The sequence below is a fragment of the Halomonas cerina genome (genome assembly GCF_014192215.1).
GTDB classification, from domain to species: Bacteria; Pseudomonadota; Gammaproteobacteria; order Pseudomonadales; family Halomonadaceae; genus Halomonas; species Halomonas cerina.
The window spans coordinates 1-56827 of record NZ_JACHXP010000007.1; the positions used below are offsets into that span (position 1 = coordinate 1).

Consider the following 56827-nt stretch of genomic DNA (forward strand, 5'->3'; position numbering starts at 1 on the left):
GGCGATCATCTGCTCGAGCACGCCCTCGCGGTCGCTGGCGGGACCCAGGGTGGCGACGATCTTGGTGCGGCGAACGGGGTCGTGGATCGGGGCATGGGGAGGCAGCGTCATGGGGTCCTCGGCAGTACCAGAATGGCACGAAAGTCGTTGACATTGGTGCGCGTCGGACCGGTCACGATCAGATCATCCAGCGCATCGAAAAACGTATAGGCATCATTGCGCGCCAGGAAGTCGTCGGGGTCAAGGCCGAGCTCACGCATGCGCGCCCAGCAGCCCGGGCCGAAGATGGCGCCGGCGTTGTCCTCGGAGCCGTCGATGCCGTCGGTGTCGATGGCCAGGGCATGGATCCCCTCGGCGCCTTCGAGCGCCGTGAACAGGCCAAGCAGGAACTCGACGTTGCGCCCGCCGCGGCCATCTCCGCGCACCGTCACGCTGGTCTCGCCGCCGGACAGGAGCAGCATCGGCCGGGTCAGGTCGTCTTGGGCGGACAGCGCCAGGCGTCCCTGGGCGCGGCCCAGTTCGCGGGCCTCGCCCTCGAGATCGTCGCCGAGCAGGCGGACCTCGACGCCGTCGGCCTCGGCGGCGGCCTGCCCGGCCGCCAGGGCATCCCGGGCGCGGGCGAGGATCTCGCTGTGGTCCCGGGCGAAGGCCGGATCCTCAGGACCTGGGGCCTCGGTATTGCCTTCCAGGCAGCGGCGGACGCCCACCGAGGCCTCGATCCCGTAGCGATCGAGGATCGCCAGGGCCTCGCCCGGGGTACTGGCATCCGGCAGGGTCGGCCCGGAGGCGATCAACGAGGCCTCGTCGCCGGGGACGTCCGAAATCAACCAGGTCAGCACCCGGGCCGGATGGGCGGCGGCCGCCAACCGGCCGCCCTTGATGGCCGACAGGTGCCGGCGCACGGTGTTGATCTCGCGAATCGGCGCGCCGCAGCGCAGAAGGGCCTTGTTGATGGCCTGCTTCTCGGCCAGGGTCACGCCTGGCGCCGGCAGGGTCATCAGCGCCGAGCCACCACCGGAGATCAGGGCGATGACAAGATCGTCCTCGCCGAGGTCCTCGACGGCCTCAAGCATCCGCCGGGCGGCCTTTTCGCTCAGGTCGTCGGGCATGGGATGGGAGGCCTCGAGGACCTCGATCTGGCGACACTCGGTGCCATGCTCTTGTGGACCCTGTGCTTGAGGACCATGCCCGTAGCGGGTCACCACCAGGCCGGACAGGGGCGCCTCGGGGTGGCGCGCCTGCCAGGCGCGCTCCAGGGCGGCGGCCATGGCTGCCGCCGCCTTGCCGGCCCCCACCACCAGGGTGCGGCCGGGAGGCGGAGCCGGCAGGCGGTTGGCCAGCAGCGTGTCGGGGTGCACGGCCGAGACGGCGATCTCGCCCAGTCGTCGCAGCCAAGCACGTACTGCCACGGGGTCCTCTCGGCAGGTACCGTGGCGGAGGAACGCAGGGGGCAGGACTTTCATAGGCGTCTCCTTCATTAAAAGGGCCCGGTGGCAAGAAGATGCTTCAGGGGGTATCTCGCCACCGGGCAACGGCCGCTGGGCGGCCATGGCAGGCGACGACCCGACGCCTGCCATCAGGGAGCAGTCACCTCCCCTGTCCCCCGCCGGCCATCGCCCGATGGCCGGCAGGACGGACTCAGCGGCTGCCGACCTCGTGGTCGGCGAGCTGTTCCAGTGCGCGGACGATGCCAGCATGGTCCCAGTCCGCGCCGCCGTGGGCGGCGCAGGCCTGGAAAAGCTGCTGGGCGTTGGCGGTGCCGGGCAGCGCCAGGTCGAGGCTGCGGGCGCCTTCCAGGGCCAGGTTAAGGTCTTTCTGGTGCAGGCGGATCTTGAAGCCCGGATCGAAGGTACGGTTGATCATGCGCTCGCCGTGGACGTCGAGGATCTTGGACTGGGCCAGGCCACCGAGCAGCGACTCGCGGACCTTGGCCACGTCGGCCCCCGCCCGAGAGGCGAACAGCAGGCCCTCGGAGACGGCCTCGATTGTCAGGGCGACGACGATCTGGTTGGCCACCTTGCAGGTCTGGCCGGCGCCCTGCTCACCGATATGGGTGATGGTCTTGCCCATGATCTCGAGCAGCGGCTGGGCGCGCTCGAAACCTTCCTGCGTGGCGCCGACCATGATGGTCAAGGCAGCATTGATGGCGCCGCCCTCACCGCCGGAGACCGGGGCGTCGACGTACTCGCCGCCGGCCTCATGGATGCGCTTGGCGAACTCCTGGGTGGCCAGCGGGGCGATGGAGCTCATGTCGATCACCAGGGTGCCGGGCTTGAGCCCCTCGATGACGCCGCCCTCGCCGAACAGCACCTGCTCGACGTCCGGGGTGTCCGGGACCATGGTGATGATCACCTCCGAGGCCTCGGCGACCGCCTTGGGATCATTGAGCTCCTGCATGCCCTTGGCGGCCAGAGTCTCGTCCAGGGTGCCGCGCTTGACGGTGGTCAGCTCATGGCCGGCGTCCAGCAGGTGACCCGCCATGGGACGGCCCATGATGCCCAGTCCGATAAAACCGATCTTGCTCATGATGATTCTCCTATCATGTGACTTGCTGACATTGCGTCGTGAGTATTCGTCATCGTACGGAAAGTGTCGCTCAGGGCTCCAATGGATGAGCGCCGGGGGCAAGACAGAGCGAGGGTCCTACGCCAGGGGTGAGGAGCACTGCTCCGAACGGGCTGGCCATGGATGGCCAGCACCGGCCCTGCCAGCGGCGCAGGATGCGAGAGCGCCGCAGGGCGTCGGTAGCGCCCAGGGAGGGGTTCACAGCGCCCTCGCCACGTCTTGCCGCTGGAACAGCTCATCCCGGCAGAGGCGTGACGCCCTCAGCCTCGCGCCGCATCCAGCCAGCCCAGTCCCTCCTTGGTGCCCGCCTTGGGCTTGTACTCGGCGCCGATCCAGCCCTGGTAGCCGAGACGATCGAGATGGGCGAACAGGAAGGGATAGTTGATCTCGCCGGTGCCCGGCTCATGGCGCCCCGGGTTGTCGGCCAGCTGCACGTGGGCGATGCGATCGAGGTGCTTCTCGATGGTCGGCGCCAGGTCCCCTTCCATGATCTGCATGTGATAGATGTCGTACTGCAGCTTGAGGTTGCTCGAGCCCACCTCGTCGAAAAGCGCCAGGGCCTGAGCGGTGCGATTGAGGAAGAAGCCCGGGATGTCGCGGGTGTTGATCGGCTCGGCGATCAACAGAATACCCGCGACCTCGAGCTTCTCGGCGGCGAAGCGCAGGTTGTCGACCAACGTCTGGCGGGCCTCGTCGTCGCTCACGCCTTCCGGCTGGATGCCGGCCAGACAGTTGACCTGGGTGTTGCCGAGCACCTTGGCATACTCGATGGCGCGGTCGACGCCGGCGCGGAACTCCTCGACACGATCCGGATGGCAGGCGATACCCCGCTCACCGGCGCCCCAGTCACCGGCCGGCAGGTTGAACAGCACCTGGGTCAGACCGTTGTCGTCGAGGCGCTTGCGGATCTCGGCGGCCTCGAAGTCGTAGGGGAAGAGGTATTCCACGCCCTTGAAGCCGGCCTCGGCGGCGGCCTTGAAGCGGTCGAGGAAGTCGACCTCGGTGAACAGCATGCTGAGATTGGCAGCAAATTTGGGCATAGTGCTCTCCTTTGAGTCGTTGACAGGGATATTGCGGTTGACGTCTCAGTGCTCAGGCGGGGGCTAATCCGCAGGCAGGCCTGCGCGGAGGCGCTATAAACCCTTCCCTGGGCGCTACTTTTGCCATCCATGGCAAAAGACCTCCGCTTCGACCTGCCCCCGGCGCCCCTCCTCGCGTCTTATTATGCGTGTCAGGTGAGCGCGGCGATGGAGCTCGGCGCGTCGGCGACGTTCTCGGCCAGGTCCTCGAACTCGTTGATGCCGGCCAGGTCGGTGCCCATCGAGATGTTGGTCACCCGCTCGAGGATCACCTCGACCACCACCGGCACACGATACTGGCGCATCAGGTCACGGGCCTCGGCGAAGGCCGGGCCGATCTGGTCGGGCTCGGTGACGCGGATCGCCTTGCAGCCCAACCCCTCGACCACGGAGACGTGGTCCACGCCGTAGCCGTTGATCTCCGGGCAGTTGATGTTCTCGAAAGACAGCTGCACCTGGTAGTCCATCTCGAAACCGCGCTGGGCCTGGCGGATCAACCCCAGATAGGAGTTGTTCACCAGCACGTGGAGGTAGGGCAGGTTGAATTGCGCCCCCACTGCCAGCTCTTCGACCATGAACTGGAAGTCGTAGTCGCCGGACAGGGCGACGATCTCGGCCTCCGGGTCGGCGCGACGCACCCCGAGCGCGGCCGGAATGGTCCAGCCCAGCGGACCCGCCTGGCCGCAGTTGATCCAGTGGCGCGGCTTGTAGACGTGCAGGAACTGGGCGCCGGCAATCTGCGACAGGCCGATGGTGCTGACATAGCGGGTGTTCTTGCCGAACGCCTTGTTCATCTCCTCGTAGACCCGCTGCGGCTTGACCGGCACATTGTCGAAGTGGGTCTTGCGCAGCAGGGTGCGCTTGCGCTCCTGACATGCCTCGGCCCAGGCGCTGCGGTCCTTGAGCTTGCCCTCGGCCTGCCACTCCTTGGCCACCTCGACGAACAGCGTAAGCGCCGCCTTGGCGTCGGAGACGATGCCGTAGTCCGGGCCGAAGATACGCCCGATCTGGGTCGGCTCGATGTCCACATGGACGAAGGTGCGCCCCGCGGTGTAGGTGTCCAGCGTCCCGGTGTGGCGGTTGGCCCAGCGGTTGCCGATGCCCATCACGAAGTCGGATTCGAGCAGGGTCGCGTTGCCATAGCGGTGCGAGGTCTGCAGGCCGACCATGCCTACCATCAGCGGATGATCGTCCGGGAGGGTGCCCCAGCCCATCAGGGTGGGGATGACCGGCACGCCGGTCAGCTCGGCGAACTCGGTGAGCAGCTCGCTGGCGTCGGCGTTGATGATCCCGCCACCGGCCACCAGCAGCGGCTTGTCGGCCGCGTTGAGCATGCCCAACGCCTTCTCGATCTGGACGCGGCTGGCGGCCGGCTTGTAGGACGGCAGCGGCTCGTAGGTATCGGGATCGAACTCGATCTCGGTCATCTGCACGTCGATGGGCAGGTCGATCAGCACCGGGCCCGGGCGCGCGCTGCGCATCAGGTGAAAGGCCTGCTGGAAGGCCCGCGGCACCTGGGCCGGCTCCAGCACGGTGACGGCCCATTTGGTGACTGGGCCGGCGATGGCCTGGATATCCACCGCCTGGAAGTCCTCCTTGTGCAGCTTGCCGGTCGGCGCCTGGCCGGTGATGCACAGGATCGGGATGGAATCGGCGGAAGCCGAGTACAGCCCGGTGATCATGTCGGTGCCGGCCGGGCCAGAGGTACCGATGCACACGCCGATGTTGCCGGCCTGCGTACGCGTGTAGCCCTCAGCCATGTGGGAGGCGCCCTCGACATGGCGCGCCAGGACGTGATCGACACCACCAACCTTGCGCATGGCGGCATAGAAGGGGTTGATGGCGGCGCCGGGCAGGCCGAAGGCGACCTCGATGCCTTCTTTCTTCAGGACGTGAACGGCGGCTTCAGCGGCAGTCATGCGAGCCATGACGGTTCCTCCAGTGGGGTTATTTTTGTGGAAAATATTTCTGTATACCGAGACTAGACGCCGTTTCCCGAAGCCGTCAAGATTTTATGGAAAATATTTCCATCATAATTGGAATAAAAAAATACCCAAGCCATATCATGCGCTTGGGTAAATAAAAAAATTCCCGAAAAATCATTCCCTAGCGGTCTTACCGCCTGCGCAGCAGGCGCCGGAGACAGGCCAGGATTCAAACTATTGTATGCAATCTCAGGGCGTCAGGTGCAGCACGACCTCACCGATCCCCATGAAGACCAGGCGCGCCTGCTGGCCGGCGCGCATCTCCACCACGCCATCGAAGGTGCCGGTGGTAATCACCTCGCCGGCCGTGAAGCCCTCACCGTCCCGGGTGATCCGGGCATTGACCATCGCGACCAGTAGCTCGGCCGGGTCGCCGCCGGGATGATCGCCACGCCCGGCGAGGGCCACCTGACCATCGAGGGTCAGCCGGTACTCGGCATCGCGCATCTGGCCGAGGTCCCCGACCGGCGCCGCCTCGCCCAGCACGAAGCCGCCATGGCTGAGCCCATCGGCCAGTTGCCACACGGGTGGCACCTCAGGCCAGCTCGAGAAGCGGCTGTCGACCAGCTCGATGGCGGCATGCAGGCCGCCGACGCGGGGCACGATCTCGGCCAGGGTGTAGGGGGTCTCCCGAGCCGGGATGGCCTCGCCCAGTACCACGGCGAGTTCCGGCTCGAGGCACACCACCTGGTGGTCCCGACGACGACAGACGCCGGGCGAGGCCTGGTTACGCTCGGCGAACAAGCGCGAGTAGCGCGGCGTCTCGCCGCGCACGATGCCCCCGAGCTTCCAGCCGGCGGGGGTGCCCAACGCCTCGGAGACCCGCTCCTGGATGGCGTAGGCATCGGCCTCCTCGACCAGCGGGATGTCGCTCGGTACCGGGATCGGCCGAGCCCGGCGGTGGGCCTGAATCAGGCACTTGGCGCCGGCGGCGATGATCTCGTCTCGCGTCATGCTCAGAACCCCTTGGTCGCGCCCCGCGGCCGTGCCGGCTGGGGCTTGTCGCACTTCAGGAACTGGCCATATCCCGGCTCGGCGCTGGGCCGGCCATCCCTGGAGACCACCCGGCCCCGACACAGGGTCAGCACCGGCTTGCCGGTGAGCTCGAGTCCCTCGTAGGGGGTGTAGTCCACGGCATGGTGCAGGTCGGCGTTGCGCACCGTGGTGCGGGCGGCGGGATCCCAGAGGGTCAGGTCGGCATCGCTGCCGATGGCGATGGTGCCCTTGCGCGGATAGAGACCGTAGATCTTGGCCGGCTGGGTGGCGGTCAGCGCCACGAAGCGAGTGGCATCGATACGCTCCTTGATCACCCCCTCGGAGAAAAGAATCGGCAGGCGCGTCTCCAGCCCCGGGATGCCGTTGGGAATGTGCGCGAAGCTGGCTGATTCGCCATGCAGCTTCTTGCCCTGGGGGTCCTCGTAGCGGAAGGGCGCATGATCCGAGGAGAACACCTGGAAGACGCCGTTCTCCAGGGCTTCCCAGACCGCCTCCTGGGCGGCGGTGTCCCGCGGTGGTGGGCTGCACACGCACTTGGCGCCCTCGAAGCCCTCCTGGTCCAGGTCGGAGGCGGTCAACATCAGGTACTGGGGGCAGGTCTCGCCGTAGACGCGCAGGCCACGGCCCTGGGCCCAGCGGATCTGCTCGATGGCCTCGGGGCCCGAGACATGCACGATCAACAGCGGCACGTCGATCAGCTCGGCCAGCGAGATGGCCCGGTGGGTGGCCTCGCGCTCAGCGATGCTGGAATGGGTCACCCCGTGATAGTAGGGCGCGGTCTTGCCCTGTTCCTCGAGCAGCTCGGTGAGGTAGGCGATGCAGTCGGCGTTCTCGGCATGCACCATCACCATGCCGCCCTCGCGCCGGGCCATGGCCAGGACCTTGAGCACTTCTCGGTCATTGAGCTTGAGGTCGTCGTAGGTCAGGTAGATCTTGAAGGAGCTGTAGCCCTCGTTAATCAGCGCCGGCAGCTCCTCCTTGAGCACCGTCTCGGTGGGGTCGGTGACGATCATGTGGAAGGCGTAGTCGATGAAGGCCTTGCCCTCGCTGCGCCGATGGTAGTCCTCCACCGCGGCGCGCAGGCTCTGGCCCTTCTGTTGGGCGGCGAAGGGAATCACCGTGGTGGTGCCACCGCAGGCCGCCGAGCGGGTGCCGCTCTCGAAGTCGTCGGCCATCACGGCGCCGTCGCCGAGCGGCTGGTCCAAGTGGCAGTGGGCATCGACGCCACCGGGCATCACCCAGAGCCCTTGGGCGTCGATAACCTCCTCGGCCTCGCCCAGGTCCTGGCCTAGGGCGACGATGCGCCCGTCCTTGATGCCGATGTCGGCGGTGTAGCGGTCGGCCGCGGTGATCAGCTGGCCGTTGATGATTAGGGTATCGAAGCGTGACATGTCGTGTGCCTCGTCGAGAGTGTCGGGATGGGCCGGCGCCGGGGCCGGCCAGGAGGATGAGGTGAGGGCCTAGCTCATGGCGTTGGGCAGCCATAGCACCAGCCCCGGCCAGAGCGTGATGAGCAGCACGAAGAACAGCATGATGGCGAGGAACGGCAGGCTGCCGAGCATGACATCGCCGATGGAGCCACGGCCGCGCACGCCCTGGACCACGTAGAGGTTCATGCCGATGGGCGGGGTGATCAGCGAGATCTCCATCATGACCACCAGGAAGATACCGAACCACACCGGGTCGAAGCCGAACTGCACCACCATGGGCACCACGATAGGCACGGTGGCGATCATCATCGACAGCGTCTCGAGGAAGCAGCCCAGCACCAGATAGAAGATCACCAGCGCCAGGATCAACCCCAGCGGCGACAGCCCCAGGTCGGCGACCCACTGGGTCAGGGTGTGGGGAATGCCGAGGATGCCCACGATGTAGTTGAGGAAGAAGGCCGCCACGATGATCAGCATGATCATCGCCGTGGTCCGCGCCATGGACAGGAAGCACTCGTGCAGCATGGTCAGAGTGAGCTTGCGGTTGATCGCGGCCAGCAGCAGCGCCGCGACCACGCCCAGGGCGGCGGCCTCGGTGGGGGTGGCCCAGCCGCTGTAGATGCTGCCGATGACGATGGCGAAGACGAAGGCCGGCGGCAGCAGGTCCACCAGCGACGCCAGACGCTCGCGCAGCGAGGCTCGCGGCTCGGCCTCGCCGGCTACCCCGGGGCGCAGCAAGCTGAAGGCCATGATCGCCAGCATGAAGGCGCCGGCCAAGGCCAGGCCCGGGAGGATCCCGGCGATGAACAGCTTGCCGATGGAGGTGTTGGTGATGGCGCCGTAGATGATCATGTTGATGCTCGGCGGGATCAGGATGCCGAGCGTCGCCCCGGCGGCCAGGGTGCCCAACGCCAGGCGCTCACTGTAGCCGCGCTCGGCGAAGGCCGGCAACGCCACGGTACCGATGGTGGCGGCGGTGGCCACCGAGGAGCCGGACATGGCGGCGAACACCGAAGAAGCGCCGATGTTGGTGTGCAAGAGCCCCCCGGGCATGCGGTTGAGCCACACCGACAGGGCACTGTACATGCGCTCGGTGATGCCACTGCGCAGCAGCAGCTCCCCCAGCAGGATGAACAGCGGGATGGCGGTGAGGATGAAGTCGTTGAGGGTGCCCCAGAGGGTGTCCCCGAAGGAGTACAGCAGCGGGGTGCCCAGGTACATCAGGGTGCCCAGGGCGGCCACCGAGAAGATGGCCACCGCCACGTGGATGCCCGCCGCCATCATGCCCAGCATGATGAGAAAGCCGATCAGGACCTCGATTGCACCGATCATGTCGACGGCTCCCCCTGCACGGTATGGGTCGTGTCGCCGGCGTAGTCCTGCCGGGCCTCGTCCAGCTCATCCCGGGCGCTGCGCGGACCGTAGTCCCGGTTCAGCGCGCCCAGGCGCCCGGTGGCCAGCTGCCCCAGGGCATGCACGGCCAGCAGGGTGGTCAGCACGGCGAAGACGCCGAGTCCCAGGATCCACAGGCTCTGCGGGATCCACAGCGGCGTCTGCAGCGGGGTGCTGGCGAGGCTGCCGAACTCGAGCGTCTCGTGCAGGGTCGCCACGGCTCGCCACAGCATGAACAGCGAGAAACCCGCCAGTAGCAGCATGGCCGCAGCATTGAGGGGGGCCTGGATGGGGCCCGGCAGGCGTGACATCAGCACATCGACCCGGGTGTGGGCGCGATGCAGCAGAGCATAGGCGAAGCTGAACGAGACGCCGATCGCCAGCACGTAGCCGCCGATCTCGTCGACGCCTTGCAGGGAGAAGTTGAAGAGCTTGCGGGCGATCACCTCGAAGGTGATCAGCAGCGACAGGCCCAGCGCACCATAGCCGGCGGCGACGGCGGCGCCATGGGCCAGTCGGCGGGCGAACCAGTAGGGACTCCGGGATACCATCGGGCACCTCCACGGGCGCCCCGGCCACGGCCAGGGCGCGGGTTGACGACGCTTACAGGGCACTTCCAAACGTCGGGCGAAATGAGCGCCGGGAAAGCTCATCTCCGTTGCCCGATCCTGGAAGACACTCTTACTGGATGGTCAGGCCGGCGGCCTCGCCAACGGTGGCGTTCCAGTCCTGGATGCAGTTGGGGTACTGCCGGCTGCAGGTCTCGGCCCACACCGGCAGCACCGCCTCGCTAGTGATCGCCTCGACCAGCTGACGGGAGTCAGGGTCGATCTCCACCAGGGCCATGTCGTAGGCCTCGTGGCTAGCGCAGCTGTCCTGGCCGGTATTGCAGGCGATGGCGTCGTCGTTGACGTCGTAGGCCAGCTCCCACATCTGGTCCTCCAGGCGAGCGAAGGCCTCGGTGAGTTCGCGCTGCTGGGCCTCACTGAAACGGTTCCAGGTATCGAGGTTCATGAAGTGCCCCTGGACCGAATAGGCGAGCGGCAACGGCACGAAGGTATCGGTGACCTCGGGCCACTTGCCGTTGTTGCCGGCGGAGGGCGCCGTCACGCCGCAGTCGGCCACGCCGCGCTGCAGGGCCAGATAGACCTCGCTGAACTGCAGGGTCACCGGGGTCGCCCCGAGGCCCTGCACCAGGCGGGACATGGAGGGCGTGAAGACGCGCACCTTCTTGCCTTCCAGGTCCGCGACGCCGTCGATGTCGCCGTTGCAGAACATCATCTGCGGTCCGAAGGGCCAGAGCGTCATCAGCTTGGCGTTGAAGCGTTCCTGCAGGCGCGCATCGAACGCTTCGCGTACCGCGTTGACCGCCTCGCGCTGGGCATCGAGATCGGCAGCCACGCCGGCCAGATCGATGCCCTCGAAGAAGGGCTCGTCTCGCGAGGCCATGCCGATCTGCACCGACATCACGTCGAAGGCCCCGGAGCGGATCAGGCGCAGGGCGTCGGCCGCCTCGACGCCGATGGCATCCATAGGGTTATAGACGACCGCCAGGTCGTCGCGTGCATCGAGCTCGTTGAAGAAGGGCCGCTCGACCTCCTCCACATGCAGCTTGTTGCCAGAGAAGTTGCCGACGGTGCGTAGCATCGTCTCGGCCTGCGCCAGGCCGCCGAGCAGCATGCCGGCGGCAAGCGTTCCGCCCAGTGCGACGGTCTTGGGAGTCATGGTTGGCATCGGTTCACCTCTTGATTGGGATTGTTGATGGTGGTCTTGCCGTTGCGTCTTGCCTCGGTATTCGCAGCTCACGCCGCCAGGCGCGGGTCCTGGAAGAGCTGTCCCCAGCCCGAGATCCGGGCGGGATCGATACTGGCCAGGGCGAGCGTCTTCCAGACCGTGACGCTCACCGAGTCGTAGATGGGAATACCGACCTCGCGCTCCAGCTCGGGCACGATGCCCGCGCCGCGCAGGTTGGTGCAGAGGATGGTGATAGCCTGGGGCCGGGCCTTGGCGACCTCGCGGACCATCCCGGCCAGGGTGGCCTCGTCGTAGTCCGAGAAGGAGAAGTTGCCGCGATCGTTCAGGTGGCGCTCGGCGACCACCTCGATGCCCTCGGCCCGATAGTTCGCGACGATCGCCGCCTGGATGTCGTCGAGGTAGGGCGTCACCAGGCCCAGCCGGGTCACCCCGGTGCGCTCGAACGCCTCGTTGAGGGCCAGTACGCTGGTGGTGGCCGGAACACCGGTGGTCTCGGTGATGGCATCGCACAGCTTGCGGTCGGCCTCGAAACCCAGCCAGCTGGCCGAGGTGCCGTTCCAGGCGATGACGTCCATGCGCGCATCGTTGAGCAACCGGGCGGCCTCGAGCAGCGGCACCGGATCGAACTGCGCCAGCGCCTCGTCGCGCATGGAAATCTCCTTGACCGTGAAACGCTGGAAGTGGGCGGTCACTTCGGGCATCAGGTCGTGCAGCAGGGCCGCGGTATAGGGCTCCAGCACGGTGTTGGAGGACGGCGTGAGCATGCCGATGAGGGTGCGATCCATGGGTGACTCCGGGATTGTTCTTGATATTCGGTATACTGTATTCGGGATACAGATATAGCCTTGCACAGGAACCGAATTTTGCAAGCACCACCTGTTGGAATATCGTCTCTAGAGAATAAAAAAACACCTATCTCATTGAATAATATAAATTAAAAAAAATATAGTATTCAGTATTTTGTATTTCTCAAAAACCTGTTCTAAGGTTCACCTAGTCGCCCTGCCCCGGCAGACGACCTCCAAACCACTCGTGGAAGAAGAGGATTCCCGCATGACAACAACAACACGCCTTGCCCGACACTCCGCCATGACACTGCTGGCCTTCAGCCTCGGGTCGCCCCTGGTGGCCAATGCCGAGACCCTGCGTTTCGGCGGTAACTTCACCGATGACCACTCCAGCAGCCGCGCCATGGAGATCTTCCGTGACAGCCTGGCCGAGCGCACCGGTGATGACCTGACGGCCCAGCTGTTCCCCAACATGCAGTTGGGTGGCGCCGGCGAGAACGTTGACCAGGTCAGCACCGGCGCCATCGCCGGCACCTGGATCGGCATCTCCTACCTGTCGCGCACCGTGCCCGAACTCGAGGCTCTGAGCCTGCCCTTCGCCTTCGACAGCCGCGACGAGGCCTTCGCGCTGATCGACGGTGAAGTGGGCGAGTTGCTCGACGAGAAGCTTGCCGAGAAGGGCTTTACCGCCCTGGGCTACATGGAGTTGGGCTTCCGTCACGTCACCAACGACGAACGCCCCATCGAGTCCATCGAGGACTTCGAGGGTCTCAAGATTCGCCTGCAGCCCAACGAGACCCACTTAGACACCTTCCGCGCTATCGGCGCGAATCCGGTCTCGATGGACATCAACGAGGTCTACGGGGCCCTGCAGCAGGGCGTGCTCGACGGCCAGGAGAACCCCTACAGCATCATCAGCACCAAACGGCTGGACGAGGTGCAGCAGTATCTTTCTGACAGCGGGCACTTCTATGACTTCATCGTGGTGGTCGCCAACCGCAGCACCTTCAATGGCCTGAGCGACGAACACCAGCAGGCGGTACACGAGGCCATGGCCGAGGCCGTGGCCTGGCAGCGTCAGACTGCCGCCGAGGAAGACGCCGCCGCCCGAGAGACGCTGATCGAGCGCGGCATGGAGTTCACCCCGATCGGTGACGAGACCCGCAGCGCGCTGCGCGAGGCCAGCCAGGGCGTGGTGGATGACCTGCGCGACAAGATCGGCGCGGACATCGTCGACCGGGTGCTCGAGGAGCGGGCGTCATGACACCCGCCTGGCACCGGCTGGAGGCGCATGCCTCCAGCCCCGTCACCCGCCATTTCCTGCACGGCCTGGCGCTGTTCGACCGCACCTCCTACTACGCCATCCTGGTGGCCATGGGCCTGATGACGCTGCTGGTATCCGCCCAGGTGTTCGCCCGCTACGTGCTGGACACGTCCATCGACTCCGCCGATGAGCTGTCGCGCCTGTTCTTCGTCTGGGCGATCTTCCTGGCCATTCCCCACGGCATCAAGGTGGGCATCCACGTGGGCATCGATGCCTTGGTAACCCATTTTCCGGCCCCCCTCCAGCGCCGGCTCGCCCAGCTGATGTCCTGGGTCGGCGCCATCATGATGGGCGTGCTGTTCTGGATCAGCATCGGTGCGGTGGCCAGCAAGTGGCAGGAAATGATGCCGACGCTGCCGATCACTGCCGCCCTCTTCTACATCGCCGTGCTGATCTGTGCAGCCCACAGCTGCCTGCATCTGGTGGCCCAGGCCCTGGGCCTGGAGCCGCTGCCCAGCGCCCCGGAACATCGCGGAGGAACCCCGTCATGACCCCGGCTATCGTCTTCACCTTCCTGGGCTTCGCGCTGTTGCGCATGCCGCTGGCCTTCGCCCTGGGCGTCGCCTCCCTGGTCGGCCTCTACGTAGGCGGCATGGACTTCTCGGTGCTCCCCCAGCGCATGATGCACTCGGTCAACAGCTTCCCGCTGATGGCCATTCCACTGTTCATGCTGGCGGGCGAGTTGATGGTGGCGGCCGGCATCCTGCAGCGCCTGGTGGACTTTGCCAACTCGCTGGTGGGTCGCGTGCATGGCGGACTGGCCCACGTGGCCATCGTCGCCGGCATGGTGCTGGCGGCGGTGAGCGGGGCCGCCGTGGCCAGCGCCAGTGCGCTGGGCAGCTCGCTGGTGCCTTCCATGCGCCAACAGTACGGTACCGGCTACAGCAGTGCCGTGGTCGCCTCGGCGGCCAACCTTGGTGCCATCATCCCGCCCAGCAACGCCATGATCGTCTACGCCTTGATGGCCGGCTCCACGGTCTCGGTGGGCGGCCTGTTCATGGCAGGGGTGGTGCCGGGCATCATCCTCGCGCTTGGCTTCATGGGACTGGCGACCTTCATCTCCATGCGGCGCCGCTATCCGCTGGCCGGCGGCGAACTCGGCCTCAAGCACGTGCTGGTGCAGACCTGGCGCGCCCTGCCGATCCTGCTGATGCCCATCGTGGTGGTCGGCGGCATCGTCGCCGGGGCCTTCACCCCTACCGAGGGGGCGGCGATCGCCGTGGTCTACGCCCTGGTCATCGGTTTCTTCGTGACCCGCCAGCTGCGCATCAGTGACCTGCCTCGGGCGATGTTCAACGCCGCCGTCACCGCCGCCATGGTGGGCGCACTGATCGCCTTCGCCTCGACCATGACCTTCGCCTTCACCCTCGACCTGATCCCCATGCAGCTCACCGACTGGCTGCAGGGTTTCACCCAGGATCCGCTGGTCTTCCTGCTGCTGGTGATGGCGCTGCTGATCGGGGTGGGGATGTTCATCGAGTCCAATGCCGCCTACATCATGCTGGTGCCGCTGCTCGCCCCCATCGCCCTGACCTACGGGATCGACCCGCTGCTGTTCGGCTTCCTGTTCGTGATGAACCTGGTGGTGGGCATGATGACACCCCCGGTGGGGGTGCTGCTGTTCGTAATGTGCGGCATCTCCCGGATCAGCCTCAACGAGCTGATGAAGAGCGCCTGGCCCTTCATCGCCTTCCAGTACGCCATGCTGTTCGCCTGCATCGCCTTCCCGGGCCTCGTCACCTGGCTGCCCCGGGCCCTGGGCTACTGAGCCGACGCACATAACCATAACGATCGAAGGAACACGCCATGAAACTCCTGGTCATCAACCCCAATATCTCAGGCGACGTGACCCGTCTGATCGAGTCCGAGGCACGCCGCAGCATCCGCCCCGGCACCGAGCTGACCATGGCCACCGCCCCGCTCGGGGTGGCCTATATCGAAACGCGAGCCGAGGCCCAGATCGGCGGCTATGCCGCCATGCAAGTCGCCGCCGAGTTGCATGCCGACCACGATGCCGTGGTGGTGGCGGCCTTCGGCGACCCCGGCCTGTCCGCCCTGCGCGAGATCCTGGGGATCCCGGTGGTGGGGATGACCGAAGCCGCCTTGGTCAGCGCCTGTCAGGTCGGCAGCCGATTCTCCATCATCGCCATCTCCCAGCGCATCCAGGCCTGGTATCGGGAGACGATCTCGGCCTGCGGATTCAGCAACCGCCTGGCCAGTATTCGTGCCCTGGATGAACCCCTGGCGCACATCGGCCGGGTCCAGGAAGATCAGGGCGAGCGGCTGGTCGCCCTGGCAGAGCGCGCTGTCCGGGACGATGGCGCCGATGTACTGATCCTCGCCGGGGCCCCGCTGGCGGGCCTGGCCCGCAGCGTGGCCAGCCGCCTGCCGGTGCCGGCTCTGGACGGTGTCACCTGCGCCCTGCACCAGGCCCAGGCACTGGTCGACCTCGGTGCCGCCGCACCCATTGCCGGAAGTTTCGCCCTGCCTCCCGAGAAGCCCTGCCGGGGTCTGCCCGAGGCGCTGGCCCGGCTGGTGGGGCGAGACCTTGCCAGGTCCGTGACATCGGTTGGTTGATTGTGTCTCTACCAAGAGTTCGGAGACAATCGCCACGTCTCCTCAGCAAAGAGGACTGGATGACATGACGATGGAAGGAGCCGCCCTGCTCGGGCGACGACGCATCACGACCCCCTCGCTGGCCGAGGAGGCGTACCAGGCACTGCACGACCTGATTGTTCACGGGCGCCTGGCGCCGGGGCAGCGCCTGATCGAGCCGGAGCTGTGCGAGCAGCTCGGCATTTCCCGCACACCGCTGCGCGAAGCCCTGAAGATGCTGGCCGCCGATGGCCTGGTGACCCTGCGGCGCAACCGCAACGCCCAGGTATCGCTGATCGACCCCCAGGAGTTGGAGCATCTCTTCGAGGTGGAAGCCGGGCTCGAGAGCCTGGCGGCGAGCCTTGCCGCTCAGCGCATGACGAATACCGAACTCAAGCGACTGGAAACACTCCAGGAGCGCCTGGAGCGCCTGCTGGAGAAGGGGCATCGGAATGCCTACTTCGAGCTCAACCAGCGGATTCATGGACTGATCGTGGCCGGTGCCAAGAACCCGGTGCTTGCCGAGACCCACCGAAGCCTGCTGGGACGTCTGGAACGGGCACGCTACCTGGCCCTGGATCGCCTCGGCCGCTGGAGCGAATCCACCCAGGAGCATCGCGCGATCCTGGAGGCCCTCAAGGCCCGGGACAGCGATCTGGCACGACGCCTGCTGGCCGATCATGTCCAGCATACCGGCGATGCTATCGCCGCCATCAATCGCCCCCTTTCCTGACGCTATGGCAATGCGCCCTCCTGCTGGAGGGCTGGCCGCAGAGTCTTAACCCCCCATAGTGATCGTCTCGGCCAATCAGGCCAGAGTCACCCGTATCGGGAGTGAGTATTCGTCACAGTTGTCGCCGGGACCGCCCCGGTCGACGACCAAAAACTCCCCTTCCCGCTCCAGCACCGACTGGATGGCATGCCAGGTGCCGGCATGGTAGTTGACCCCTTGGCGGCCGTCGGTGACGAAGGCGCGCACCTCGGCGGGATCGACCTGATCGCCTGGTGGCGCCACCACGACGAGAAATCGCTCGTCATGGAGCGGCATGAAGGCTTGGCTGCCCAGCGGGTGGCGCTCCAGGAAGTCGAGCTCCAGCGGCACCTCGACGGGCTGGCTGACGAAGATGCTAATCAGCGTTCTGGCACCCTCCCCATGGGCCTCGACCCTCGCCAGGTCGTGATAGCGCCGAGTGCGCCCGGCGTTGATGGGAAACCAGTCCGCCGTGCGCGTATCGATGACCTCACCGAAGGGGGCGAAGGCCTCGGGCGTCAGCGGCTCGGCTTTTAGTTCCAGCATGTCAGTCTCCAAAACAGAACTGCCAACAATCGGGGCTTACCTGGCGCTCCTCAGACCGGAGTTGGGTCAGCGGCTCCACAGACGCAGCGCGGCGTGGCGATTGACGTCCTTATAGAGCAAGTAGCGGAACGGCCCCGGCCCTCCCGCATAGCAGGCCTGGGGACAGAAGGCGCGCAGCCACATGAAGTCGCCGGCCTCGACCTCCACCCAGTCCTGGTTGAGGTGGTAGACCGCCTTGCCCTCCAGCACATAGAGACCGTGCTCCATGACGTGGGTCTCGTCGAAGGGGATCACCGCGCCGGGCTGGAAGGTGACGATGTTGACGTGCATGTCATGGCGCACGTCGGCCGGGTCGACGAAGCGGGTGGTGGCCCAGCGCTCGTCGGTGTCGGGCATGGGGGTCGGGGCGATGTCGTTCTCGTTGACCACGAAGGCCTCCGGCACCTCGATCCCCTCGACCGCCTCGTAGGCCTTGCGCACCCAGTGGAAGCGCACCGGGGCATCCGCGTCGTTGCGCACCCGCCAGTCGCTGCCCGGCGGGAGGAAGGCATAGCCGCCGGGCACCAGGCGATAGCGCTCGCCGGCAAGCGTCAGGGTCATCTCGCCCTCCACCACGAAGAGCACCCCTTCGGCTTCGGGATCGAGCTCGGGCTTCTCACTGCCACCACCCGGGGAGACCTCCATGAGGTACTGGGAGAAGGTCTCGGCGAAGCCGGAGAGCGGGCGCGCCAGCACCCATAGCCGGGTCTTCTCCCAGAACGGCAGGTTGCTGGTGACGATGTCGCCGAACACTCCCTTGGGAATGACGGCGTAGGCCTCGGTGAATACCGCCCGGTCGGAGAGCAGCTGGGTCTGGGGCGGATGCCCCCCGGTGGGGGCGTAGTAGTTTCTTGTCTTCATGATCCCATCCTTCATATGCACCTCTGACCTTACGACAGGCCAAAAAACCGTATTGATCCTACTTGTGAAACTAACGTCTCAAGAGTACGGTGTCTAGAAACTTTCGTTTCATTCGTGAACAAGAATCGAGTCCAGCCATGAATCCTCGACGCTTATCCGGGGCAGTGACGTGGTCCGGAGCAGGCACCACCAGCAGCGGGATCAGCCTCTCAGGGCGACAGTTCGTCGAGCCTGTGATAGAGCTCGCTCACCGCATCGATACGGGCGCGCCCCTGAGCGAGCCGGTGGTGCAGGACCCCATTGGCAAGCAGGCTGATCAGGCTCATGGCACTGGCATAGCTGTCGAAGGCGGAGACACTGTCGATCGGACACTCCATCCACCAGTCCACCTGCTCGGCGAAGCCACTGGCCGTGGCATCGGCGATCAGCAGCACATGGCACGGCATGAACGCCAGCTCGTTCACCAGGGCGTCGAATCCGCTCGGGCGGCGACGAAATCCGAACAGCACGACCAAGTCGTCTTCGCCCAGCTCCACCAGCTCCTCGGCCAGCGACTGGTTGGGCTCGGGGGCGAGACTGACCCCGCCGCGCGCCTGAATCAGTTGCTGCCGGAAATGAATGGCCAGCGGGTAGCTGTTGCGAAAGCCGACGAGCACTACCCGTCGCGCGCGATCCAGTCCCGCCACGACGGCCTCGAAGGTCTGCGGCTCAAGGCCCTCCAGGGCGCTGCGCAGGTTCTGCCGCTCACGCTCGTGGTGGCGCTTGAAACGCTCCCCGTTTCCCGCCATGGCCTCGGGGTCGGTGACCAGCGGCACGCCCTTGCTGCGCAACTCGCGCGCATGGCGCTTCACGGCCTGGAAACTCTCGAATCCGAGACGCTTGAACAGGCGGCTGACCGTGGACTTGGAGACGCCCGTCAAGCGGGAGAGATCGGCCGCACTGTAGACCGCCAGGTCATCGAAGTGGTCGAGGATGAAGGCCGCCACCCGCTGCTCCTGGGTGGTCAGGTCGGCATACTGCGCCGAGATTCGCTGGCCGATGTGCGGCCTCATGTCGGTCTGTTGCGTCCGCAAGAAAAACTCTCCCCCTGTTCAGGGCGCAGACGGAACATTGCCCCGTCAGGCGCCACTCGTATCACCAGGCCAGTCGACGACCGCCCCTGTCGGTATCCCCATCGACGGATGGCCGCCCCAGGCAACTTCCCCCCGGCCTCGATCCTTCCCGCGGCGCCAACCGCGGCCGGGGCGCTTCGGCGCCGCTCCACTATAGCGACACCGCCAACAACAACACGAGGCACACCATGTCCCAACCCTCCGACACCACCCAGGCCACCAGCGCCAAGCGGCGCCATTGGCAGATTCCGCATATCTACGTCATTCTGTTCGTCTTCATCGCCATCGCGGCGGTGGCGACCCATTTCGTGCCGGCCGGCGAATTCGAGCGGATCCCCGGCCCCGCGGGGCGCATCACCATCGATGCCGAGTCCTTCCAGTTCGTCGAGCCCAGCCCGACCGGCATCGTCGACTTCATGCTGGCGATACCCAATGGCCTGATGAGTGCCGGCGAGGTGGTATTCTTCACCTTCATGATCGGCGGCATGTTCATGGTGTTGCGGCGCACCGGTATCATCGAGATCGGCGTCGACAAGCTCAGCCGCCAGTTTGCCGGCCGAAGCCTGCTGATGATCCCCGTGCTGATGACGGTGTTCGCCGTGGTCGCCACCATTATTGGCACCCAGGAGCTGGCACTGGTCTATGTGCCAGTCATCCTGCCACTGATGATCGCCCTGCGCTTCGACTCGATGACCGCCGCCGCCGTGGCGCTGTGTGCCACCACAGCGGGCTTCACCACCGGCATCCTCAACCCGATCAATACCGGGCTGGGGCAGCAACTCTCCAACCTGCCGCTCTACTCCGGCTTCGGCCTGCGGGCCGCCGCCTTCGCCATCGTGCTGGGCGCGGGGATCTATTTCGTGATGCGCTATGCTCGCAAGGTCCAGGCCAGCCCCGAACTGAGCCTGATGGCCGGTGACGAAGACGAGGCCAAGAAGCGCTCGCTCTACCAGCATGCCACCGACGAAGGGGCCCTGATGGCCAACGGCCGCCAGAAGCTGGCCGCCATCGCCACCTTCGCCTTCTTCGGCCTGCTGGTCTACGGCGTGCTGCGCCAGGGCTGGTTCATGATGGAGATGGCCGGTCTGTTCATCGTCATGGGCATCGTCGTCGGCCTGATCGCCGGCCTGACCACCGAGAGCATCTGCGAAGCTTTCAACAAGGGCTTTCGCGACGTGCTCGTCGGCGCCATGATCGCCGGTGTGGCCCGCGGCGTGGCCGTGGTGCTTGAGGATGGCCAGATCATGGATACCCTCGTCTTCGGCCTGGGCAACCTCGTCGGTGAACTGCCCACCCTGCTGTCGGCCATCGGCATGTATTTCTCCCAGTTGGCCTTCAACTTCGTGGTGCCCTCCGGCAGCGGCCAGGCGCTGGTCACCATGCCGATCATGGCGCCGCTCTCCGACCTGATCGGCGTGACCCGCCAGACCGCAGTGCTGGCCTACCAGCTCGGTGACGGGGTCGGCAACATCCTCTTCCCGACCTCCGGCTACTTCATGGCCACCCTGGCCATCGCCGGTGTGCCCTGGCAGAAATGGGTAAAGTTCTTCTTCCCGCTGTTCTGCGTCTGGGTGCTGATCTCCATGGGCTTCCTCGCCTTTGCCCAGGCCACCCAGTGGGTCGGCTGATCGCCTAGACCGAACCCCACGCCCCCACCAGACCCTGCCCGGCTCGTCCGAGCGGGGTCTGCTCGTCTTCCAGGGTGACATCATTCCCTGAGCCTCAGCGCGCTGGCGCCGGATGATGCTCCATCCAGTGCCGCGCGATATCCACGCGGCGGGTCACCCACACCCGGTCGTGGGCCTCGATATGGTCGAGGAAGCGCTGTAGGGCGCGGAAGCGGCCCGGGCGCCCGATGAGCCGGCAGTGCAGGCCCACGGAGAGCATCTTCGGCGATTCTTCCCCTTCCGCGTAGAGGACGTCGAAGGCATCGCGCAGGTAAGTAAAGAAGTGATCCGCGGTGTTGAAGCCCTGGGGGGCGGCGAAGCGCATGTCGTTGCTGTCCAGGGTATAGGGCACGATCAGGTGGTCATGCTCGTGGCCTTGGCTGTCCGCCTCGCGGGTCCAGAACGGCAGGTCGTCGCCGTAGTAGTCGCTGTCGTAGAGGAAGCCGCCTTCGTCCAGCACCAGGCGACGGGTGTTGGGGCTGTCACGACCGGTATACCAGCCTAATGGCTTCTCGCCGTAGAGCGATTCAAAGATTTCGATGGCCCGCTGCATGTGCTCGCGCTCGACATGCTCGGGCACCTCCTGATAGTGGATCCAGCGATAGCCGTGGCAGGCCACCTCGTGGCCCAGTTCCTTGAAGGCATGCGCCACCTCGGGATGACGCTCCAGCGCCATGGCCACGCCGAACACCGTCAGCGGCAGGCCGCGCCGCTCGAATTCACGCAGGACCCGCCATACCCCGACGCGCGAGCCGTACTCGTAAATCGACTCCATGCTCAGGTGGCGGTCGGGAAAGGCCGGCGCGCCGATGATCTCGGAAAGGAACTGCTCGGAGCCCGCGTCCCCATGCAGCACGCAGTTCTCGCCTCCCTCCTCGTAGTTGAGCACGAACTGGACGGCAATCCGCGCCCGGCCGGGCCAGTTGGCATGGGGCGGGGTGCGGCCGTAGCCGATCAGGTCGCGGGGGTAGTCAGCGTGTGGCGTCGGATTCATGGCATCGTCCTGGTGATTATCGGTCAGGGGCCACCAGCATGCAGCGACAGGAGCGGCCACCTTTATGTATACAAAGAAAAGATAGAATGTCTTCACCCCGGCTGCAAGCAAGCCGGGCTCGCCAATATTGTATACAATACAATATTAAAATGGTCTCATAATGAGGCTTTCATGGAGACTAGACCAAGGTATAAGCCTAAAAAAAGCGGTCATTTTCCCGCCAAACACGGAGAAGGCCTGAGTATTCAAGGCACTGGCGTTGCTTTGCTGCCCACCCACCACCACCTTGCCTCATGAACAAAATAGATCTATTTTGTGTACAAAGATCGCCACACATCCTCCTTCTGGAGCCTTCCCATGCATATCCGTGTGATCAACCCCAACACCACCGCCGGCATGACGGCCACCATCGGCGAGGCGGCTACACGCATCGCCTCACCGGGGACCCGCATCAGTGCCACCCAGCCGGCCCACGGCCCGGTCTCCATCGAGAGTCACTTCGACGAGGCGATCAGCGCCGTGGGCGTGCTGGAGGAAGTGCTGGCCGGCGAGCGTGACGACGCCGATGCCTATGTGATCGCCTGCTTCGGCGACCCGGGGCTGCTGGCCGCACGGGAACTGACCCGGGCCCCGGTGATCGGCATCGCCGAGGCGGCCTTCCATATCGCGACCTTGATCAGCACCCGCTTCTCGGTCGTCACCACCTTAGGCCGTACCGGCATCATCGCCGAGCACCTGCTGGACCAGTATGGCTTCCGCCATCACTGCCGGCGGGTACGGGCCGCCGAGATCCCGGTGCTGGACCTGGAGGAGAACGGCGACGCCGCCCTCGAGCGCCTCATCGCGGAGTGCCGGCGCGCCCGCGACGAGGATGGCGTGGGGGCCATCGTGCTGGGCTGCGGCGGCATGGCCGACCTCACCGATGAGATCGGTGAGGCGGTCGGCCTGCCGGTGGTGGAGGGCGTGACCGCGGCGGTCAAGCTCGCTGAGGCACTGGTCGGTCTGGGACTCGGCACCAGCAAGCATGGCGACCTGGCCTATCCCCGCCCCAAGCCCTTCATCGGCAACTTCGAGCGCTTCTCGAATCTGCAGCCCGGCCGTTGACCGACACGCTTCCTGCGTATCCATGAATAACCACAAGACGCCACAGGCGCACGCTAAGCCGCAAGCTACCCCCAGGGCCTGGCCCTGGAGATAACCACAAGTCAAGCAGACACTTGCGAGGACACCGAGATGAGCAATTCCACTCGCCACACTCCGGCCACCACGGCCACCACGGCCATCCCGGCCGGCACCGCACCCCCGGAGGCCAGCTCGGGCCACAAGGCCCCCGGCCAGGAATCCCTGGCGCCCCAGCAGACCCGGATCATGGGGCGCGCCTCCTATTTCCTGGCCTGGTTCGGCGGCTGCGTCTCCATCGGCACCTTCGCCATGGGCTCCAGCGTGGTCGGCACTCTCAACCTGATCCAGGCCACGGTGGCCATCGCTATCGGCTGCTTCGTGATCGGTATCGCCCTGGCCCTGAACGGCGCCGCCGGCTACAAGTACGGCATTCCCTTCATGGTCCAGGCGCGCAGCGCCTTCGGCTTCGCCGGCACCCGTCTGCCGGGCCTGGTGCGGGCGGTGCCCGCCATCGTCTGGTACGGCTTCCAGAGCTGGATCGGCGCCGGTGCCCTGAACATGGTCTCGGCGACCCTGTTCGGCTTCGATAACCTGGTGTTCTACTTCATCACCTTCCAGCTGCTTCAGATCGCCCTGTCGGTGATGGGCTTCCAGGGCATCAAGTGGCTGGAGAACATCGGCAGTGCCTTCATCCTGGCGTCCCTCACCTACATGTTCTATGCCACGGTGCAGCGCTACGGCGATGAGCTCTCCGCCAACCTGCTGACCATGGAAGGCTCCTGGGGCCTGCCCTTCTGGGGCGCCACCATGCTGTTCCTGGGCATCTACAGCACCATGATGCTCAATGTCAGCGACTATGCCCGGGAACATAAGCACGGCACCGGCACGAGCCTGCTGACCACCATCTATGCCATGTCGATCCTGCCCTGCACCCTGTTCATGGGTCTGATCGGCTTCATGGTCTCCGAGGCCACCGGCACCGCCGACCCCATCCAGGTGTTCACCAACGCCGTGGACAACACCCCGCTGCTGATGGCCACCCTGCTGTTCATCGCCTTCGCCCAGGTCACCACCAACGTGCTCAACAACGTGGTGCCGCCGACCTATGTGCTGATGGACGTGTTCAAGATGAAGTTCCGCACCGCCACCGTGCTGGTCGGCCTGCTGGCCTTCGCCACCTTCCCCTGGAAGCTGGTGCAACCGGATTCCGCCGACGGCCTGCAACTCTTCGTACAGACCTACTCCGCCTTCCTGGGACCGATCTTCGCCATTCTGGTGGTGGATTACTTCCTGATCCGCCGCCGCACCCTGGACCTCGGCAAGCTTTATGACGAGCAGGGCCCCTATCGTGGCGTCAACCCGGCGGCTCTGATCGCCACTGTTGTGGGTATCGTCGCCGCCCTGACCTTCTCGTCCGTGTCCTGGTACGCCAGCCTGATCCCGGCCGGCCTGACCTACCTGCTGCTGATGAAGACCTGGGCGCCCTGCCAGCGCTTCAGTCACTGATCGCGATGGCGCCCCGGATGGCTCCGGGGCGCCGCAGCGTCCTCCCCGACGACACTCCCCGACAACAACGACAAGCGACGGAGACTCCCGATCATGTCTATCTTCCCGTTCCTCACCGCACGACGCACCCTGGCCACCTGCGGCCTGCTGGGCGCTTGCCTGTTCGCCTCCTTCATCCAGGCCGGCGAGGGTCAGGCGAGTAGCTCGCAGGCCACCGAGACCACCCGCGCCATCGTGCTGATCAACCCCAACTCCAACACCGCTGCCACCCGCTCGATGGCCGACCTGGCTCGACTCGAGACCGAGGGCGTGGCGACCGTCATTGAACGCAGCAACACCGGCGCCCCGGCGCTGCTGACCACGCCCCAGGACATGGTGGAAGCCAGGCCAGGCGTCGTCGCCATCGGCGTCGAGGCAGCCCGTGATGAGCGGGTCGCCGCCATCATCGTCTCGGCCTTCAGCGATCCCGGGCTCGAGGAACTGCGAGCCGAGGTCGATATCCCGGTGTTCGGGATCGGCGAGGAGGTCTTCCACGAGGCCGCACGAGGTGGCCGCGAGTTCGGCATCGTCACCGTGACCCCCGACGAGGCGCTCATCGAATCGTTCCGGCAGAAGGCCGCGTCCCTCGGCTACGAGCCTCTTTACCGGGGAGTCAGGGTTACTCCCGGCGACCCCACCGAGTTGGTGCAATCACCCGAGGCCCTCGACGCCGCCCTGGCTGAGGCGGTGCAGGCCTCCATCGACGAAGACGGGGCCCAGGCCGTGATCATGGGCGGTGGCCCGCTGTCGGCTTCCGCCCTGCGGCTGCAGCCCGGCTTCGAGGTCCCGCTGGTGGTCGCCGTCAATGCCGCCGCCCGGGCGGCCGTCGAAACCATTCGAAGCGAGTAGCCGAGCACCGGCCCGCACGGACGCCGCAGCGGGCCGGCCTACACTGTGAATATTACCGCCCTTCCAGGGACCCGCGACCCCGACCGGGAGAGTATCCCAACAACGAAAAGCAGGGCCATTCCCATGACGGACATGACGGACCAAGAACTGGAAATCCGCCACATCGACTCGACCCTCTACAACGACGACCTGGCACCGATCAAGAAACGCGACCGCAACTGGGGCTGGTTCGAGATCTTCAACGTCTGGTCGAACGACATCCAGAGCCTGTTCGGCTATACCCTGGCCGCCTCGCTATTCATCTCCTACGGCCTTAACGGCTGGGCGGTGATGGCGGCGATCATCCTCGCCGGCTTCGTGGTCATGGTGCTGGTCAACCTGACCGGCAAGCCCAGCGTCAAGTACGGCGTGCCCTTCCCGGTGATGATCCGATCCAGCATGGGGGTACGCGGGGCCAACTTCCCGGCCATGCTGCGTGCCATCATCGGTATCTTCTGGTACGGGGTGCAGACCTACTTCGCCTCCACGGCGGTGGCGCTACTGATCACTGCGCTCATCGGCGATCCCGGCGGATCCTGGCTGGGCATGTCGGCCGTGGGCTGGGTGTCCTTCGTGATCGTCTGGATCTTCCAGATGGCGCTCTTCTGGCAGGGCATTGAACGGATCAAGCACTTCCTCAACTGGGCCGGCCCCATGGTCTATGTGGTGATGATCGCCCTGATGCTCATCGTCTGGTTCCAGGCCGGCAGCGAGCTGTTGCCCGCGGTAAGCACCATCTTCAGCGGCAGCAGCGAATATGAAGGCAGCGCGATTGGCGCCTTCCTGGCGATCACCGGCACCATGATCGCCTACTTCGCCGCCGTGGTGATCAACTTCGGCGACTTCACCCGTTTCGTGAAGAGCGAGAAGCAGATGAAGCTGGGCAACCTGCTGGGCCTGCCACTCAACGTGGCCTTCTTCTCGTTCATCGCCCTGATCATCACCGCCGGCACCCTGGCGCTGTTCGGCGAGACCCTGACCAACCCCTCGGACATCATCGAGCGAGTCGACTCCCTGCCACTGACCATCATCGCCGCGGTCACCTTCTTCGCCGCCACCGTGGGCATTAACCTGGTCGCCAACTTCATCCCACCGGCCTACGACCTGGCCAACCTCTTCCCGCGCCGGATCAGCTTCCGCATCGGCGGGCTGATCACCGCCGTGGTGGCCTTCTTCGTCGGAGCGCTGTGGGTCTCGGTGATCAGCCAGATCGGCATCGCCGGCTTCGTCAATGCCCTGGGGGCCGTCGTGGCGCCCTTCTACGGCATCATCGTGGTGGACTACTATCTGGTGAAGCGCCAGCGGCTGAACATCCAGGACATGTTCTCCGCCGACCCGGATGGGGCCTACTATTACCTGAAGGGCTGGAACAAGCGGGCCATCGGTGCCTTCGCCCTGGCCGCGATGTTCTCGATCTCTTCGGTCTGGGTCCCGGCGCTGGAGGCCCTCGGCGGCTATGCCTGGCTGATCGGCGCCGCGCTGGGCGGGCTCTTCTACTATCTGCTGATGAAGGGGCAGCGCCAGCCAGTCACGGCCCATTCCTGAACCTCTCAGACAAGACCAGGCAACAACGCCCTGCGCCCCGAGTCGATGGCTCGGGGCGCAGGGCGTGAACGAACACACTGCGGACACCGTCTAGCCGGAGAAGATCTCGAACAGGTCCGGGGCCTCGTCCTCTTCGGCATGGATGGACAGCGAGGCCTCGATGGCCTTGAGATGGCGGCTCATGAAGGCCTGGGCGCGTTCTCCCTCGCCCCGCTCCAGGTAGCCGATCAGATCTTCGTGATCATGGGACTCACAGCCCAGATGCCCGGCATTGCCATAGACGGCAAGGATCAGCGAGGAGCGAAAGCAGAGCCGCTCGACGAATTCGGCCAGGGTAGCATTGCCGGAGATGTACGCCAGCCGGCCATGGAAGGCCGCGGAGAGCTTGATGGCCACGCTCTGCTCGCCGGCCTTGAGCGCCTCGCGCTCGCGACGGGCTATGTCGCGCAGCGCCTCGAGGTCGTCTGCGCTGATACGGCGCGCGACCTCAGGCATCAGGCCGCACTCGATCATCTGGCGGGCATCGAAGACGTCCTTGGCCTCATCGGCGGTGGGGCGCGTCACGCTGGCCCCGCGTCGCGGTGTCAGGGTGACCAGCTGCTCCAGGGCCAGACGCTGCAGGATCTTGCGGATGCCGGTACGGCTGACGCCGAACACCTCGGCCAACGCATCCTCGCGCAACCGGGCCCCCGGCTTGAGCCGATGCTCGATGATGGCGTCGCTGATCGAACGGTGGATCGCCTCGTGGCGTTCGGCCCCGTCGCCGTTCTTGCCCCGCCGAGGACCGGCGGGCTTGCGTTCGACCTGGTTCATGAAGGCCCCCTCTTCCTCGAGTACAACATGATCGACACCGACCATTGTATACAGGAAGGAGAGCAATGCACGCTAATCCCGTCCGCCCCGCCTCGGCGCACGCCTCACTCCTGCCAGTCGGCGATGAGCGCGCGCTCCTCGTCGGTCATGCCGGTGCTGTTGCCCAGAGGCATGTAGCCACTCGCCACCACCTGCTTGATCAGCTCGGCCTGTCGCTGCAGCTGGCCCTCGGTTTCCAGGATCACCCCGGCCGGGGCGGCGGCGAAACCGGCATGCTCGGGGTTCTGGGCATGGCAGGACACGCAGCGCTCGGTGATGATGGCGTGTACCTCCTCGAGCGCCCCGTCCTGGGCCACCGTCTCGGTGGCGGCCGGCGCCTCCGCAGTGGCCGCGGGCGCCTCGGTGCTAGCAGTGGCCACCCCGTTATTGCCGCTAGGGGCGCCGATCCACACCGCCACCAGGATCAGGACCACGCCCGAGGCCGGGTAGGCCGGCTTGATCTCGCCGGCGTGCATCAGCACGAAGAACTGACGAATCAGGGCACCGGCGAAGATGAATAGCGACATGATCACCCAGGACAATTCATGGGTGTAGGTGAAGGAGTAGTGGTTGCTGAGCATCAGCAGCACCACCGGCAGCGTGAAGTAGGTGTTGTGCACCGACCGCTGCTTGCCCCGCTTGCCGTCGATGGGGTTCGGCGTCTCGCCAGCCTTCATGGCCTTCACCATGCGGCGCTGCCCGGGGATGATCCAGAAGAAGACGTTGGCCGACATGGCGGTGGCCATCACCGCGCCGGTGAGCAGGAAGGCTGCACGCCCCGAGAAGATCTGGGTGCTCAGGTAGGCCACCCCCACCATCATCACCGCCACCGCGACGCTCAGCAGTCCGTCGCGCTGCATGTCGGGGCTGATGCGCTTGCACAGCTCGTTGTAGACTACCCAGCCCCCGGCAAGGAACAGCAGAGCCACAAGGTTGGCCTGCCAGCCGCTCATGTTCGCCGCCCAGGCCCAGTCACTGCCCGGGTTCACCAGGTAGAAGCTCGGGTTGGCCATGTAGAGGCTGACGAAGAGGGCGAAGCCGGAAAGCCAGGTGGTATAGGCCTTCCAGAACGACCAGTGCAGGTCCTCGGGCAGCTTAGCCGGCGCCGTGGCGTACTTCTGATTGTGGTAGAAGCCGCCGCCATGCACCGCCCACATTTCGCCGAACACGCCCTTCTGCTTGTCTTCCGCCGCCTTGGGCGGACGCAGGCTATTGTCCAGCATCACGAAATAGATGGACTCGCCGATCCAAGCGATGGCGGCGATTACATGCAACCATCTCAGCAGGAGGTTGGCGAAGTCCAGAAAGTAGGCTTCCATCGGTCAGGCCTCGTTGGAGTTGTTTGTTCTCGTGAATCCAGTGGCGGGCTCAGCTGCCGCGGTAGGTGGAGTAGCTATACGGCGAGAGCAGCAGCGGCACATGATAGTGCTGCCCGGCGTCGGCCACGCCGAAACGCAGCGGGATCACATCGAGGAACCGCGGTTCCTCGGCCTCGATGCCCCGGGCACGCAGGTAGTCGCCGGCATGGAAGACCAGCTCGTACTCGCCGACGGTGAAGGCCTCGCCTTCCAGGATGGGGGCATCGCAGCGGCCGTCGTCATTGGTGACGACCTCGGTGATTCGCTGACGCTCGCCGCCCTCCAGGCGATAGACCTCGATGCGGATGCCCTCGCCCGGCAGGCCGAGTGAGGTATCCAGCACATGAGTGGTGAGATAGCCCATTATCTTCTCCTCTTGTCATCGGTGCCGGACGCGTCGCCGGCGGGAGTGTCATGCTTCGAGTACGCCCGCGGGTCAGGGATGAGCGCGTCCTTTAGAGAACAGTTGTAGCTCTAAATAGAGCACATTTCAAAGACTTTATTGTATACAGTTTTATCGCTACCCTGACAACTCCGATGTCACTCCCTCACCCGCGCAACAAGGAGAACCCCCATGAGCAGCAAGACGCTTTCTCCCCGGCCCAGCCAGCTGGAACAGGCCGCCTTCATCGAACAGTTCGGCGACATCTACGAGCACTCCCCCTGGGTGGCCAAACTGGCCTGGCAGCGTGGCCTGGGCCCGGAGCAGGACACCCCGCAGGGCCTGGCCGAGCGGATGGGTGAGGTGCTGCGCGAGGCCAGCCCCGAGCGTCAGCTCGAGGTGATCCGCGCTCACCCGGACCTCGCCGGTAAGGCGGCCATCGCCGGCGAGCTGACCGACGACTCCAGCCGCGAGCAGGCCGGTGCGGGTCTCGACCAGTGCACGCCCGAAGAGCTCGCCCGCTTCGAGCGTCTCAATGCCGCCTACAAGGAGAAGTTCGGCTTCCCCTTTGTGATGGCCGTCAAGGGCAGCGACCGCCATGCCATCCTCGCGGCCTTCGAAGCTCGGCTGCCGAACGCCCCCGACGAAGAACGGCGCACCGCCATCGAGCAGATCAACCGCATCGCGGCCTTCCGCCTGGAAGAGCGCACCGCCTGATCGTTCGTCGCATCGGATAACGCCAAAGCGCTGCCGGGTGGCCCGGCAGCGCTTTTTTTGGCTCGCGGGGCGGGCAGGCCCGCCCCCTCGGCCGGCTTACTTCTCGGCCTTGAGCCCAGCACCGGCGGTCTGATCGGCATCCGCCTCGGCGATCGCCTCACGCTCCCGGGCCTCGTCGGCCAGGGACGTGCGGGGCAGCACGATATTGAGCACGAAGGCGGTGATGGCGGCTACCACGATGGGCGCCCCGCCGATCACGTTCTGCAGCATTGCCGGAAATTGCTCGATCGATGATGGGACCTGGGCAATGCCCAGGCTCAGCGCCAGCGCCAGTCCCACGATGGTCATATTGCGGGCGGATAGCTCGTCCTTGATCAGCAGCTGGATGCCGGTCATGGTGATCATGCCGAACACGATGATGGTGGCCCCGCCCAGCACCGGATAGGGAATGGTGGTCATGATGGCGCCGAACTTGGGGCTCAAGCCGGCCAGGATCATGAACAGCCCGGCGATGGCCAGCACGTAGCGGCTGATCACCTTGGTCATCGCCACGATGCCCACGTTCTGACTGAACGTGGAGGTCGGCAGGGCGCCGAAGAAGGCGCTCACCGCGGTGGTCAAGCCATTGCCCAGCAATCCGCCGGTCAGCTCCCGGGTCTTCAGCTCGCGGTTCATGCCGCCCACGGTGGTGGCCGACAGGTCGCCGATGGTCTGTACGGAGTTAATCACGCAGATCACCACCATGGACACGATGGCGGCGGTATGGAACTCCATCTCGAAGGGCATCACCTTCGGCACGGCGATCCACTGGGCCTCGACCACCGACGCGAAGCTGACCATGCCCAGGGCCAGTGAGAGCAGATAGCCCACCAGGATCCCGACCATGATGGCGGAGAGCTTGATCACGCCCCTGCCGAACTGGGAGGCCACTAGCACCGTGAGCAGCGTGACCAGCCCCACGATCCAGTTGATGGGGTTACCGAACTCCGCCGCATTGACGTTGCCGCTCCCCGCCATGTAGCGAATGGCGATGTCGTACAGCGACAGGCCGATCACCAGCACCACGGTGCCTGCCACCACGGGCGGGAAGAGATGGCGGATATACTGGATGAAGTGGCCCACCACCATCATGGTGATGCCCCCGACGAGCTGAGCCCCGAGGATGCCTTCGATGCCGAACTGGCCGCCTACCGCAATCAACGTCGGCACATAGGCAAAGCCCACGCCGAAGATCGCCGGCAGTCGCGCACCGAACTTCCAGACACCGTAGAGGTGGAACAGCGTGCAGATCCCGGAGGCCAGCACCGCGATCTGAATCAACAGCAGCTTTTCTGTCGGCGTCGCCCCCACCACGCCCGCAATGATGATGGGCGGCGTAATGACACCGGCCACCATGGCCAGCACGTGCTGCAGGGACAGCGGCAAGGCCTTCGGGATCGGTGGCCTGCCGTGGAAATCGAAGATCGAGGTGTTCTTGGAGTCTGTCTGCATGGCTCGCCCACTGCGGTTGTTGTCTGTGGAATTTGTATACAAACAACCCTGGCATATTGTCTAACAATTTTAAATGAGAATAGGCACAAAGTCGTACACAGTATCGGGCGTTACTGCTTTTCCCGTCGTATCCCCTTGGCCTGTGCCGAAACGCTCTTGCCCAGGGTCCTCCCTAGAAGTGCGCACCCCTATACTCCGCGTCGCTAGCCCACCGAAGTAGCCATCGCCTTTCTCGTCCTTCACAGGGAAGACACCCTTGGCCCCCATGAGCACCGCTGCGCCTCGACAGGCCAATCCCAGACCAGATTGACCTAAAAGCCGGAGATCGAAAGATACTTGTGTACTTAAAGACCTTATAAAGTATGCAATTTTTACCCCCGTGCGACTGAGGATGGTCTGATGAATCCTAATTCACGTGCGAGGAATGGCGGCCTACACTGAAGGCGAAATATCCCTGTCAGGAGCACCCCCCCATGTTCCGAGATCGCCATGATGCTGCCGAGCAACTCGCCGAGCGGCTCACCCACCTGAAAGGACATGATCCGCTGATCCTGGCCATCCCGCGGGGCGGCGTCCCCATGGGGCGGCTGATCGCCGATGCGCTCGAAGGAGAGCTGGACGTGGTGCTGATACGGAAGCTGGGAGCGCCGGGGAACCCCGAGTATGCCATCGGCGCGGTGAGCGAGGATGGCAGCGTAGCGCTGGAGGATGCGGCCAGTCACTTCCGGGAATCGGCCATCACAGAGGAGATCGAGAAGCAGCGGGCCCTGATCGAGGAGCGGCGACGTCGTTACACGCCGGTCCGGGCGCCCATCGATCCCGATGGACGCACCGTGGTAGTGGTCGATGACGGCAGCGCGACCGGCGCCACCATGGCCGCGGCCCTGACCACCCTGCGACAGCGGGCGCCCGCGCGATTGATCGCCGCCATCGGCACGGCACCCCCCGAGACCGTCTCACGCCTGGAACGACTGGCCGACGAGGTGGTGTGCTTGGAATCGCCTCGCGACTTCCGGGCGGTGGGCCAGTTCTTCGCCAGCTTCGGTCAGGTCGACGACGACGAGGTGATGGACCTGCTGGGCAACGAGCACGGTTGATGCCGTCGGCCGCCCAACGCAAAGCGGGCCGCCATCCCGAGGTGGCGGCCCGCGCTGCGTTGGGCACCCGGACGATCAGCGTGTGCTGGCAGCCTGGAAATTCTCTTCGGCTAGTTTTTGCCCCTTCTGGACATACTCCTGGCCCAGGGTCATGACCCTCTCGACATCGCCCTTGAGGCGCTCACCCATGTCCTGGCTGGCCTTCTGCTGATCTTCCACGACCTTCTTGAGGCTGTCGGCATCGGTGACGGTCAGCCACTCACGCGCCTGCGTCAGTCCCATGTCGGTCATGGCGCGCACCGCATCGAACTGAACGGATATCAGCTTCTCGGTGTACTCCAGGTTCAGCGAGCCGTAGGCCCGCAGGGGACCCACAAACAGGGATTCGAACTGCTCGGTTGCCTTCTCGGTCGTTGCATCGCTCATCATCTACCTCCGCCTGCATCGAATGGGGGACTCTCCGCGCTGCAATGCAACCTATAGCAGGCCTTCTTGTGCGTCGCAATATACCGCCGCCTCCAGGTTTGCCGGTAGCTTCACGGCTCGCACCGCTGGCCACCGTCAACGCTGGCTGGCTCAGCGATAGGCGCCCTGAATGTCGGTAACGCGCATGGCGCTTCGCCCCAGGCCATCATGCTGATCGAGCATGCGTTCGAGCCAGGCGTAGACCGGGTCGGCATTGGACACCAGGTCGGCGCTGGAGACGCAGCGCGCCCACATGAAGTTGCCGAAGACCAGGTAGTCGGCCGCAGCCGGGGCATCGCCATCGAGGTAGTCGTCCTCCGAGAGGCTACCGCGTAGCGGGTCCAGGGCAGCATCGAGCTGAGCCAGCCCCTTGGCGGGGGAGTGGAATTCCTCGAGGGTCCGGCCGAAGCGCTTCTCGCGGGTCTCGCGGAAATAATCCCGGTCATCGGGATGCACGGCATTGAACAGGTCCATGATGATGGTGCGCAGCATGGCCGGAGCCAACGCACGCTCGGCATAGTGCTTGAAGAAGCGCCCCCGCGCCTCAGCCAGGCCGTCGCCCAGCAGGGGGTTGTCAGGATAGGTCCGATCGAGATAGCGCAGGATCGCATAGCTATCGGTGACCACCTCGTCGCCATCGACGAGCACCGGCACCCTGTCATGGTCGGCGAAGGCCAGGACCTCCTTCTCGGTGAAACGCCAGGGACGCGTCTCGACCTCCAGCCCCTTGTGCGCCAGCGCGTAGCGAACCCGCCAGCAGAAGGGCGAGAACCGCAGCCCCTCCTCGATACCGCAGAGTTCATACAGCACCCGTGACATGCCGACTCCTTGTGTGCGCGAAGGGTAGTGATTCGATAGTGCCAGGCTTTGTGGACCGTTGCCAAGGCCTCGCCTGAGCGTCAAAAAACGCCTTATTCTTGTCCATTAGTCTAATCAGGGAGCGCGCATTTCCGCCTATCCGGCACGGATCTCCAAAATAAATCATTGTAAAACAGGACTATTTAGCCAGGCCTACAGAATTTCCAGCATTTCATTATTGGTCATACCAATTTACCCTAAGTGGTGACTTTCTCCCAGGGGTCGTATCGTGCCGAGGCTGCCGATCCGGTAGGACGGCACTTGAACGAGCTTGGCGTCACGAACCATCCAGCCTTATGACGAGAGGAGCCTCCTCCAATGCACAATACGACACTCGCGCTGCTGGCCTTCACGCCCCTGCTGCTGGCAGGCGTGCTGCTGATCGGCCTGCGACTGGCCGCCCGGGTCGCCATGCCGGTGGTCTTCGTGGTGACCGCCGTCATCGCCCTGTTCGCCTGGGACATGACCTTTACCCGGGTGCTGGCCTCGACCTTCCAGGGGTTGATCCTCACCGCGGCGATCTTGTGGATCATCTTCGGTGCCATCCTGCTGCTCAACACCCTGAAGCACTCCGGGGGCATTACCGCGATCCGCAAAGGCTTCTCGGGCATTAGTCCCGACCGTCGCGTCCAGGCGATCATCGTCGCCTGGCTGTTCGGCTGCTTCATCGAGGGGGCCTCGGGCTTCGGCACCCCGGCCGCGGTGGCCGCCCCGCTGATGGTGGCGCTGGGCTTTCCGGCGCTGGCGGCGGTGGTGGTGGGCATGATGATCCAGTCCACTCCGGTGTCCTTCGGCGCCGTGGGCACCCCGATCGTGGTGGGCGTCGCCGGCGGCATCGATCGTGCCTCGATCACCGAGCGCCTGGGTACCAGCGGCGCCGGCTGGCCGGACTACTTCCAGCTGATCGCCAGTGAGGTCGCCGTCATCCACGCCATCGTCGGCGTGCTCATGCCGCTGCTCATGGTGGTGATCATGGTGCGCTTCTTCGGCGCCAACCGTTCCTGGAAGGAAGGCCTATCCATCACTCCCTTCGCGCTGTTCGCCGGCGTCTGCTTCGTGGTGCCCTACGCCCTGGCCGGGACCCTGCTGGGACCGGAATTCCCGTCGATGATCGGCGCCATGGTCGGCCTGGCCATCGTCGTGCCGGCGGCCCGTCGCGGCTTCCTGATCCCCAAGGATCACTGGGACTTCCCAGAGCGTACCGCCTGGCCGGACGAGTGGATCGGCAAACTGGTCATCAAGACCGAAGACATCGTGGGCAAGACGCCGATCTCCACCTTCATGGGCTGGTTCCCCTATGTGCTGCTGGCGGTATTCCTGGTCGCCTCACGCACCATCGCCCCGCTCAAGGACGCCCTGACCTCGCTGAGCCTCGGCTGGAACAACATCCTGGGCGAGGTCGGGATCTCCGGTAGCCTCCAGCCGCTCTACCTGCCGGGCGGCATCCTGCTGATCGTGGTGCTGATCACCGCGCTGCTGCACCGCATGCGTCTCGGCGAGCTTCGGGAGGCTTTCAGCGAGTCCACCCGCACTTTGCTCGGCGCCGGCTTCGTGCTGATCTTCACCATCCCCATGGTGCGCATCCTGATCAACTCCGGCGTCAACGCCGCCGACCTGGTCTCCATGCCGGTGGCCATGGCACGCTTCGTTGCCGAAGGGGTAGGCAGCGTCTATCCCTTCTTCGCCCCGACCGTTGGTGCCCTGGGGGCCTTCATCGCCGGCTCCAACACCGTCTCCAACCTCATGCTCTCGGCGTTCCAGTTCAACGTCGCCGAACAGCTCGGCGTCTCCACGGCCATGATGGTCGCGCTTCAGGCCGTCGGGGCGGCGGCGGGCAACATGATCGCCATCCACAATGTGGTGGCCGCCTCGGCCACCGTGGGCCTGCTCGGCCGGGAGGGCATCACCATTCGCAAGACGATCCTGCCGACGCTCTACTACCTGGTCGCTTCGGGGCTCATCGGCCTAGTGGCCATCTACCTGCTGGGCCTCGGGGATCCGCTGACGCGGCTGGGCTGACGACACCGGCAGCATGATGACAGCCCCCCGGCCGCGCCGGGGGGCTGTCTCGTGACGGGGATACGGTCACCAGCCGCTCAGCCGATACGCTCGAGCTCGCTCGCATGACGCCGGGCGCGCTCGACGTAACCTGCCGCGTTTTTCCTGAGGTCGGCGATCGCCTCTTCGGAGAGCTCGCGCACCACCCTGGCCGGCGCACCAACGATCAGCGAGTTATCCGGAAAGCTCGCCCCCTCCTTGATGACCGCCCCTGCACCTACCAGGCAATTCTTGCCGATGACCGCCCCGTTAAGGATCACCGCCTGGATGCCGATCAGGCTGCCATCGCCGATGGTACAGCCGTGAAGCATGGCCTGATGACCGACCGTGACGCCCTTCCCCACCGTCAGGGGGAACCCCGGATCGGCATGCAACACCGCCCCGTCCTGGATATTGCTCTCCTCGCCAACCTCAAGATGGTCGGTATCGCCGCGCAGTACCGCCTGGTACCAGACGCTGGCGTTGCGCTTGAGGGTCACCTGCCCAATCACGTCGGCCGTTTCGGCCACGTAGACGTCCTCCGCGATGTCCGGCACCTGCCCTGCGTATCGATAGATCGCCATGCTGCTTTTCCTCGAATCGGTGGGTCGTCATGGGTCGCCGTGCTCAGTCTCAAGGACGTCGATAGTCGCGACTCGGCAACATACTGACATTCACCAGCCTCGCATCGAGCTACTCGCCTTATCCATTAGTCTAATGCTTTCTAGCTGCCTATCGCGGCAAGTTGGCGACGCTCTTCCTTAACTTATTGACGGACAAACCATCTTGCCTTCTCTTGATGGATATCGTCATCGAATATATTGGTCATACCAATAACCCAGAATAGCCATCTGGGCCATCCGGATCGTATCGTTCCGGGACTGGGCTGTCCGCAAGGCCGTCGCCACGATCCGTCGCCGGTGGATACGTCGCTTCGCGGACAGAAAGCATAATGGAAAATATTTCTGAATATGGGTGGAAATGTTTCTTCTCCTTCCCCTACCGTGACACCAACACCTGACTCTCTACCTGGAGCCGCCATGAACATCCACTTCGACGCGCGACTCGATGGTGACTTGCCGGACATCGACAAGGCCGAGGTCCTGGCCGACCTGCAGCGCTCGCTTCCGGAACTGACTCTGCTACACCGCGAGGAAGACCTGCACCCCTTCGAATGCGATGGCCTCTCCGCCTATCGCGTGCTGCCGATGCTGGTCGCCTTGCCAGAGACGCTCGAACAGGTCGAGACGCTGATGCAGCGCTGCCGCGCCCTGGGTGTGCCAGTGGTCACCCGGGGCGCCGGCACCGGCCTTTCGGGCGGGGCCCTGCCGCTGGAGAAGGGCGTGCTGCTGGTGATGTCGCGCTTCAATCGCATTCTCGAGGTCGACCCGGACGCCCGCCTCGCTCGACTTCAGCCTGGCGTGCGCAACCTGGCCATCTCCGAGGCCGCGGCGCCCTATGGCCTCTACTACGCACCCGATCCCTCCTCGCAGATCGCCTGCTCCATCGGCGGCAACGTCGCCGAGAATGCCGGCGGCGTGCACTGCCTGAAGTACGGGCTGACCGTGCACAACGTGATCCAGGTCGAGGTGATCACCATCGAGGGCGAACGCATGACCCTCGGCAGCGAAGCCCCGGATGCCCCGGGCTTTGATCTGCTGGCGCTGTTCACCGGCTCCGAGGGCATGCTCGGCGTGGTCACCGAGATCACTGTCAAACTGCTGCCCAAGCCGGAGACCGCCAAGGTGCTGATGGCCAGCTTCGACGACGTCGAGAAGGCCGGGCGGGCCGTCGGTGACATCATCGCCGCGGGCATCATCCCCGGCGGGCTCGAGATGATGGACAACCTGGCGATCCGCGCCGCCGAGGACTTCATCCATGCCGGCTATCCGGTGGAGGCGGAGGCGATCCTGCTCTGCGAGCTCGATGGCGTGGAGGCCGATGTCGACGACGACTGCGCCACGGTGCGCCGGGTCCTCGAGGTCGCCGGTGCCACCGACATCAAGCAGGCCCATGACGAGGCGGAGCGCGCCCTGTTCTGGGCGGGGCGCAAGAACGCCTTCCCGGCGGTAGGCCGCATGTCCCCGGACTACTACTGCATGGACGGCACCATCCCGCGACGCGAGCTGCCCCGGGTGCTCAAGGGCATCGCCGACTTCTCTGAGGAATATGGCCTGCGGGTCGCCAACGTCTTCCACGCCGGCGACGGCAACATGCACCCGCTGATCCTGTTCGATGCCAACCGCGAGGGCGAGCTTGAGCAGGCCGAGGAGCTCGGCGGCAAGATCCTCGAGCTGTGCGTCGAGGCGGGCGGTTCGATCACCGGCGAGCACGGGGTGGGCCGCGAGAAGATTAACCAGATGTGCGCCCAGTTCAACCCGGGCGAGCTGACCACCTTCCATGCGGTGAAGGCAGCCTTCGATCCCGGGCGCCTGCTCAATCCGGGCAAGAACATCCCCACGCTGGCGCGCTGTGCTGAGTTCGGCGCCATGCACGTACACGACAACCAGCTGCCGCACCCCGAACTGCCCCGATTCTGAGGACGCTCCATGGCCGAGACACGATCCCCATCAACCGACCAGGACATCAGCGAGGCGCTCGGCGAACGCATTCGCCGGGCCGATGCCGAGGGCACGCCGCTGCGCATCGTCGGTGGCGACACCAAGGCCTTCTATGGTCGACACGTTCAGGGCCGCCCCGGCGAGGGCGAGATCCTGTCCACTCGCGAGCATCGCGGGATCACCACCTACGACCCGGTGGAGCTGATCGTCTCGGTGCGCACCGGCACCCCGATGGCGGAACTCGAGGCGCGTCTCGCCGAGCACGGTCAGATGCTGCCCTTCGAGCCGCCCCACTTCGGGAAGACCGCCACCGTCGGCGGCATGATCGCCACCGGCCTCTCCGGCCCGAGACGCCCCTGGGTCGGCAGCGTCCGAGACTTCGTGCTAGGCACCCGAGTGGTCACTCATGAAGGGCGCCAGCAGCGCTTCGGCGGCGAAGTCATGAAGAACGTCGCCGGCTACGACCTGTCGCGACTGATGGTCGGCGCCCAGGGCACCCTGGGACTGCTCACCGAGGTGTCGCTCAAGGTGTTGCCCAGGCCCGGTGCCCGTCGCAGCCTGCGCCTCGAGATGCCGCTAGCCGAGGCCCTGACGAAGCTCGCCGAATGGGGCCGTCAGCCACTTCCCCTGTCCGCCGCTGCCTGGCACGCCGGTGCCCTGCACCTGCGCCTGGAAGGCGGGCCGAGTTCGGTGGCCGCCACTCGTGAACGCCTGGGCGGCGAGGAGCTGGACGCCAGCTTCTGGGACGACCTGCGCGAACAGCGCCTGGCGTTCTTCTCTCGGGACGACGCGCGCCCCCTGTGGCGCCTCTCGCTGCCCCCCAACACCCCGCCGCTGGCCCTGCCCGACGTCGAGGCGGACGACCTGCTCTACGACTGGGCCGGGACCCAGCGCTGGCTGCGCAGCGATCTGGCCGCCGACACCCTCCGCGAGGCCTGCGCCCGCGCCGGCGGCCACGCCACCTGCTACACGCCTGGCGCCGCCGAGCCCTTCATGCCACTGGCCCCGGTGGTGGCAAAGTACCATCGCCGCCTCAAGGCCGAGTTGGACCCCAGGGGCATCTTCAACCCGGGTCGCCTCTATGCGGCGATCTGAACCTATTGGGAAGAGCCGAGATGCAGACGCACTTTACCGAGGAAGACCTCAAGCAGCCCCATATCCGCGAGGCCGACCGCGTGCTGCGCACCTGCGTGCACTGCGGCTTCTGTAATGCCACCTGTCCCACCTACCTGCTGCTGGGTGACGAGCGTGACGGCCCGCGCGGGCGCATCTACCTCATGAAGGAGCTGCTCGAGGACCGCGACCAGAGCGCCGACATCACCGCGGAGACCCGGCTGCACCTGGATCGCTGCCTGACCTGCCGCAACTGCGAGACCACCTGCCCGTCCGGCGTGGAATACCACAAGCTGCTCGACATCGGACGCGCCGAGATCGAGCGGCGGGTGCCGCGGGAACCCGCCGACCGGGCGCTGCGCTTCGGGCTGCGCAAGGCGCTGGTACACCCCGCTCGTTTCAAGGCGCTGCTCAGGATGGGCCAGGTGTTCCGCCCGCTGGTCCCGGGCACCCTGCGCGACAAGATGCCGCCAGCCCCGGTGGATGCCGGCACGCGTCCCGCGGGCGGCCGCCATGCGCGGCAGATGCTGATCCTCGAGGGCTGCGTGCAGCCGGGCCTGTCGCCCAACACCAATGCCGCCACCGCCCGGGTCCTCGACCGCCTAGGCATCGGCCTGACTCCGGCGCCGGAAGCCGGCTGCTGCGGCGCCATCGACTACCACCTTAACGCCCAGGAAGCCGGGCGGGCGCGCATGCGCACCAACATCGACGCCTGGTGGCCGCATGTCGAGGCCGGCTGCGAGGCCATCGTGCAGACCGCTAGCGGCTGCGGGGCGATGGTCAAGGAATACGGCGAGGTGCTCGCCGACGACCCCGACTATGCCGAGAAGGCCGAGCGCATCAGCGCCCTGGCCAAGGACCTGGTGGAGATCCTGCGCGATGAGGACCTGGAGCGCCTGACGCTGCGCGAGCACAAGCGCCTAGCCTTCCATTGCCCCTGTACCCTGCAGCACGCCCAGAAGCTCGGCGGCAGCGTCGACGCCCTGCTGGCTCGACTCGGCTTCCCGCTGACGCCGGTGCAGGATGCCCACCTCTGCTGCGGCTCGGCGGGCACCTACTCCGTGACCCAGCCGGAACTCGCCACCCAGCTGCGCGACAACAAGCTCGATGCCCTGGAGGCGGGCGATCCGGAGGTGATCGTTACGGCCAACATCGGTTGCCAGACTCATCTGGCCGGCGCGGGCCGCACTCCGGTGCGCCACTGGATAGAAATCGTCGACGAGGCCCTGAGCCCGGCCACGAGCAACGAGCCTCGAGCGGTGAGCGGTTCGTAGCCCGAAGCCCGAAGCCCGAAGCCCGAAGCCCGAAGCCCGAAGCCCGAAGCCCGAAGCCCGAAGCCCGAAGCCCGAAGCCCGAAGCCCGAAGCCAATATGAACCAAGGAGAGATCACATGCAGACCAAACCCGTCCTGACCCTGGATGACGTCAACGCCCTTCTCGACGCTGGCCAGCAGGAGGCCGAGACCAACGGCTGGGCCGTCACCATCGCCGTGGCCGACGACGGCGGCCACCTGCTCGGCCTGCGCCGCCTCGACGGGGCGCCCCCCTTCAGCGCCGGCGTCGCCGCCGAGAAGGCGCGCAATGCCTCTATCGGCCGCAAGGAGACCCAGGTCTTCGAGGAGATGATCAACAACGGCCGTACCGCCTTCGTCACCGCCCCGATGCAGGCCCTGCTGGCCGGCGGTGTGCCGGTACTGATCGACGGTCAGGTGGCCGGCAGCGTGGGCATCTCCGGTGTCAAGCCGGACCAGGACGTACAGGTGGCGAAGGCCGCGGTGGCGGCCCTGGCTTGACCCTCGCCTCAGCCCCGATACGACCCCGGCAACCGCCGGGGTTTTCTCTGACGCGTGATCCGACCGTATGGCACCTCGCCTCAGCTCGACAGCACCCAGTCCAGGAAAGACCGCTTAGCGGAGCTCCCGTCATCCGGGTGGACATCGATCACGCCGTAGCCGTTGGTGGTCCTCAGGCTAAGGGCCTCCAGTCCCACCAGCATACCGCGCTCGAGCAGGTCATCGACCAGCCCCCGCCAGCCCAGCGCCACCCCCTGCCCGGCGATCGCCGCCTGCACCAGCAAGGGATAGTTGTTGAAGATCAGCTCCGAGGGGGCCAGGTGGGCCTGCTCGCCCAGGCGTTCGAAGTAGCCGGGCCAGTCCAGCCAGCGCTGCCCCTGGTCGGCGGTCAGCGTCAGCAGCGGTACCTCGCCGAGCCTCGCCAGGTCGATTGGGCCATGCTGCTCCAGGAAGGTGGGGCTACAGACCGGAAAGACCTCCTCTTCGAGCAGGCGCGGCACGCCTTCCAGGTCCCGCGGGTCGCCAAACACGATGGCGATATCGACTTCCTGCCCCCGCCAGTCGAAGACCCCCTGGTTGGTCATGATCCGCACATCGATGTGCGGGTACTGCCGCCGAAAGGCCGGCAGGCGAGGCAGTAGCCAGTAAGCGGCCAAGGAGAAGTCGGTCAGGATGTTCAGCCGAGGATTGCGGTGACGCCGCTGTAGGCGATCGATCGTGCTCTCGATGGTCGCGAAGCCCTCCTGGACGGCTTCGAACAGCGCCTGGCCGGCCTCGGTCAAGCGCACGCCGCGATAGACGCGATCGAACAGCCGCAGGCCGAGCTGCTCCTCGAGCCCCCGCACCTGCTGGCTGACGGCCGACTGGGTGGAACGCAGTTCCTGCGCAGCGGCGGTAAAGCTCAGATGGCGGGCCGCCGACTCGAAGACCCGCAGGCTGTTGGGCGACACTCGCCTACTCGTCAATGACATTAGTACAAATAATCCCAAACATAAAAAATTACCGTGTTTACAGGGTGCAAGATTAGCAGAGAGACTGGGGCAAGCTTCGCAACCCACCCCCTGACAATGCTTGGGAGCCCCCGATGACCGATAAGCAGCCGAATATTCTGTTTTTGATGGCGGATCAGATGGCCGCCCCCTCGCTGCCCTTCTACGGCCACAAAGTCGTCAAGACCCCGAATCTCTCGCGCCTGGCGGAGGAAGGCGTGGTCTTCGACTCGGCCTACTGCAACAGCCCCCTATGCGCCCCGTCGCGTTTCACGCTGATGGCCGGCCTGCTGCCCTCGCGGATCGGGGGGTTCGATAACGCCGCCGAGCTGTCCGCCGATACGCCGACCTATGCCCACTACCTGCGCGATGCCGGCTATCTCACCGCGCTCTCGGGCAAGATGCACTTCTGTGGCCCGGACCAGCTCCACGGCTTCGAGCAACGCCTGACCACCGACATCTATCCGGCCGACTTCGGCTGGTACGTCGACTGGGAAGACTTCGAGAAGCGCCCGAGCTACTACCACAACATGTCGTCGGTCACCCAGGCCGGGCCTTGCGTGCGGTCCAACCAGCTCGACTACGATGACGAGGTGACCTTCCGCGCCCAGCGCTTCCTCCATGACTATGCGCGCAGCGACCGAGACCGCCCCTTCTCCCTCACGGTCTCGCTGACCCACCCGCACGATCCCTACACCATTCCCCAGGCGTACTGGGATCGTTACGACCACGACGAGATCGACATGCCGCGGGTGCCCTATTCACGGAAGCTGATGGATCCCCACTCCCGGCGCCTGCGTCACGTCTACCAGTGCGACGAGGACACCATCACCGACGCGCAGATCCGCAACGCGCGCCGCGCCTACTATGGGGCCATCAGCTACGTCGACGATCAGCTCGGCAAGGTCCTCAAGGCCCTCGAGGATAGCGGCCTTGCCGAGAACACCATCATCGTCTTCTCCGGCGATCATGGCGACATGCTCGGCGAGCGGGGCCTGTGGTACAAGATGAGCTGGTTCGAGGGTTCCGCCCGCGTGCCAATGATCGTGCATGCACCGGGTCGCTTCGCCGCCGGCCGGGTCAAGGAGTCCGTCTCCACCATGGACCTGCTGCCGACCTTCGCCGAATGGGCCAACGATGGCCAGGCCCCGGAGTACGCGGTGCCCGTCGACGGTCGCAGCCTAATTCCCCACCTGACCGGCCAGGGCGGCCATGACGAGGTGATCGGCGAATACTGTGGCGAAGGCGCCATCGCGCCGCTGCTGATGATCCGCCGCGGACGCTACAAGTTCGTTCACTCCGCACCGGATCCCGACCAGCTGTTCGACCTCGAGGCCGACCCCCTGGAGCTGACCAACCTGGCCGAGGATCCCGAGCACCAGGACCTTCGCCAGCGGTTCCGCGACGAGGTCGCAAGCCGCTGGGACACTGAGACGCTGCACCAGCAGGTGCTCGATAGCCAGCGGCGCCGCAAGCTGGTCGCCCGCGCCAACATGAAGGGACGGGTCACGTCTTGGGATCACCAGCCCTACTTCGATGCCAGCGTCCAGTACATGCGCAACACCATCGACCTGGATGACCTCGAGGCGCGGGCCCGCTTCCCGAAAGCGTCCGCCGAGCGCTGATGACGATGCCGTCGAGCGGTCGCGAAGCCCGGCCGACCCGGGGTAGCCAGTGGCGCTGGCTGCCCTTCATGAGTTGGCTGTGCTGCCAGCCCCCTGGGGCACTGCGCCGCAACGAAACGGCCGCCCTCAACGCCGGTCTCACTGGACCGATAAATCCCAAGTTGTAGACTTATGAGAAAATTACCTTCATTACTCTATATTTTATAATAAGGAGAAATATCTTATGAGTCCCCCTAGCGATCTGACGAGCGACATGCAAACGGATTACACCGTCGGGCAGGACAATATCGAAGGAAACCTGGGACCTTTCGACTTCGATATCCACAATCGCGTCTTTGTCATCTCGGCGCTCGCCTCGGTCGTCTTCATCGTCCTCACCCTGCTGTTTCCGGAGCGGGCGGGGAGCATTTTCCAGTCCATCGTCGCCTTCTCTACCGGGACGCTGGACTGGTACTTCATGATCGTGGTGGATTTCTTCATCCTGTTCTGCGTGGCGCTCGTCGTTTTGCCCTACGGGTCGGTCAGGCTGGGAGGGCCCGATGCCCGACCGGAGCATGGTTACCTATCCTGGTTCGCGATGCTGTTCGCCGCCGGCATCGGCATTGGCCTGCTGTTCTTCGGTGTGCTGGAGCCGGTCTATCATGCCAACGTCTCCTTGCCCTTGGGCATCGCCTCGCCCTTCGGGGCCGATGGTGAACTGAATCCGGAGGCCATTGCCGAGGCCAGCGCCCTGGGCATCGCGGGTACCTATCTCCATTGGGGCATCCATGGGTGGGCCGTCTATGTGGTGATGGCGTTGGCGCTGTCCATTTTCACCTATAACAAGGGCCTGCCCTTCTCCATCCGTTCGGCGTTCTTCCCGATCCTTGGCGACCGTGTGTGGGGCTGGTGGGGGCATGTGATCGACATCCTGGCGGTATTTTCCACCCTGTTCGGGCTGGCCACCTCGCTCGGGCTCGGGGCCCAGCAAGCCAACGCGGGGATGAACTTCGTGTTCGGCCTGGAGGTCAGCACCACCACTCAGGTCATCGTCATCGTGCTGGTGACGGCGGTGGCCCTGGTGTCGGTCTGGCGCGGCCTCGAGGGGGGCGTGAAGAAGCTCTCCGAGATCAACATGATCATGGCCGTGCTGTTCTTCTTCTTCGTGCTGTTCGCCGGCCCCACCCTGGTGGCCCTGACCGGGTTCTGGACCGGCTTGGTGACCTATGTGACGGACTTCGTCCCCTTGTCGGCCCCCTTCGGTCGTGACGATGACGCCTATCGCCAAGCCTGGACCATCTTCTACTGGGCCTGGTGGATCAGCTGGGCACCGTTCGTCGGCATGTTCATCGCCCGGGTATCGCGGGGTCGCACGGTTCGGGAATTCGTGATCTGCGTGCTGTTGATTCCCAGCCTGTTCATCTTCATCTGGATGGGTGTCTTCGGTGCCACCGCGCTCGATCAGCTCTATGCCGACCCCGCGGGCAGCTTGGTCAAGGACTATGTGATCGACAACTACAGCCCCGAGCTGTCGCTGTTCGGGATGCTGAATGAACTGCCATTGTCGGGGCTGATGTCGACCCTCGGCATCATCCTGGCGTTGATCTTCTTCGTCACCTCGTCGGATTCCGGCTCCCTGGTGATCGATACCATCACGGCCGGCGGCAAGGTCGATGCGCCCAGGCCTCAGCGCATGTTCTGGGCCACGGTGGAAGGCTTGATTGCCATCGTGCTGCTGATCGGCGGCGGGCTGTCGGCGCTCCAGGCCGGGGTGACGGCGACGGCGATTCCCTTCTCGATCGTGATGCTGCTGATGTGCTACACCATCATCAAGGCGCTGAACGGTGAGCTGCGCGGTAAGCGCACCTGAAGGTGGTACCATCTCCACGACGGTCGTGCGACCTGCCCAGGCGCGTATCACCACCATCGCCTGAGCCGTGCTCCTGTCGTACCCTTGGGGCCCCGCCGTGCTTCGGCGGGGCTTCCTGTCGTCTGTCAGCGAGGGCATCATGCCGCTGATGCTCTCCCGACCCGCACTCTCCTGACCGAGAAGAAAGGACACGCCATGTCCCTCGACGAGCTCCATCTGAACCTGCGCAACCTGACCCCGGACGACTATCCGCAGCTCAAGACGCTGATGGACCGGGTCTATGACGACATCGGGGGCGCCTGGCCAAAGCGCACCATCGACAAGCTGATCAAGGAGTTTCCCGACGGTCAGATTGCCATCGAGGACGACGAGGTCATCGTCGGCGTGGCCCTGACCGCCCTGGTCGACTACGACGAGTTTTCTAACCCCCATCGCTACGACGACCTGATCGGCAAGCGCGAGACCATCCTCAACGACCCCGACGGCGACGCCCTGTACGGGCTGGATGTGCTGATCGACCCGGCCTACCGCGGCTATCGCCTGGGGCGCCGGCTCTACGAGGCGCGCAAGGAGCTGTGTCGCTCCATGAACCTGCGGGCCATCCTCGCCGGCGGGCGCATCCCCAGCTACCACCGGTACGCCGACGAGCTCTCCCCGGCCGAGTACATCGACAAGGTGGCCCGCAAGGAGATCCACGACCCCATTCTCTCCTTCCAGCTGGCCAACGACTTCCTGGTCAAGCGGCTGCTGCGCAAATACCTGCCCGAGGACGAGAAGTCCCAGGGCTACGCCACCCTGCTGGAGTGGAACAACATCCTCTTCGAACCCGCCGAGCGGGTGCTGGAGAACCGCCCCACCCAGGTGCGGGTCGGGGCGGTGCAGTGGCAGATGCGCGAGTTCGACTCGGTGGAGGCGGTCCTGCAGCAGGTCGAGTACTTCGTCGATGCCCTCTCCAGCTACCAGAGCGACTTCGCCGTTTTCCCGGAGCTGTTCAATGCTTCCCTGATGGGCCTGCAGGACCGCGCCGCCCAGCAGGACCAGATGGCGGCCGTGCGCTTCCTCGCGGGGTTCACCGACGTCTTCAAGACCGAGCTGACGCGCATGGCGGTCTCCTACAACATCAACATCGTCGCCGGCTCGATGATCGAGGTCGGCGAGGACGACCGGCTCTACAACATTGCCTACCTCTGCCATCGCGACGGTACTTTGGAGTCCCAGGCGAAGCTGCACATCACCCCCCAGGAGCGACGCGACTGGGTGATCGAGGGGGGCGACGAGTTGCGCGTCTTCGACACCGACGCCGGGCGGGTGGGCATCCAGATCTGCTACGATGTGGAGTTCCCGGAGCTATCGCGGCTGCTCGCCGACCAGGACATGGACATCCTCTTCGTGCCCTTCTGGACCGATACCAAGAACGGTTACCTGCGCGTGCGCCACTGCGCCCAGGCCCGGGCCATCGAGAACGAGTGCTACGTGGTGCTGTGCGGCAGCGTCGGCAATGTGCCCTCGATCCGCAACCTCGACATCCAGTATGCCCAGTCGTCGGTCTTCTCGCCTTCCGACTTCCCCTTTCCCCACGATGCCGTGCTCGCCGAGACTACCCCCAACACCGAGATGGTGATGTTCTCGGATCTCGACCTGACCCGGCTCACCGTGGTGCGCAACGAAGGCTCGGTGACCAACCTCAAGGACCGTCGCCAGGACCTCTTCGACCTGCGCTGGCGCGACTGGTCCTGGAAGTCGGGAGCCAACCTGGAGGAGGGCTGAGGCCATGCTGGGCAGGCTGCTGCGCCTGGGCCGCAGGCGCTTCGAGTGTCGTCACCCCTTTCCCGAACGCGACTGGCGCGAAGCCCGGGAGCGCCTCCCCCTACTGAGCACCCTCGGTGACGACGAGGCCATCCGCCTGGGCCACCGTGCCTGGCACTTCGCCCATGCCAAGCGTTTGAGTCTTCATCCGGACCTGGCCGAGACGGTCACCTTCGATGCCCCGGCACGCCTGGCACTGGCCGCACAGGCATGCCTGCTGACCTTGGGCTGGAGCGAGCGCGAGCATCACGAGGCCTTCGCCAACGTCCACGAGATTCTGGTCCTGCCGGCGGCCTTCCAGCGCCGGGTGGAGGAGATGGACGAGGCTGGGGTGGTCCACGCGTATGACGATGAACGCGTCGGCGAGACCTCCCACCAAGGGCCGGTGGTGGTCTCCTATCCCGATCTGATGGCCAGCGGCGGGCTCGACGGCTTCAACGTGTTGATCCATGAGCTTGCCCACAAGCTCGATCTGGGCAATTCGCTGGATATCGACGGCTTCCCGCCGCTGCCCAGGGAGATCGATCCGCGGGACTGGTACCGGGTGTTCATGGGCGTGTGGGAGGACCTCCAGGCCCGCCTGTCCCGGGGCGAAGCCACGCCCATCGACGACTACGCGGCCACCCACCCGGGCGAGTGCTTCGCGGTCTGCTGCGAACACTTCTTCAGCGACCCCGGCCGACTGCACCAAGCCTACCCGAGCCTGTACGAGCTGCTGACGCGCTATTTCCGTCAGGACCCACTTCCCGGCCATGACCGGCAGTGTGAAGCCTTAAGACTCTGGTAGCCTGCGACGGGCCGGCATAGCGCTTTGGCCGCCGGTGGTCCTGCCATATGCTGTCTCCTCCCGATCACCCTGGATGCCTCGCAACATGACGCGCCCCCTTGTCCTCGTCACTGCCCTGCTGCTCACTCTCATCGCCCTCGGGTTGCTGTGGCAGTGGCTGGCCATGCAGAACCTCTTGAACGTGGAGACCCTGATGGTCCTGGCGAAGGGGACGGTGGCCTGGCACGACGAGCCCTGGGCGGTGCTGGTGGTGATGGCGGTCTACGCCGGGGCCTCGCTGGTGATGTTCCCGCTGAGCCTGCTGGTCGCCCTGACCGGGCTGCTGTTCGGTCCCTGGTGGGGCTTCGGCTATGCCCTGGCCGGCACCCTGACGGCCTCGATACTGACCTGGTGGGTGGGCCGGCGCCTGGGCCGGGACGCCCTGCTCCGCCATGGAGGAAAGCACCTGCATGGGCTGTCCCGCTACCTCTCGGGGCGCGGCATCCGCACCATGACCCTGGTGAACCTGCTGCCGCTGGCCCCCTTCACGCTGACCAACATGATGGCCGGTGCCTTCCGCCTGCGCTTTCGTGATTACATGATCGGCTCGACCCTGGGCATCGTGCCGGGCCTGGCCGGGGTCACGCTGCTTGGCAGCCAGCTCGGGGAGCTCGCCACGGCGGACAGTCGCCAGGAGGTACTCTTCTCGCTGGTCGGCCTGCTCGCCGGGGTAGCACTGCTGTATGGGCTCAAGCACTGGGCCGATCGTCGCCGCCGTCCCCGCACCTGATCCGACCCTATTTGGGCGGCAGCCCAGGTTCTCCCTGACGACCGCTGGGCCACCAGGTGGGACGCTCCTGCTGCCACTCCTCCTGCACCAGGTGGCGCAGCAGCCGGCCACGATAGCAGAGCATCTGCCATTCGGCACCGAGCCGTCCTCGCACTCGGTCCCAGCCACCATCGTCGGCATGGGTGAAGGGCCCCCCGCGGGCGATGGCCTGACGGTAGACCGCCAGGCATCGCTCGGCACAGCAACGCTCGTCGTAGGCCTGCGCGGTGACCTGGGCCGCCTGGCCCAATGCCTCTCGCCATCCGGCGTCGGCCAGCCCGACGAGAGCCTCGGCCATGGCCTCGGCGTCATCCTCTGCCAGCAGCCGGCCGTTGTACCCGTCCAGGACCACTTCCCGAACCCCGGGGGCAGCCACCGCCACCACCGGTAGGCCGCTGGCCATCGCCTCGGCCACCACCATGCCCTGGGTCTCGCTATGGGAGGCGAAGGCGAAGACGTCCATGGCATGCAAGGCATCGATCAGGTCCTGGCCCTGAAGCCGCCCGGTGAAGTGGACGCGCCCCTCGACGCCATGCCGGTGGACGACGTCCTGCATGACATGACCGGCCTCCCCGTCTCCTACCACCAGGAAGTGCGCCTCGGGCTGCACCACCAGGGCGCGGGCCACCGCCTCGGCCAAAAAGGCCAGGTTCTTCTCCAGCGCCAGCCGCCCCAGGTGGCCGATCACGAAGGCCTCGCCGGGCAGACCCAGTCGGTGTCGCCAGACCATGCCGTCACCCCGGGCGAAGTGCGCCGTGTCCACCCCGCTGGGCACCACCGTGATGGCGGGATTGGCTTCGCGCTGCCACAACAGGTCACGGATACTCTCACTGGGGGCGATCACCTCGTCGCACAGCCAGGTGTACTGGGTGGCCAGGGCCTTGGCGAAACGCTGCATGCGCGGCGAGTCACCGGGCACGTAGTGGGTGTAATGCTCGTAGAGGGTGTGATGGCTGAAGACCAGCGGCAGGCCGTAGGTTTCGGCGGCTCGTGCCGCGGTATCGCCGAGCAGGAAGGGGTGGTGGGAATGGACGATGTCCGGCTCGAAGGTCTCGATGGCATCATAGAGCTGGCCCGGGATCGGTACCGGCAGCGAGAAGTCGCTGCCATTGAAGTGCTGCATGGCGACCACCCTGACCACATCCGTCTCGTGTTCGGGCTGTCCCGAGAGACGAGGCGCTACCACCAGCACCCGGTGACCGGCGGCCTGCAGCTGGCGCTTGAGTCGCTGGACCGATTCACTGACCCCACCGACGATGGGGCAGTAGGTGTTGGTGAACATCAGGATATTCACGAAAAGACTCCTGTCGTGGCATGGTCGCCATTCTGCAAGGGCGGTATCCGCTTGACCATCTCCTGTTCAAGATAGGCGATGAAATCCCCCAAGCGAGCCAGGACATGCCGAGGCTGCCGATAGAGCGCAGGGAAGTCCGTCCGTTTGAAGGATAACTCGATTATCTTTTCCTTGGAGATGGCTAGACTGAGCGTCTCTCCCACGACGAGAAGGAAACTCACCATGACCCACCGCATTGCGATCATTCCCGGCGACGGCATCGGCACCGAAGTAATGCCGGAGGGTGTGCGCGCCCTGGAGGCCGCCGCGCGGCGCTTCGCGATCGACCTCGAATACCAGACGTTCGAGTTCGGCAGCTGCGACTACTATGTAGAACATGGCCAGATGCTGCCCGATGACTGGTTCGAGCGGCTCAAGGGCTTCGATGCCCTGTTCTACGGCGCGGTGGGCTGGCCGGAGAAAGTCCCCGACCATATCTCGCTATGGGGCTCGCTGCTGCAGTTTCGTCGCCGTTTCGACCAGTACGTCAATCTACGTCCCTGCCGGTTGCTGCCGGGCATCCAGAGCCCCCTGGCGGACAGGAAACCAGGTGATATCGACTTCTATGTGGTACGCGAGAACACCGAGGGCGAGTACTCCAGCGTCGGCGGCAGGATGTTCGAGGGCACCGAGCGCGAGGTGGTGATCCAAGAGACGGTGATGACGCGCCACGGCGTGGATCGAGTGCTCAAGTTCGCCTATGACCTGGCGCAGAGTCGCCCCCGGAAGACGCTGACCTCGGCCACCAAATCCAACGGCATCGCCATCACCATGCCCTGGTGGGACGAGCGGGTCGCCGCGATGGGAGCGAACTACCCGGAGGTGTCGGTGGACCAGTTCCATATCGACATCCTCACCGCCCACTTCGTGATGCACCCGGACTGGTTCGACGTGGTGGTGGCCAGCAACCTGTTCGGGGACATCCTCTCCGATCTGGGCCCGGCCTGCACCGGCACCATCGGCGTGGCGCCCTCGGCCAACCTCAACCCGGATGGCACCTTTCCGAGCCTGTTCGAGCCGGTGCACGGCAGCGCCCCGGACATTGCCGGGCGCGGCATCGCCAACCCCATCGGCCAGATCTGGTCCGGAGCCATGCTGCTCGAGCACCTGGGCTACCCGGAGGCCGGCCAGGCCATCGTCAAAGCCTTCGAGGCGGTGCTCGCCGAGGGCGAGGTCGCGGTGCTGACCCCCGACATCGGCGGCACCGGCACCACCGAGTCCCTGGGCCGGGCCATCGCCGAGCGCATCGCGGGCTGACGCTGCCCCGGACACGACGCGGCCCCCCGGCACGCTGGTCCAGAGCTTCTGTCCAGTACGCCGGGGCGGGGCTGCGAGGATACGGCAGGTCAGGCCAGGCGCCACACCCCCTCGAGGATCCGCACCCGGCCATCGGCCAGGTTGTCGCGCAGGTTGTGGCCCATGTGGGCGAAATCGTCGCCGAAGATCAATGCTGGGCCGGGGAGCGGCGCCTCGCCACTCGGCTCACCGGCTTCCCGTCGGCCGTGTTTCTGGCGCCAGGCCAGCGCCGCCTCGGTGACGTCGCGCACCGCCACCGGGACGAAGCCGCCTTCGGCGAGCACTGCGCCGAAGGCCTGGCGGGAGCGCAGATGGCTGGCCCCCGAGGTGCGCGCCCAAGGTACCGGCAGGGCCAGGGCGGCCGGGTTGTCCCCCGCCACCACCTCATGCAGCAGCAGCTTTCCGTCAGGTACCAGCAGGCGCCGCCACTCGGTCAGCACAGCGGCCAGGTCCGGCATGTTCATCAGCGCGTGCTGGCACCAGACGACATCGAAGCTCGCTTCCTGCAGCGGCAGCGCCGCCGCATCGGCGCACAAGAAGCGAGTCCGATCGGCCATCCCCGTGGCCTGGCTCAGCCAGGCCGCCACCTCGATGAAGGCAGCGGTGATGTCCACCCCTGTCACCTCGGCGCCGTACTCGGCTGCCAACAGCCGGCTCGCCCCACCGGTGCCGCAGCCCAGGTCCAGTACCCGGCTGCCGGGCTTCAGACGGCCGAGAACCGCCAGGGAGCGGCTCGCCCGGCGTCCGCCCAGGTGCAACTGGTCGATGCCCGCGATGTCATCCAGCGTCAGCCGGTCCGGGTCACGCCCGGCGGAGAGGAAGGCCGCCCGCAGCCGTGCTGGCAGGCTTTCGCCGCCGGTCCGGGCCAGGGCATCATAGTGATCGACGAGATAGCGGGCATGGTCACGCATGGCTAAGGCTCCGGGCCGGCAAAGCCCCAGCCTAACGCTTCCCCCGACCGGCGCCCATGCGGCCAAGGTCAGGGACCGTCACGCCCGTCCCACTCCTAGGCCCAAGGAGCCCACGATGTCCTACCCGCCGCTGCGCATCGTTCTTCCCGTCGCCACCTGCCTGCTGGTCGGGTGTACCGGCATTCCCGACGGCACCCGGGCGGTCACCGGCTTCGAGCTGGACCGCTACCTCGGCCGCTGGTACGAGATCGCCCGTCTCGACCACGCCTTCGAGGAAGGCCTGGACTGTGTCACTGCCGACTATACGCGGCGCGACGACGGCGGCATACGGGTGGTCAACCGCGGGGTGAACCTCACCACCGGCGAGACGGACGTCGCCGAAGGCAAGGCCTATTTCATCGGCGACGAGGATGTGGGACGGCTGAAGGTGAGCTTCTTCGGCCCCTTCTATGCCGGCTACAACGTGCTCGCCCTGGATGACGGCTACGACTGGGCGTTGGTGGCCGGTCCCAACCGCGACTACCTGTGGATCCTCTCGCGCCAGCCCGACCTCGCCCCCCTTGCCGATCAGGCCCTCAGGGCCCGCGCCGACGAGCTCGGCTTCCCGGTGAACGACCTGATCGAGGTGGAACAGGGCGAAGCCTGTGCTCCCTGGCGCTGAGCCAAGACGACCGAGGACGAGTTACAGCATCGCACCCGTCACTTTCAACCAGCCGACGCGCGCCCTTGAGCGCGTCGCCACCGAGGCGGAAGGTAATCCGAGCCCTGCTGAACAACGCTACAATTGGAAGATGCCCATGTCCCTCGAGCAGTTCTTCGAATCCACCGACGTCCACCGCGACCATGCTCGCTGAGTGGCTCGACCAGGCCCTGGAAGACCGCCGGCCGACGCGCGCGGAGGGGCCGGTGACGGGCGGACGATGGACCCTGCGCGGCCCTGGCCTTCTCGAGCTGATCCCCGACACACCCGCCGCCACGTCCTGCGCCGGCGTGCTCTCGGTGGGCATCCATGGCAACGAGACCGCCCCCATCGAGCTGATGGGCGACCTGCTGGCCCGGCTGGAAGCGGGACACCTGCGCCTCGGGGCGCCGCTGCTGGTGATCCTCGGCAATCCGGCGGCGATCTGCGCCGGGACCCGCTTCGTGTCGACCAACCTCAACCGGCTGTTCCGTCGCGACCTGGCGGAATCGGGTGACGAGCCCGACCGGGCCCGGGCGCTGATGGCCACGGTGGATGCCTTCTATGCCCGCCACCCCGACCGGGCCCGCCTGCACTACGACCTGCATACGGCGATCCGCGACAGCCGCTACCCGCGCTTCGTGGTCGAGCCCTTCACCCAGACCCCGACATCGCCCACGCAATGGGCGTGGCTGGCGGGAGCCGGCATCCAGGCCGTACTGCACCAGCACCGCCACAGCTGGACCTTCTCCCACTACTCGCGGCATTACCACGGTGCCCAGGCCTTTACCCTGGAGCTCGGCCGGGCGCGGCCGTTCGGCGAGAACGACCTGGCCCCACTGGCTCCCTTGGGCGCACTCCTCGCCGCCCTGCTCGAGGGGCGCGAACCGGCCTCGGCCGACCCGGCCACGATGGCCTTCTTTCGCGTTAAGCACGAGCTCATGCGTCGCTCCGAAGCGTTCCGGCTGTGCTTTCCCGATAACACGCCGAACTTCACCGAGTTTGCGCCGGGCACACGGCTGACCCGGGATGCAGTGGGTGGCGACTTCATCGTGGGTGACATCCCGCTTCGCGTGGTCTTCCCCAACGCCGATGTGGAGCTCGGTGCCCGCGCCGCCTTGCTGGTCGTGCCGACACCCACACCGCGAGCGCCCCCCGGCTGACCGCCGCCCCGTGGCCCCCCTCCCTCCGGAGAAGACCTGTTATGGACCGCCCCACTGCGCCACCGTACCAAGGTAGAATGGCCGGCTCGCGACAGTAGCCTGCTAGAAGGCCTCCCGGCTGTTAGAATCGCCTCTTTTTTTCATGCCAGCCGCGCTGTCCATCCCTTCCCCGCGGCGGTCCGTCCCCGATCTGGAGCCCGTTCCATGGCCGATACCCCGATTCCGCTGGAAGTGCGCAACATCACCAAGCGCTTCGGCGATACCGAAGTCCTCAAGGGTCTCTCCCTTCAGGCCCACAAGGGTGACGTCATCACCCTGATCGGCGCCTCCGGCTCCGGCAAGAGCACCTTCCTGCGCTGCATGAACCTGCTGGAGCAACCCGACGAGGGGGAGCTGATCGTCCACGGCGAGCCCATCCGCTTCAAGCAGACCCGGCATGGCCGCGAACCGGCGGACTGGAAGCAGGTTGTCGCCATGCGCGCCAAGCTCTCCATGGTCTTCCAGAGCTTCAACCTGTGGGCCCACATGACGCTGCTGGAGAATGTCATCGAGGCGCCGGTGCACGTGCTCGGCAAGCCGAAGCAGGAAGCCATTGCCCACGCCCGGGAACTGCTGGAACGGGTCGGCCTGGCCGAACGCGCCGCCTACTATCCGGCCCAGATGTCCGGTGGCCAACAGCAGCGTGGCGCCATCGCCAGGGCGCTGGCCATGGACCCCGAGGTGATGCTCTTCGACGAACCCACCTCGGCGCTGGACCCGGAACTGGTCGGCGACGTCCTCAAGGTCATGCGCGATCTCGCCAAGGAAGGCCGCACCATGATCGTGGTGACCCACGAGATGGCCTTCGCCCGCGATGTCTCCACCCAGGTCATCTACCTGCATCAGGGGCAGGTCGAGGAGGCCGGGCCGCCCGACGAGGTGCTCGGCAACCCGCGCTCCGAGCGCCTGCGGCAGTTTCTTGCCCCCAAGCACTGATCCCCCGTCGGAGGAGCCCCCATGATCGATCTGCACGGCTACGGCCCGCGCCTCGCGGAAGGCGCCCTGATCACCCTCGAGCTGGCGGTGCTGTCGCTGATCCTGGCGGTGATCCTCGGCCTGCTCACCGCTAGCGCCAAGATGTCGCGCAGCCGGCTGGCCCACGGTATCGGCACCCTTTACACCACCATCATTCGTGGCGTGCCCGACCTGGTGCTGATGATGCTGCTGTTCTTCGGCGGCCAGATCGGCATCAACCAGGTCACCGACACCCTCTACGACCAGTTCGGGATCGACCTCTTCATCAACGTCAACGCGTTCGTCGCCGGGGTGCTGACCATCGGCCTGATCTTCGGCGCCTACATGGGCGAGACCTTTCGCGGTGCCTTCCTGGCGGTGGACAGTGGTCAGATCGAGGCGGGGCGTGCCTACGGCATGAGCCACTGGCTGGTGTTCCGACGCATCCGCTTCCCGCAGATGATGCGCCATGCGATCCCGGGGCTGTCCAACAACTGGATGGTGCTGCTCAAGACCACCGCCCTGGTCTCGGTGATCGGCCTGTCCGACATGGTGCGCGTCGCCTCCGAAGCTTCCAAGGCCACCCGTGAGCCCTTCACCTTCATGATCATCGTCGCGGCCATTTACCTGCTGATCGCGAGCGTCTCCGAGTGGGGCTTTGCACGGCTGCAGAAGCGCTATGACGTCGGCTATGGGGAGGTGAAGTGATGGAGTCCCTGATGACCTGGCTAGAGGCCCAGCTGGCCGACAACAGCATCTTCACCCTGCAGACACTGGGCTACTACGGTGAGGGCCTGGCCACCACCGTGCAGCTGGTGGCCCTGTCGCTGATCATCGGCCTGGTGCTGGCGGTGCCGCTGGCCATCGGCCGCGGCTCGACGCACCG

General features: G+C 65.7%; 52 protein-coding genes (1 of these 52 cut by a window edge). 28 read left to right on the forward strand and 24 right to left on the reverse strand.

Features of this window, described 5'->3' with window-relative positions; all coding sequences use genetic code 11:
- Window positions 1-107 precede the first annotated feature (107 nt).
- The 10 genes from FHR94_RS08375 to FHR94_RS08420 all read right to left on the reverse strand — a co-directional run bounded on the left by FHR94_RS08375 (window position 108) and on the right by FHR94_RS08420 (window position 11987).
- Window positions 108-1409 carry a glycerate kinase type-2 family protein gene (locus FHR94_RS08375; protein ID WP_425485363.1) on the reverse strand — a complete coding sequence of 434 codons (1302 nt, stop codon included), beginning with the start codon at window positions 1407-1409 and terminating at the stop codon, window positions 108-110.
- 229 nt (window positions 1410-1638) lie between these two features.
- Complete coding sequence (locus tag FHR94_RS08380) at window positions 1639-2526, reverse strand: 2-hydroxy-3-oxopropionate reductase (RefSeq protein WP_183325196.1); 888 nt, start codon at window positions 2524-2526, stop codon at window positions 1639-1641.
- A gap of 299 nt (window positions 2527-2825) precedes the next feature.
- The gene (gene hyi, locus FHR94_RS08385; RefSeq protein ID WP_183325197.1) at window positions 2826-3605 is read right to left on the reverse strand and encodes a hydroxypyruvate isomerase; all 780 of its coding nucleotides are present in this window, start codon (window positions 3603-3605) and stop codon (window positions 2826-2828) included.
- Between the two features lie 191 nt (window positions 3606-3796).
- On the reverse strand, window positions 3797-5572 hold the full coding sequence (gene gcl, locus FHR94_RS08390) for a glyoxylate carboligase (protein ID WP_183325198.1): 1776 nt from the start codon (window positions 5570-5572) through the stop codon (window positions 3797-3799).
- 246 nt (window positions 5573-5818) lie between these two features.
- The gene (locus FHR94_RS08395) at window positions 5819-6583 is read right to left on the reverse strand and encodes a 2-keto-4-pentenoate hydratase (protein WP_183325199.1); all 765 of its coding nucleotides are present in this window, start codon (window positions 6581-6583) and stop codon (window positions 5819-5821) included.
- A 2-nt stretch (window positions 6584-6585) separates the two neighbouring features.
- The gene (gene hydA / locus FHR94_RS08400; protein WP_183325200.1) at window positions 6586-8016 is read right to left on the reverse strand and encodes a dihydropyrimidinase; all 1431 of its coding nucleotides are present in this window, start codon (window positions 8014-8016) and stop codon (window positions 6586-6588) included.
- 69 nt (window positions 8017-8085) lie between these two features.
- Window positions 8086-9387, reverse strand: coding sequence for a TRAP transporter large permease (locus FHR94_RS08405; RefSeq protein WP_183325201.1), 1302 nt, complete (start codon window positions 9385-9387; stop codon window positions 8086-8088).
- Window positions 9384-9998, reverse strand: coding sequence for a TRAP transporter small permease subunit (locus tag FHR94_RS08410; RefSeq protein WP_183325202.1), 615 nt, complete (start codon window positions 9996-9998; stop codon window positions 9384-9386). Before FHR94_RS08410 ends, FHR94_RS08405 begins: the two co-directional genes overlap by 4 nt.
- Before the next feature lie 130 nt (window positions 9999-10128).
- A complete protein-coding gene (locus FHR94_RS08415; protein ID WP_221188423.1) occupies window positions 10129-11181 on the reverse strand; it encodes a TRAP transporter substrate-binding protein in 1053 nt (350 codons plus the stop codon).
- Window positions 11182-11249: 68 nt separating this feature from the next.
- Window positions 11250-11987, reverse strand: a complete 738-nt coding sequence (locus FHR94_RS08420; protein ID WP_183325203.1) for a maleate cis-trans isomerase family protein — start codon at window positions 11985-11987, stop codon at window positions 11250-11252.
- 268 nt (window positions 11988-12255) lie between these two features.
- Between FHR94_RS08420 and FHR94_RS08425 the strand changes: the two genes are divergently transcribed.
- The 5 genes from FHR94_RS08425 to FHR94_RS08445 all read left to right on the forward strand — a co-directional run bounded on the left by FHR94_RS08425 (window position 12256) and on the right by FHR94_RS08445 (window position 16642).
- Window positions 12256-13254 carry a TRAP transporter substrate-binding protein gene (locus FHR94_RS08425; protein ID WP_183325204.1) on the forward strand — a complete coding sequence of 333 codons (999 nt, stop codon included), beginning with the start codon at window positions 12256-12258 and terminating at the stop codon, window positions 13252-13254.
- Entirely contained in the window at window positions 13251-13805 is a 555-nt protein-coding gene (locus FHR94_RS08430; protein WP_183325205.1) for a TRAP transporter small permease, read from the forward strand. The genes FHR94_RS08425 and FHR94_RS08430 overlap by 4 nt, the downstream gene beginning before the upstream one ends.
- Window positions 13802-15082, forward strand: coding sequence for a TRAP transporter large permease (locus FHR94_RS08435; protein WP_183325206.1), 1281 nt, complete (start codon window positions 13802-13804; stop codon window positions 15080-15082). Before FHR94_RS08430 ends, FHR94_RS08435 begins: the two co-directional genes overlap by 4 nt.
- 38 nt (window positions 15083-15120) lie before the next feature.
- On the forward strand, window positions 15121-15891 hold the full coding sequence (locus FHR94_RS08440) for an aspartate/glutamate racemase family protein (protein ID WP_183325207.1): 771 nt from the start codon (window positions 15121-15123) through the stop codon (window positions 15889-15891).
- A 64-nt stretch (window positions 15892-15955) separates the two neighbouring features.
- Entirely contained in the window at window positions 15956-16642 is a 687-nt protein-coding gene (locus tag FHR94_RS08445) for a GntR family transcriptional regulator (RefSeq protein ID WP_221188424.1), read from the forward strand.
- 75 nt (window positions 16643-16717) lie between these two features.
- On the opposite strand, the gene FHR94_RS08450 is transcribed toward FHR94_RS08445, so the two are convergent.
- The 3 genes from FHR94_RS08450 to FHR94_RS08460 all read right to left on the reverse strand — a co-directional run bounded on the left by FHR94_RS08450 (window position 16718) and on the right by FHR94_RS08460 (window position 19179).
- On the reverse strand, window positions 16718-17206 hold the full coding sequence (locus FHR94_RS08450; protein ID WP_183325208.1) for an ureidoglycolate lyase: 489 nt from the start codon (window positions 17204-17206) through the stop codon (window positions 16718-16720).
- A 66-nt stretch (window positions 17207-17272) separates the two neighbouring features.
- Window positions 17273-18106: a bifunctional allantoicase/(S)-ureidoglycine aminohydrolase gene (locus FHR94_RS08455; RefSeq protein ID WP_183325209.1), complete on the reverse strand. Its 834-nt coding sequence runs from the start codon at window positions 18104-18106 to the stop codon at window positions 17273-17275.
- 209 nt (window positions 18107-18315) lie between these two features.
- Complete coding sequence (locus tag FHR94_RS08460) at window positions 18316-19179, reverse strand: MurR/RpiR family transcriptional regulator (RefSeq protein ID WP_246389874.1); 864 nt, start codon at window positions 19177-19179, stop codon at window positions 18316-18318.
- 227 nt (window positions 19180-19406) lie between these two features.
- On the opposite strand from FHR94_RS08460, the gene FHR94_RS08465 reads away from it, so the two are divergent.
- Complete coding sequence (locus FHR94_RS08465; protein WP_183325210.1) at window positions 19407-20846, forward strand: YfcC family protein; 1440 nt, start codon at window positions 19407-19409, stop codon at window positions 20844-20846.
- A 94-nt stretch (window positions 20847-20940) separates the two neighbouring features.
- Here the strand turns inward: FHR94_RS08465 and puuE are convergent, their stop codons facing one another.
- Window positions 20941-21879 carry an allantoinase PuuE gene (gene puuE / locus FHR94_RS08470; protein ID WP_183325211.1) on the reverse strand — a complete coding sequence of 313 codons (939 nt, stop codon included), beginning with the start codon at window positions 21877-21879 and terminating at the stop codon, window positions 20941-20943.
- 357 nt (window positions 21880-22236) lie between these two features.
- On the opposite strand from puuE, the gene FHR94_RS08475 reads away from it, so the two are divergent.
- The 4 genes from FHR94_RS08475 (at window position 22237) to FHR94_RS08490 (ending at window position 26979) form a co-directional block, all read left to right on the forward strand.
- Window positions 22237-22983, forward strand: coding sequence for an aspartate/glutamate racemase family protein (locus FHR94_RS08475; RefSeq protein WP_183325212.1), 747 nt, complete (start codon window positions 22237-22239; stop codon window positions 22981-22983).
- 129 nt (window positions 22984-23112) lie between these two features.
- Window positions 23113-24507 (forward strand): NCS1 family transporter, encoded by a 1395-nt coding sequence (locus FHR94_RS08480; RefSeq protein ID WP_221188425.1) that lies wholly within the window; start codon window positions 23113-23115, stop codon window positions 24505-24507.
- A gap of 93 nt (window positions 24508-24600) precedes the next feature.
- Window positions 24601-25395 (forward strand): aspartate/glutamate racemase family protein, encoded by a 795-nt coding sequence (locus FHR94_RS08485; protein WP_183325213.1) that lies wholly within the window; start codon window positions 24601-24603, stop codon window positions 25393-25395.
- 132 nt (window positions 25396-25527) lie between these two features.
- Entirely contained in the window at window positions 25528-26979 is a 1452-nt protein-coding gene (locus tag FHR94_RS08490) for an NCS1 family nucleobase:cation symporter-1 (protein WP_183325382.1), read from the forward strand.
- Window positions 26980-27069: 90 nt separating this feature from the next.
- On the opposite strand, the gene FHR94_RS08495 is transcribed toward FHR94_RS08490, so the two are convergent.
- The 3 genes from FHR94_RS08495 to uraH all read right to left on the reverse strand — a co-directional run bounded on the left by FHR94_RS08495 (window position 27070) and on the right by uraH (window position 29553).
- On the reverse strand, window positions 27070-27792 hold the full coding sequence (locus FHR94_RS08495) for a GntR family transcriptional regulator (protein ID WP_183325214.1): 723 nt from the start codon (window positions 27790-27792) through the stop codon (window positions 27070-27072).
- A gap of 104 nt (window positions 27793-27896) precedes the next feature.
- A complete protein-coding gene (locus FHR94_RS08500) occupies window positions 27897-29150 on the reverse strand; it encodes a urate hydroxylase PuuD (RefSeq protein WP_183325215.1) in 1254 nt (417 codons plus the stop codon).
- 49 nt (window positions 29151-29199) lie between these two features.
- The gene (gene uraH, locus FHR94_RS08505) at window positions 29200-29553 is read right to left on the reverse strand and encodes a hydroxyisourate hydrolase (protein ID WP_183325216.1); all 354 of its coding nucleotides are present in this window, start codon (window positions 29551-29553) and stop codon (window positions 29200-29202) included.
- 210 nt (window positions 29554-29763) lie between these two features.
- Between uraH and uraD the strand changes: the two genes are divergently transcribed.
- On the forward strand, window positions 29764-30288 hold the full coding sequence (gene uraD / locus FHR94_RS08510; protein ID WP_183325217.1) for a 2-oxo-4-hydroxy-4-carboxy-5-ureidoimidazoline decarboxylase: 525 nt from the start codon (window positions 29764-29766) through the stop codon (window positions 30286-30288).
- Window positions 30289-30384: 96 nt separating this feature from the next.
- Here the strand turns inward: uraD and FHR94_RS08515 are convergent, their stop codons facing one another.
- Entirely contained in the window at window positions 30385-31779 is a 1395-nt protein-coding gene (locus FHR94_RS08515) for a uracil-xanthine permease family protein (RefSeq protein ID WP_183325218.1), read from the reverse strand.
- A 473-nt stretch (window positions 31780-32252) separates the two neighbouring features.
- Here FHR94_RS08515 and FHR94_RS08520 point away from each other — a divergent pair, with 473 nt between their 5' ends.
- Window positions 32253-32876 (forward strand): phosphoribosyltransferase, encoded by a 624-nt coding sequence (locus tag FHR94_RS08520; RefSeq protein ID WP_183325219.1) that lies wholly within the window; start codon window positions 32253-32255, stop codon window positions 32874-32876.
- Between the two features lie 75 nt (window positions 32877-32951).
- Here FHR94_RS08520 and FHR94_RS08525 read toward each other — a convergent pair whose 3' ends face one another.
- Both FHR94_RS08525 and FHR94_RS08530 read right to left on the reverse strand, forming a co-directional pair.
- A complete protein-coding gene (locus tag FHR94_RS08525) occupies window positions 32952-33302 on the reverse strand; it encodes a phasin family protein (protein WP_183325220.1) in 351 nt (116 codons plus the stop codon).
- Window positions 33303-33452: 150 nt separating this feature from the next.
- Complete coding sequence (locus FHR94_RS08530; RefSeq protein WP_183325221.1) at window positions 33453-34160, reverse strand: glutathione S-transferase N-terminal domain-containing protein; 708 nt, start codon at window positions 34158-34160, stop codon at window positions 33453-33455.
- Between the two features lie 357 nt (window positions 34161-34517).
- Between FHR94_RS08530 and FHR94_RS08535 the strand changes: the two genes are divergently transcribed.
- On the forward strand, window positions 34518-36218 hold the full coding sequence (locus tag FHR94_RS08535) for an L-lactate permease (RefSeq protein ID WP_183325222.1): 1701 nt from the start codon (window positions 34518-34520) through the stop codon (window positions 36216-36218).
- A 77-nt stretch (window positions 36219-36295) separates the two neighbouring features.
- On the opposite strand, the gene FHR94_RS08540 is transcribed toward FHR94_RS08535, so the two are convergent.
- Window positions 36296-36820: a gamma carbonic anhydrase family protein gene (locus tag FHR94_RS08540; RefSeq protein ID WP_183325223.1), complete on the reverse strand. Its 525-nt coding sequence runs from the start codon at window positions 36818-36820 to the stop codon at window positions 36296-36298.
- Window positions 36821-37276: 456 nt separating this feature from the next.
- Here FHR94_RS08540 and glcD point away from each other — a divergent pair, with 456 nt between their 5' ends.
- The 4 genes from glcD to FHR94_RS08560 all read left to right on the forward strand — a co-directional run bounded on the left by glcD (window position 37277) and on the right by FHR94_RS08560 (window position 41702).
- Window positions 37277-38776 carry a glycolate oxidase subunit GlcD gene (glcD, locus tag FHR94_RS08545; RefSeq protein ID WP_183325224.1) on the forward strand — a complete coding sequence of 500 codons (1500 nt, stop codon included), beginning with the start codon at window positions 37277-37279 and terminating at the stop codon, window positions 38774-38776.
- Window positions 38777-38785: 9 nt separating this feature from the next.
- The gene (glcE, locus tag FHR94_RS08550) at window positions 38786-39892 is read left to right on the forward strand and encodes a glycolate oxidase subunit GlcE (protein WP_183325225.1); all 1107 of its coding nucleotides are present in this window, start codon (window positions 38786-38788) and stop codon (window positions 39890-39892) included.
- A 20-nt stretch (window positions 39893-39912) separates the two neighbouring features.
- A complete protein-coding gene (glcF, locus tag FHR94_RS08555) occupies window positions 39913-41184 on the forward strand; it encodes a glycolate oxidase subunit GlcF (RefSeq protein WP_183325226.1) in 1272 nt (423 codons plus the stop codon).
- Between the two features lie 116 nt (window positions 41185-41300).
- Window positions 41301-41702 carry a heme-binding protein gene (locus FHR94_RS08560; protein ID WP_183325227.1) on the forward strand — a complete coding sequence of 134 codons (402 nt, stop codon included), beginning with the start codon at window positions 41301-41303 and terminating at the stop codon, window positions 41700-41702.
- A gap of 80 nt (window positions 41703-41782) precedes the next feature.
- Here FHR94_RS08560 and FHR94_RS08565 read toward each other — a convergent pair whose 3' ends face one another.
- The gene (locus FHR94_RS08565; protein WP_343064649.1) at window positions 41783-42652 is read right to left on the reverse strand and encodes a choline sulfate utilization transcriptional regulator; all 870 of its coding nucleotides are present in this window, start codon (window positions 42650-42652) and stop codon (window positions 41783-41785) included.
- Between the two features lie 134 nt (window positions 42653-42786).
- Between FHR94_RS08565 and betC the strand changes: the two genes are divergently transcribed.
- The 5 genes from betC to FHR94_RS08590 all read left to right on the forward strand — a co-directional run bounded on the left by betC (window position 42787) and on the right by FHR94_RS08590 (window position 49527).
- Window positions 42787-44316 (forward strand): choline-sulfatase, encoded by a 1530-nt coding sequence (gene betC / locus FHR94_RS08570; protein ID WP_183325229.1) that lies wholly within the window; start codon window positions 42787-42789, stop codon window positions 44314-44316.
- A gap of 223 nt (window positions 44317-44539) precedes the next feature.
- A complete protein-coding gene (locus FHR94_RS08575; RefSeq protein ID WP_183325230.1) occupies window positions 44540-46165 on the forward strand; it encodes a BCCT family transporter in 1626 nt (541 codons plus the stop codon).
- A gap of 195 nt (window positions 46166-46360) precedes the next feature.
- Window positions 46361-47932, forward strand: coding sequence for a bifunctional GNAT family N-acetyltransferase/carbon-nitrogen hydrolase family protein (locus FHR94_RS08580; protein ID WP_183325231.1), 1572 nt, complete (start codon window positions 46361-46363; stop codon window positions 47930-47932).
- A 4-nt stretch (window positions 47933-47936) separates the two neighbouring features.
- A complete protein-coding gene (locus FHR94_RS08585) occupies window positions 47937-48758 on the forward strand; it encodes a M90 family metallopeptidase (RefSeq protein WP_183325232.1) in 822 nt (273 codons plus the stop codon).
- Between the two features lie 85 nt (window positions 48759-48843).
- The gene (locus FHR94_RS08590; RefSeq protein WP_183325233.1) at window positions 48844-49527 is read left to right on the forward strand and encodes a TVP38/TMEM64 family protein; all 684 of its coding nucleotides are present in this window, start codon (window positions 48844-48846) and stop codon (window positions 49525-49527) included.
- Window positions 49528-49534: 7 nt separating this feature from the next.
- Here the strand turns inward: FHR94_RS08590 and FHR94_RS08595 are convergent, their stop codons facing one another.
- Window positions 49535-50860, reverse strand: coding sequence for a glycosyltransferase (locus FHR94_RS08595; RefSeq protein ID WP_183325234.1), 1326 nt, complete (start codon window positions 50858-50860; stop codon window positions 49535-49537).
- 222 nt (window positions 50861-51082) lie between these two features.
- Between FHR94_RS08595 and FHR94_RS08600 the strand changes: the two genes are divergently transcribed.
- The gene (locus tag FHR94_RS08600) at window positions 51083-52156 is read left to right on the forward strand and encodes a tartrate dehydrogenase (RefSeq protein WP_183325235.1); all 1074 of its coding nucleotides are present in this window, start codon (window positions 51083-51085) and stop codon (window positions 52154-52156) included.
- An 89-nt stretch (window positions 52157-52245) separates the two neighbouring features.
- Here FHR94_RS08600 and FHR94_RS08605 read toward each other — a convergent pair whose 3' ends face one another.
- Window positions 52246-53106: a class I SAM-dependent methyltransferase gene (locus tag FHR94_RS08605; RefSeq protein WP_183325236.1), complete on the reverse strand. Its 861-nt coding sequence runs from the start codon at window positions 53104-53106 to the stop codon at window positions 52246-52248.
- Window positions 53107-53221: 115 nt separating this feature from the next.
- Here FHR94_RS08605 and FHR94_RS08610 point away from each other — a divergent pair, with 115 nt between their 5' ends.
- The 5 genes from FHR94_RS08610 to FHR94_RS08630 all read left to right on the forward strand — a co-directional run.
- On the forward strand, window positions 53222-53767 hold the full coding sequence (locus tag FHR94_RS08610) for a lipocalin family protein (RefSeq protein ID WP_183325237.1): 546 nt from the start codon (window positions 53222-53224) through the stop codon (window positions 53765-53767).
- Between the two features lie 182 nt (window positions 53768-53949).
- Window positions 53950-54948, forward strand: a complete 999-nt coding sequence (locus FHR94_RS08615) for a succinylglutamate desuccinylase (protein WP_183325238.1) — start codon at window positions 53950-53952, stop codon at window positions 54946-54948.
- A 204-nt stretch (window positions 54949-55152) separates the two neighbouring features.
- Window positions 55153-55923, forward strand: a complete 771-nt coding sequence (locus FHR94_RS08620; protein WP_183325239.1) for an ABC transporter ATP-binding protein — start codon at window positions 55153-55155, stop codon at window positions 55921-55923.
- A gap of 21 nt (window positions 55924-55944) precedes the next feature.
- Window positions 55945-56649, forward strand: coding sequence for an ABC transporter permease (locus FHR94_RS08625; protein WP_183325240.1), 705 nt, complete (start codon window positions 55945-55947; stop codon window positions 56647-56649).
- Window positions 56649-56827 carry the 5' portion of an ABC transporter permease gene (locus FHR94_RS08630; protein WP_183325241.1) on the forward strand. The gene runs 553 nt beyond the window's last position, so 179 of the gene's 732 nt are visible here — the first part of the coding sequence; its start codon is at window positions 56649-56651; the stop codon falls past the right edge of the window. The genes FHR94_RS08625 and FHR94_RS08630 overlap by 1 nt, the downstream gene beginning before the upstream one ends.

Excerpts from the sequence above, each read along its gene's own strand:
- FHR94_RS08405 (WP_183325201.1), bottom strand. The coding sequence starts at position 9,387 with ATGATCGGTGCAATCGAGGTCCTGATCGGCTTTCTCATCATGCTGGGC.
- FHR94_RS08495 (WP_183325214.1), bottom strand. The coding sequence starts at position 27,792 with ATGAACCAGGTCGAACGCAAGCCCGCCGGTCCTCGGCGGGGCAAGAAC.
- betC (WP_183325229.1), top strand. The coding sequence starts at position 42,787 with ATGACCGATAAGCAGCCGAATATTCTGTTTTTGATGGCGGATCAGATG.
- FHR94_RS08530 (WP_183325221.1), bottom strand. The coding sequence starts at position 34,160 with ATGTCACGGGTGCTGTATGAACTCTGCGGTATCGAGGAGGGGCTGCGG.
- FHR94_RS08610 (WP_183325237.1), top strand. The coding sequence starts at position 53,222 with ATGTCCTACCCGCCGCTGCGCATCGTTCTTCCCGTCGCCACCTGCCTG.
- FHR94_RS08560 (WP_183325227.1), top strand. The coding sequence starts at position 41,301 with ATGCAGACCAAACCCGTCCTGACCCTGGATGACGTCAACGCCCTTCTC.
- gcl (WP_183325198.1), bottom strand. The coding sequence starts at position 5,572 with ATGGCTCGCATGACTGCCGCTGAAGCCGCCGTTCACGTCCTGAAGAAA.
- FHR94_RS08615 (WP_183325238.1), top strand. The coding sequence starts at position 53,950 with ATGCTCGCTGAGTGGCTCGACCAGGCCCTGGAAGACCGCCGGCCGACG.
- FHR94_RS08450 (WP_183325208.1), bottom strand. The coding sequence starts at position 17,206 with ATGCTGGAACTAAAAGCCGAGCCGCTGACGCCCGAGGCCTTCGCCCCC.
- FHR94_RS08525 (WP_183325220.1), bottom strand. The coding sequence starts at position 33,302 with ATGAGCGATGCAACGACCGAGAAGGCAACCGAGCAGTTCGAATCCCTG.
- FHR94_RS08430 (WP_183325205.1), top strand. The coding sequence starts at position 13,251 with ATGACACCCGCCTGGCACCGGCTGGAGGCGCATGCCTCCAGCCCCGTC.
- FHR94_RS08425 (WP_183325204.1), top strand. The coding sequence starts at position 12,256 with ATGACAACAACAACACGCCTTGCCCGACACTCCGCCATGACACTGCTG.
- hydA (WP_183325200.1), bottom strand. The coding sequence starts at position 8,016 with ATGTCACGCTTCGATACCCTAATCATCAACGGCCAGCTGATCACCGCG.
- glcF (WP_183325226.1), top strand. The coding sequence starts at position 39,913 with ATGCAGACGCACTTTACCGAGGAAGACCTCAAGCAGCCCCATATCCGC.
- FHR94_RS08475 (WP_183325212.1), top strand. The coding sequence starts at position 22,237 with ATGCATATCCGTGTGATCAACCCCAACACCACCGCCGGCATGACGGCC.
- FHR94_RS08580 (WP_183325231.1), top strand. The coding sequence starts at position 46,361 with ATGTCCCTCGACGAGCTCCATCTGAACCTGCGCAACCTGACCCCGGAC.
- FHR94_RS08590 (WP_183325233.1), top strand. The coding sequence starts at position 48,844 with ATGACGCGCCCCCTTGTCCTCGTCACTGCCCTGCTGCTCACTCTCATC.
- glcD (WP_183325224.1), top strand. The coding sequence starts at position 37,277 with ATGAACATCCACTTCGACGCGCGACTCGATGGTGACTTGCCGGACATC.
- FHR94_RS08455 (WP_183325209.1), bottom strand. The coding sequence starts at position 18,106 with ATGAAGACAAGAAACTACTACGCCCCCACCGGGGGGCATCCGCCCCAG.
- uraD (WP_183325217.1), top strand. The coding sequence starts at position 29,764 with ATGAGCAGCAAGACGCTTTCTCCCCGGCCCAGCCAGCTGGAACAGGCC.
- FHR94_RS08465 (WP_183325210.1), top strand. The coding sequence starts at position 19,407 with ATGTCCCAACCCTCCGACACCACCCAGGCCACCAGCGCCAAGCGGCGC.
- FHR94_RS08380 (WP_183325196.1), bottom strand. The coding sequence starts at position 2,526 with ATGAGCAAGATCGGTTTTATCGGACTGGGCATCATGGGCCGTCCCATG.
- FHR94_RS08585 (WP_183325232.1), top strand. The coding sequence starts at position 47,937 with ATGCTGGGCAGGCTGCTGCGCCTGGGCCGCAGGCGCTTCGAGTGTCGT.
- FHR94_RS08415 (WP_221188423.1), bottom strand. The coding sequence starts at position 11,181 with ATGCCAACCATGACTCCCAAGACCGTCGCACTGGGCGGAACGCTTGCC.
- FHR94_RS08420 (WP_183325203.1), bottom strand. The coding sequence starts at position 11,987 with ATGGATCGCACCCTCATCGGCATGCTCACGCCGTCCTCCAACACCGTG.
- FHR94_RS08410 (WP_183325202.1), bottom strand. The coding sequence starts at position 9,998 with ATGGTATCCCGGAGTCCCTACTGGTTCGCCCGCCGACTGGCCCATGGC.
- FHR94_RS08535 (WP_183325222.1), top strand. The coding sequence starts at position 34,518 with ATGCACAATACGACACTCGCGCTGCTGGCCTTCACGCCCCTGCTGCTG.
- FHR94_RS08485 (WP_183325213.1), top strand. The coding sequence starts at position 24,601 with ATGTCTATCTTCCCGTTCCTCACCGCACGACGCACCCTGGCCACCTGC.
- FHR94_RS08520 (WP_183325219.1), top strand. The coding sequence starts at position 32,253 with ATGTTCCGAGATCGCCATGATGCTGCCGAGCAACTCGCCGAGCGGCTC.
- FHR94_RS08440 (WP_183325207.1), top strand. The coding sequence starts at position 15,121 with ATGAAACTCCTGGTCATCAACCCCAATATCTCAGGCGACGTGACCCGT.
- FHR94_RS08605 (WP_183325236.1), bottom strand. The coding sequence starts at position 53,106 with ATGCGTGACCATGCCCGCTATCTCGTCGATCACTATGATGCCCTGGCC.
- puuE (WP_183325211.1), bottom strand. The coding sequence starts at position 21,879 with ATGAATCCGACGCCACACGCTGACTACCCCCGCGACCTGATCGGCTAC.
- FHR94_RS08445 (WP_221188424.1), top strand. The coding sequence starts at position 15,956 with ATGACGATGGAAGGAGCCGCCCTGCTCGGGCGACGACGCATCACGACC.
- FHR94_RS08500 (WP_183325215.1), bottom strand. The coding sequence starts at position 29,150 with ATGGAAGCCTACTTTCTGGACTTCGCCAACCTCCTGCTGAGATGGTTG.
- FHR94_RS08600 (WP_183325235.1), top strand. The coding sequence starts at position 51,083 with ATGACCCACCGCATTGCGATCATTCCCGGCGACGGCATCGGCACCGAA.
- FHR94_RS08480 (WP_221188425.1), top strand. The coding sequence starts at position 23,113 with ATGAGCAATTCCACTCGCCACACTCCGGCCACCACGGCCACCACGGCC.
- FHR94_RS08490 (WP_183325382.1), top strand. The coding sequence starts at position 25,528 with ATGACGGACCAAGAACTGGAAATCCGCCACATCGACTCGACCCTCTAC.
- hyi (WP_183325197.1), bottom strand. The coding sequence starts at position 3,605 with ATGCCCAAATTTGCTGCCAATCTCAGCATGCTGTTCACCGAGGTCGAC.
- FHR94_RS08575 (WP_183325230.1), top strand. The coding sequence starts at position 44,540 with ATGAGTCCCCCTAGCGATCTGACGAGCGACATGCAAACGGATTACACC.
- FHR94_RS08515 (WP_183325218.1), bottom strand. The coding sequence starts at position 31,779 with ATGCAGACAGACTCCAAGAACACCTCGATCTTCGATTTCCACGGCAGG.
- FHR94_RS08395 (WP_183325199.1), bottom strand. The coding sequence starts at position 6,583 with ATGACGCGAGACGAGATCATCGCCGCCGGCGCCAAGTGCCTGATTCAG.
- FHR94_RS08540 (WP_183325223.1), bottom strand. The coding sequence starts at position 36,820 with ATGGCGATCTATCGATACGCAGGGCAGGTGCCGGACATCGCGGAGGAC.
- FHR94_RS08620 (WP_183325239.1), top strand. The coding sequence starts at position 55,153 with ATGGCCGATACCCCGATTCCGCTGGAAGTGCGCAACATCACCAAGCGC.
- FHR94_RS08435 (WP_183325206.1), top strand. The coding sequence starts at position 13,802 with ATGACCCCGGCTATCGTCTTCACCTTCCTGGGCTTCGCGCTGTTGCGC.
- uraH (WP_183325216.1), bottom strand. The coding sequence starts at position 29,553 with ATGGGCTATCTCACCACTCATGTGCTGGATACCTCACTCGGCCTGCCG.
- glcE (WP_183325225.1), top strand. The coding sequence starts at position 38,786 with ATGGCCGAGACACGATCCCCATCAACCGACCAGGACATCAGCGAGGCG.
- FHR94_RS08625 (WP_183325240.1), top strand. The coding sequence starts at position 55,945 with ATGATCGATCTGCACGGCTACGGCCCGCGCCTCGCGGAAGGCGCCCTG.